Raw genomic sequence first — 57,671 nt, 5'->3', positions numbered from 1 at the left:
CATAAATGGAAGGAAAAAGTATTGGGTAACACCACCCAATCTCAGTCGGTTTCCTCAGGTTTTCCAAGCAGTCAACTCGGTAACGAAATCGGTATCATTATCCGGATAAAAGCTGCGCCGACCTATCTGAAGCGTTTCAATGCATCGCTATCATCGCCTAGTACAGATACTGTAAAGCTGCGCTTGAACTTCTATTCTGTAAAAAACGGCTTACCGGATAAATTACTGCCAGAGCAGAATATTTTCGTTGTAGTGGCAAAAGGCCAGGATAAAATATCCGTTGATCTTGATCCCTATAATATTGTGGTTAACGACGATTTTTTTGTCAGCCTTGAAAACGTCAAACGCAGCAATACAAATCTGAAGTTTTCTGCCAGCTTTTTCAGCAGTGCGCTCATCGCCCGCGAGGCCAGCCAAAGCGCATGGGAGAAAATTGGCGTAGGGGGTGTGGGTTTTAACGTGTTGGTGACTTATTAAGTCACTCGTATAAAATAATTAGCGGCTGCTTCATTTTGAGGCAGCTTTTTTGTTTTATAGCAGACTCATTTAACAATATGCCTTGATTAAGTTTGTTACATATAGAAACATTTCCCGTAAAATTCCGTAACTATGTGATAGGGAAAACTTTATAAGCACACCGCGCTTAACCTAAATACTTATGAAAACTTCTCAGCAAAAAAATGACGCTCATTCTGGAGATAGCCTGACAAACAAGACTGATTTTAGTAAAAAGGGAAGTGTTGCAGGAGTGCAGGCGACCCAATTACAACGATTAGCAGACGATAGTGCAATTGTACAGAAAGCGAAAGTACTTCAAGCAATGGCTGACGCACGATACCGAAAATTGAGTTTTGATAAAAGCGTTCTGCCTCCTTCGGGTACTGGCATCATTCAGGGCAAAGTTATCCAGCTACGCCCGGGTTGGATAAATCCGGCTTCAAGAATGATTGAACGGACCAAAGAGTTATTCCCTAACGAAGGTTTTGATCTGGCCCATCGTTTGTCTTATGAAAATATCGAGTATCTATACGGGCAGGACAAAAATTGGGTATTAAAAAACGTAACGATCCCGCAAAGACAGTTTGGAGCAATTGCACAAGGCGACAAACGCTATTACAACTGGGTAAAACAAAGCAGTGATGATAAGGAAGCTTTGCAAAGATTAAATAGTAGCCCCTATAATTTAAGACCCGGCAATGCTTCAACTAATCGTAGTTTAGGTAAAAAATTCGACCCGAATGCACAAGATGACGGCACATTAACACCGCAAAGTGAAGAACTAATAGCAGGTGCAAAAGACAAAGAACATAATCTTAGATCATCCACTTTTTACGGCGACGGTGATTTTAACATTTGGGAGAAATATGTTTACACCAGCGATTTACCTGATGATCACTCTTGATGATTTAAATCCTTCACCACAATTCCCCGTTAATATCCACAATTCAAATCCTTACACGGTAACTTCTGCCAGAAAAGTCACCTCCATCTACTGTGCAATCTGCAAAAAGTCTGGACAAGTGAGCTTCGTCACTTCCGGCTGAAATCATGGCCGTTCCAAGGCTTTTTATTATAAAATAATTTATCTTGCCCGCGAAAACGATTTATTAAAATGGTTTATTAATACCATTCTAATGCCCTGTAATAAACAAATACTCCAAAATATTGTATAACTTAGATTGTTTTATTAAATGTAGATACCATGAAAATTAAAGCAACCATTCCAGCCCTTCTCATAATTGCGGCTTTAACAAGTTGTGTGAGCCAGAAAAAGTATACGCAACTGCAAAGCGATTATAATCGGCTGGACAGTAACACACGCAACCTTAATTTAAAATTCCTGACGAGCGAACGTAACGTAGCCGTTTTGAGCAACCAGGTGAAGAATTTACAAGATCAACTGGCCAGCGAACAAGCGAACAACCGCGGTTTGAAAGACGCGTTAGACAAATGTTTAAACTCGAGCAACCAGGGTAACGTAAATATCTCTAAACTGGTAGACGAGATCAACCGTTCTAACAAATACATCCAGCAGTTGATCGCTGCCAAGAACAAGAGCGACTCGTTAAATATGGTACTGACCAACAACCTGACCCGCTCTTTAAGCCAGGCAGAATCTAAAGATGTAGACGTACAAGTGTTAAAAGGTGTAGTTTACATATCATTGGCTGATAACATGCTGTACAAATCCGGCAGCTATGAAATCTCTGACAAAGCAGGTGAAACTTTAGGTAAAATTGCCAAGATCATTAAAGACTACAAAGATTATGATGTGCTGATTGAAGGTAATACCGATAACTTGCCTATTTCGCAAAAGAACATCCGCAACAACTGGGACTTAAGCGCCCTGCGCGCATCTTCTGTAGTTCAATCGTTGCAAAACAATTATGCGGTTGATCCTAAGCGTTTAACAGCAGGTGGTCGCGGCGAATTTAACCCGATTGCAGACAACAGTACCGAAGCCGGCCGTGCGCGCAACCGTCGTACGCAGATTATCATCACTCCTAAACTGGATCAGTTTATGGACCTGATTGGTAAAGCACCAGAGAAACAACAATAATAAACTAATAAACAGTCATAATTAAACAACAATGCCACCTCAGAAGGGTGGCATTGTTGTTTATAACGTTTATGTTAGCGCCAGCCCCCGCCCAGCGAGCGGTACAAGTTGACAGAATTGATAAAAATATTTCGCCGGGTATTTGCCAGCTCCAGTTCGGCATCCAGCACGTTGCGTTGTGCGGTGATCACCTCAAGATAGTTAGCACGGCCAACCAGGTATAAATCATTCGCCACGCTCACTGCGTTGTTCAAAGCATCAACTTCCTGGCGTTTCTGGTCATAGTACTTCTGGAAATTCTCTACCCCCTTCAACGTATTCATTACCTCCATGTAGCCGTTCAGGATATTCTTCTGATAGGTATACAGTGCTTGCTGCCCTTCGGCAAGAGTACGCTGGTAATCTGCCTTTAGCTGCCCACGATTAAATATTGGCGCGGTTAAACCACCGATAATACCGTAAGCGAAAGAACCCGGGTTAAACAGCAATGCGGATGCGAAAGCGTTATAACCCGTATAAGCTGTCAGGTTTACCGTAGGCAAAAAGGCTTTACGGGCAGCAGAAATATCCGCATTATATGCTTTTAATTGCAGTTCCGACTCCCGTATATCCGGGCGGTTAAGCAATAGCTGGCTGGGTACGCCCGTCCTGACGATTCCGGGTAATTTCAAAATATTAATAGACGTATCACGGTCTACCTTTCCGTTAAACCTGCCACGCAGAAAATTGATCATGTTCTCCGTCTCGGTGATCTGTTGCAGGGTTTGGTATTCCAGGCTTTGGGTGCGCTTTAACTGGGCTAGAAATTGCTGAACAGCAAGCTCTGTCGCTCGCCCGCCCAGTTTCTGTATCCGAACTATTTCCAGCGCGTGGTTCTGAAGTGTGATGTTCTTGCGGATCACCTTCAATTCATAATCCAATGCCAGCAACTGATAATAGGATGTTGCCAGTTGTGCCACCAATGATGTCACAACCATGCGATACCCGCTCTGACTGGCCAGCACACGCGTAAAAGCAGCTTTCTTGCGCTCGCGAAGCTTACCCCAGATATCCAGCTCCCAGGTGCTGCGAAAACCTAAAAAGTAGTCGGGCGTAGGGTTCGGTATTTTCTGATCACTGTTGATGTTATTAGAAAAGTTGGTATCATAGTTACCCACACCGTTCATGGTGTAGTCACCGTACTTTTCTAACCCGGCATTGGCGTTCAGGTTTACAGAAGGCAACAGGTAAGCGCCTTGCGAACGTAGGTTAGCGCTTGCTACCTCTACCCTTTGCAGCGCCGAAAGCACATCCGGGTTGGCCTTAATCGCCGTATCTAACAATTGTTGCAGATAAGTATCGGTAAAAAACTGGCGGGCACTTGTAGCGGTATTACCGGTATCTTTTACATGCGTAAAGGTATCGGGAATGACCAGTTTAGACTCGAGCGTAACGGCTTTATAGCCGCTACATGCTGGCAGTAGCGCTACTGCTACCAGTACAAAAAATATATAAAAGGAAAATCGCTTATAACTATCCATATCTATTCGGTAATGATCAACAATTCCTGCTCCTGCTCTTTTTCAACAGGCGGATTGTTTTTCTTTTTAGAAAGTGATGAGAAAATAACATACAGCCCGGGGATAAGTACCAGGCCAAAGATGGTACCCAAAAGCATCCCGCCTGCGGCAGCCGTACCAATGGAACGGTTACCCATAGCACCTGCACCGCTGGCAATACAAAGCGGAATCAAACCGGCTATGAAGGCGAAGGACGTCATCAGGATTGGCCTCAAGCGCGATACCGCACCTTCAATAGCAGCTTTCAACACCGTTGCTCCTTCCCTTTCCCGCTGCACGGCAAACTCTACAATCAGGATGGCGTTTTTACCCAGCAAACCAATCAGCATCACCAGCGCAACCTGCGCATAGATATTATTTTCCAGTCCGGCTATCTTTAAAAGGAAGAATGCACCAAAGATACCCGTAGGCAGCGAAAGAATAACTGCAAATGGCAGCAGTAAGCTCTCGTACTGCGCAGCCAGCAGCAGGTAAACAAACACCAGACAGATGATGAAAATGAAGATTGCCTGGTTGCCTGAAAGCACTTGCTCGCGTGTCATACCCGACCATTCAAAGGCATAACCTTTCGGTAATTTCTCTCCGATACGTTTAATGGCATTGATGGCATCACCGCTACTATGACCAGGCGCCGCATCACCGTTGATCATGGCTGAGGTATACATGTTATAACGGGTCAGCTGTTCCGGTCCAAGCACTTTCTCCATTTTAATGAATGTCGAAAACGGTACCATCTCTCCTTTCTCATTCTTTGCATAAAGGTTCAGCACATCTTCAGGCCGTGAACGGAATTCGGGCGAAGCCTGCACCATTACTTTGTACATCTGCCCGAAGCGGATAAAGTTAGAGGCATAGTAGCTACCCATTAAGGTTTGCAGGGTAGACATCGCAGCGTCCACCGTTATGCCTTTCTTGGCAGCCATCGCATAATCCACGGTGATCAGGTATTGCGGAAAGCTGGCATCGAAACTGGAAAAGGCATTTTCGATTTCGGGTGACTGGTTAAGTTCTTCAATGAACTTTTTGGATACTTCTGCCGTCTGAATAAAATTACCGCTACCTGTTTTATCGATCAACCGGATCTCGAAACCGCTGGAGTTACCAAAACCGGGTACCGTTGGCGGCGGGAAAAACTGAATGGATGCATCGCTCAGGTGTTTGGTTTTCTCCTGAAGTTCAGCAATCACATCATCTACTGACTGCTTTCTGTCATCCCAGCCCTTCAGGTTCACCATGGCCATACCGTAAGAAGCGCCCGCCACTTCGTTCACCAGGCTGTAGCCCGAAAGCGTTGAAACAGATTCTATTGATTCAATGCTTTTGGCTTGCTTTTGTATTTCTGCCAGTACCGCTTCGGTACGTTCTACGGTAGCACCTGCGGGCGTGGTTACGTTTACGTAGATCATCCCCTGGTCTTCTGTCGGGATGAACCCTCCGGGAAGAATGGCACTTAATCCCCACGTAGCCGCAAAGAAAACTAAGAGCAATGCAATAGTAACTACCCTACGACCGGCTATGCGACCAATCAGAATCGAATATTTATTGCTTACCTTATCATACTGCTTATTAAAGCCCCCGAAGAACCTTTGCATCAGCGTTTGTTTGCCGTGATGATGTTCTGCATGGCTATGCTTCAGCATGATGGCACAAAGTGCAGGTGTAAGCGTTACGGCATTGATACCCGATATGACAATGGCGATAGCCATCGTCAGCGAGAACTGCCTGTAGAACACCCCCACCGGACCGGACATAAACGCTACCGGCACAAACACCGCAGACATTACCAGCGTAATGGCCACGATAGCTCCGCTGATTTCACTCATGGCTTTCAAGGTAGCATCCATCGGGCTAAGGCCCTCGCCCATTTTTACGTGTACGGCTTCCACCACTACAATCGCATTATCTACCACAATACCTATAGAGAGTACCAGCGCGAACAATGTGAGCAGGTTGATGGAGAACCCGAGCATCTGCATGAAAAAGAGTGTGCCCACCAGCGCGACGGGTACTGCAAGCGCAGGAATAAGCGTGGAGCGGAAATCTTGCAGGAAGATAAACACCACAATAAACACCAGGATAAAGGCTTCACAAAGCGTGCGCAATACTTCGTGGATGGAAGCATCCAGGAAGCGGGACACGTCGTAATTGACGTTATAGGTCATGCCGGAAGGGAAGCTTTCTTCCTTCAGTTCGGCCATACGCGTCTTGATGTTATTAATAACATCACGCGCATTTGAACCCGGGCGCTGCTTAATCATGATTGAAGCCGACGGCTTACCATCTGTATTCGAAACCATGCTATACGTAAGCGAACCGAATTCGATATCGGCTACTTCTTTCAGCTTCAGCACTGTACCGCTTTCATCCGCACGGATCACAATATTTTCGTATTGCTTTGGTTCGAAAAACTTACCTGTATAGCGCAACACGTATTGCAGCATCTGCGGCGACTTATCCGAGCTTTGCCCTGTTTTACCCGGTGCTGCCTCCACGTTCTGGTCGCGGATGGCCTTGATGACATCATCTGACGAAACATTGTAGGCCATCATACGGTCGGGTTTCAGCCATACACGCATGGCGTATTCTTTAGCACCCATAATTTCGGCACGGCCCACACCATCAATACGTTTCAGCTCCTGCAGTACATTAATATCGGTGAAGTTATAGATGAACTTTTCGTCCATATTCTTGTCCTGACTCATGATGTTCAGGTACATCAGCATACTGTTCACCTCTTTTTCGGTCGAAACACCGGCTTTAATCACCTCTTCGGGTAATTCGTCTATAACCGTAGCTACGCGGTTCTGCACGTTAACGGCAGCCTGGTCAGGGTCCACACCTACACGGAAGTAAATAGAAATTACGGTGATCCCATCGTTACTACAAACGGTAGACATATAAGTCATGCCGGGAACACCGTTAATCGCACGTTCCAGCGGCGTAGCTACTGCTTTGGCACATACTTCGGCATTAGCGCCGGTATAGTTGGCCGTTACCGTTACCGAGGGCGGTACAATATCCGGGAACTGGGTTACCGGCAGGTTGAACAGGGCCAGTACACCAAGCAGGGTAATAATTAAAGATATAACGAGCGACAATATCGGTCGCTTGATAAACAAATTGAACATGTTTTACAAGGGTTGAAGGATTCAACAATAGCGTGCGAAACGCACGGATCACTTACACTGCTTATCTTACAGCAACTGCGTCGGATTTGGCTTTTACAAATGGCTTGATCACCATTCCATCCCGAACGTTTTGTGTTCCCTCGTATAAAATACGGTCCCCGGCCTTCAACCCAGAACGTACAATGTAATAATGCGACACCCTGGTAAGCGGTTCAAAACTTTGCATATGCAGCTTATTGCCAGGGCCGACTATGTAGACAAAGCTTTTATCCTGCACATCGAAAACCGACTTTTGGGGTACCATCACGGCATCATCCACTTCAGACGAGATGTAGATCTTTCCACTGGCGCCGTGGCGTAATAATTTGTTAGGATTAGGGAATTTAGCACGAAGATCAATCGACCCGGTATTTTGTTCAATTTCGCCCTCAATGGTTTCAATATTACCACTATAGGCATAGCTACTACCATCGGCCAGTACCAGCTTAACCGGGCTATCATTGCTTTCCTGTTTCAACTTGTTCTTTGTGCGCTGGTATTGCAGGTATTCATTCTCGGGGAAACTGAAGTAAGCATAAACCGAACTAATGTCGGAAATGCTGGTCAGCAGGGTACCCTCATCTATCAGGCTACCTGCTTTGAGCGGGATACGGTCTATAATGCCATCGAACGGTGCGCGGATGGTGGTATAAGCGATGTGGTTTTCTGCCGATTGCACATTCGCTCTTTCTTCCTGTATCCGGGCCTGGTCTGCTGCCAGTTTAGATTTAGCGACATCCAACTCAGAGGCAGAGATCACTTTTTTATCTACCAGCATCTTCACGCGGTCTACCTCTAAGCGTGTAGCAACAGCATCTGCCATGGCATTGCTTAATGCGGCTTTTGCTTTGGCTAATGCCACGCGGTACTCCTGGTCGTTCACCTTAAACAGCACCTGCCCTTTTCTAACCGGCTTACCTTCGTCAACAAATATATTTTCGAGGAAGCCTTTTAACCGTGAACGTACTTCTACATTACGCATGGCCTGTATATCAGCCACATACGCTTTTTGCAGAACGGTATCTTTATGTGTTAATACATATACGGGCATACGCGCCGTATCTTTTTTCTCTTTATCTTTTTGATTTGCAGAACAGCTTGCCAGCAATACAGGTAATACCAGCGCAAGCAAGTATCTACTATGATTTTTCATACAGTAATGATTATTCTAAATTTTTAGCCAAAAAACTTTACGGCATTTGCCATAAATAGTGATGAGGAAAAAATCAGAATATCAGAACGGGCTGAGCCTGAACAGGAAATTATAATAAGTTGGAAGCTTGGCTACACCGATAGAATAGTTTCCTACAGTTTTTAGAAGCGCCAGCTTTGGAGACTTGAAACTTAACGAAGATGGTAAATACGGTAAGAAATTACCGAACAGGTTAGCCCGGCTGTTGACATACCTTTTCTGACTATCAATCCGATGTTCGTGAAAAGGGGTATCCTCGTCGTGTTCTTCTGCAGAGATGTGCTTAACCACATCCAGCCAGGTGTTGATCTTAATGCAGGCATGCAAACCGCAGCCGCTTTCACCGTTAGCTTCAAATGGATTATGCGGATGGAAGTAAGTGACTGAATTGATCAGCCAGATACATAAAAAAATATTTAACCATCTTTTTACCATCATTTGCAAAATTAACAATTTATACTGTTTCGGTTAACAGCAATGGTAACAATCTTACTTCGTAAAGTGATTTATAACAAAAAACGCCCCGATGCAGAGGCGTTCTTAATACAATATAGCGTTGCAAATGTTTGATCTGCGCAGAATGCTAATCCACCAGCTCGAACTTGTCTTTCAACAAGATGTGATCTGACGAATTACCGATCATCAGCCTGAACTCGCCCGGTTCGGCGGTCCAGTTCATTTGCTGATCATAGAACGACAGCTTTTCTTTATCGATGGTAAAGGTGATTGTTTTGCTTTCACCGGGTTTCAGATATACCTTTTGAAAATCTTTCAGTTCCTTAATCGGCCGCGTAACCGAAGCTACCGGATCTTGCAGGTACAGTTGCACTACCTCTTCCCCGGCGTAATTACCGGTATTCTTCAAAGTAAACGTTACCGTAAGGTTTTCATTAGCAGTGATCGAAGCTTTACTCAGCTTCAAATCGGAAAAATCAAAGTTTGTATAGCTTAAACCGTAGCCAAAGGCATAACGCGGGTTATTACTTACATCCAGGTATGACGAACGATAAGGCGTGCTTTTACCGTCCGGCGCGGGTCTGCCTGTGCTTTTCTCGTTATAGAATAACGGGATCTGCCCTTCTTCTCTCGGGAAAGTCATTGGCAGGTGACCTGCAGGGTTATAATCGCCATACAACACATCAGCCATGGCATTGCCTGCTTCGCTGCCCAACCACCAGGTAAATAGGATTGCATTGGCGTGTTCTGCCGTCCAGTTAAAGATGAGCGGCCGACCTCCCATTACCAATACTACTACCGGTTTACCTGTTGTCTGTACCGCTTTTATTAACTCTTCCTGCACACCGGGAATATGAATATTCGCGCGACTTTTGGCTTCGCCGCTCATGTCTAAGGTTTCCCCTACTGCCATGATCACCACATCAGCCTGTTGCGCTGTTTTAACTGCTTCGGCAAATCCTGCACGCGAAGTATCGTTGATATTACAGCCTTTGCTATAAAGCAACTCGGTTTGTTTACCTGAGCGGTTTTGCAGTCCCTCATATAAAGACACCAGGCGATCATTATCCCACTTTACAGACCAGAAACCCTGCATATCTGCATTTGATTTACCCAGCGGACCGATAACCGCTATTTTGCGGTACTTATCAGATAAGGGCAGCAACTGGTTATCATTCTTTAGCAATACGATACTTTTACGGGCAACTTCGCGCGATGCTTTACGATTGGCTTCTGAATTTATCTCTTTCACTTCGCGCTTTTCGTCACTGAAACGGTAAGGATCGTCAAATAAACCCATTTCAAATTTCTTACGAAGAATCCTTCGAACGGCGTCATCGATCAGGGCCACATCCACTTTTTTCTCCTGCACCAACTGGATCAGGTTAGGCAGGTAAGAATGACCTTCCATATCCATATCAGAGCCTGCGGTTACCGCTAAACGGGCAGCATCTTTTCTGTCTTTAGCAAAGCCGTGCGCTACCATCTCGCTTACAGAGCCCCAATCGCTCACAACAAATCCCTGATAGTTCCACTTGCCTTTTAATATATCGCGCTGCAGGTGTTTATTACCTGTAGCCGGGATACCGTCCAGTTCGTTAAACGAGTTCATAAAGGTAGCAGCACCTTCATCCAAAGCAGCTTTAAATGGCGGCAGGTAAACCTCCCATAGCTGGCGTTCGCTCATATCTACGGTGTTATAATCACGACCGGCCAGTGCAGCGCCGTAAGCTGCAAAGTGTTTAACACAAGCCATCACAGCATCCAGGTTACCTAAGCCCTTACCCTGAAAGCCTCTTACACGTGCATGTGCAATCTGCGAACCCAGGTAAGTATCTTCACCGGCGCCTTCCATTACGCGTCCCCAGCGTGGGTCGCGGGCGATATCCACCATCGGCGCAAACGTCCAGTGAATGCCAGAAGCTGCGGCCTCGCGGCCTGCAACCCTTGCAGAAAGCTCTATAGCTTTCAGGTCCCAACTGGCTGCCTCTCCCAACGGAATAGGAAACGTAACCCGGTAACCGTGGATCACATCCAGGCCAAAAAGCAGCGGAATTTTCAAACGCGACTGCAATGCCAGGGCCTGCACCTCGCGGGTTTCTTTTGCACCGCGTACGTTAAGCAGAGAACCAACTTTACCGTCTTTAATCTCCTGCCATTTCGAACTGTTGGGCGTTAGCGGCCCCGTTGCCAGCCGGTCGCTGGTGTATTGGTTCATCTGCCCTACTTTTTCTTCGAGCGTCATCTTTGCCAAAAGCGCCTCGACTTTCTGGTCAATCGCATCTGGTTTTGATGATTTTTGTTGCGCATGAAGCGAAGTACCTCCGCAAAGCAATAACAAAATGATTAGGTTTCTGGTTGACATATCCTGATAACTTGGTATAGCAAGCGGGGGAATTAGCCCGCTTTGTTTATTTTAATTGTTTTCAAATCGAAGCCGCCTTCATCGGCATAGATCTGGATCTTGTTGATTCCTTTTTTTAGCTTGATGCCTTTAATATTCAGTATCGACCAGTCTTTTCCCGGTTGGATAACTGATACCGTTTCGCCCTGTTTCACACCATCTGCCAGCAATGAAATTTTCCCTTTGCCCGCTTCAGAAGCTACCTGTAGTTCAACATTAAACTTACCGGCTGCCCTGGAACGGACGGTATATTGCAGCCATTCGCCATCTTCTATACTGAACACTTGGTAACCCGTAGCGTCCGCCTGTATATCCACCCCATCATTTCGGTAAGCTCTGCCTTTATTACCTGTAGTATTTACCCCCGGCGTGTAATGGTAGCTTGCGGTGTCTTTATCCATATAAGCATATCGCTGTCGGCCCATATCATAGTCAACGGCGTTGATATTAAGGCTTTCAGTTAGGTAGTGATCTTTAAAAGGTTTCGTTTCGGTAGTACGCACTTCACGAAACATTGCGTCAATCACATCTTTGTGATACACTTCCTGCTCCAGCTTAATTTTTGCCAACAAGTCATCAAGCGTTGCTATAGCTTCTTCACGGGAAGGTTTTTCGCCTTTACCGGCCCAATAGTTTAGCAACTGCTGATATCCGGGTGTAACCTTGATCTCCAACGGGTTGTTAATGTCCATCTTTTTCTCTTGCCACCACGACCAGCCGATGTTATGGCTTTCTACCAGTTGAATGGCTTCTGTATACCAGGTATTGAAGTTCTCGCCAGATTCGCCCATCCATAAAGGCACGTTATTCTTTTCACTAATGTCGAGGAACTTTTGGATATCCCCTACGTTATTGAAATTACCGTATTTATGAAAACTGACTACCGTGTTATTATCCCAAAGCGGGAAGATGCCGCGATAGTTATTACCGAATCCGTTTCCCTCGATAATAATGATATGCTTGTTGTCCACCTCGCGGATAGCCTTAGTAACATCAACCATTAACTGCCTCAACGGCGCGTTCTTGGTCTCTTCTGTACCGCGTTTGTCTTCCGCTTTTTCGAAGCCCCAGTTTGGTTCGTTGATGATATCATACCCACCGACATAAGGTTCGTTAGCATAGCGCTGCGCCAGCTTTTTCCAAAGAGCGATCATCTTATCCTGGTTGGCCTTGCTTTCCCATAGCGAAGGTTTCGCTGGATCACGGTCTGAAATAGGCAGATCATTACCCTGACCACCGGGTGCGGCGTGCAGATCCAGGATCAGGTACATATGATTTGCTTTACACCATTTTAACAAATTATCTGTCAGTTCGAAGCCCTTTTCCAACCAGGTATTTTGCCCCGCTACGGGTTCTTTATCTACAGGTAAGGTGTACAGCGCATAATGCATGGGTAGCCTGATGGAATTAAAACCCCAGGAAGCCATAGAATCTATATCAATTTTACGCGTATGATTCTTTAACCAGGTGTCATAAAACCTTGCCGCATAATCCTCTCCAGCTACCTCGGCAATTTTCTCCCTGATCTTGTACTGCTGCCCCAAATTGCTCACCCTGAACATATAGCCTTCCTGCAGCATCCAACCACCTAAGCCCATTCCGCGAAGGATCACTTTATTGCCCTTCTCATCCGTAATGATCCGGCCGCTGGCTTTTAAAAAGCCCTGGGCACGGCAAATATTTGCAGCGAGCAGGAAGATGGCGGCTATACCGGCCCGACCTGCTGATTTAAAGAAGCGGTTTCTTAATTTCATATAAAGATTATTCAACCAGTAAGGTTTCGATAGAATGCGGCAAGCTGGTTACGGCTGTCCCTTTGTTGGCAAATACCAGGTTATATTTAATCTCGCTATCTGTGGGGTTCATCACAATCACGGCAATTTTACCGTCTGGATTCAAATAAGCGGTAGTCAACAACCTGTCGCGGCTGGCAGAGCTGATGATCCGTTTTGCCCCCGGTTTGATATATTTAGAGAAGTGCCCAATGTAGTAATACTCGTTGGTGTAAATTAAACTACCGTTACGGGTATCTGCATGGATGGGCGCGAAACAGAAATTACCTACGTGATTTGGTCCGCCCTGCTCATCCAATAAAACGTTCCAGTCTGTCCAGGCTACTGTACCGGCATTAAAATCGTTGATCATAGAGGTGCCATAACGTTCGCCTAAAGACCAATCGTTTACACGGTCAAAACTGAATTTCTCTACACATCCTTCCGTAAAGACCAGATTTTTATTGGGGAAAGCTTCGTGCAGGCGGCGTTCACTTTCAAACTGCTGCCCGGCGCCTGTCCAGGTTTCATACCAGTGGTAACCTGCTCCCCATACATATTTGGAAGCCTCCGGATCGTTAAAAATAGTGCTGGCATAATGGTACAGCATGTCGCGGTTATGATCAAACACGATCAGTTTTTTGCTGCCCAAACCTGCCTTTTGCAAAGCCGGACCAAGGTAACCCTTCACAAAATCGCGCTCTTCCTCGGCGGTAAACAGGCACGATTCCCACTTCTGCGTTGCCAATGGTTCATTCTGCGGCGTTAAACCCCAGATGGGCATTCCCTCCTTCTCGTAAGTTTTAATAAACTTCACCATGAAGTCTGCCCAGTTCTGGCGATATTCTGGCTTTAACTTACCACCGTGCGACATATCACTGTTGGTCTTCATAAAAGCAGGTGGGCTCCATGGACTTACGAACAAATCTACCTTTCCACCGGCCGCTTTTTGCACGGCTTTAATGAACGGAATGCGGTATTTCTGGTCGTGAGAAATATCGAAAGTTTTCAGCGAAGCGTCATTGTCTTTAATGTAGCTGTAGCTATCACTCGAAAAGTCGCAACTTTGGATATGTGTACGGGCAAAGGTATAGCCGATGCCGTTTTCCTTATCATAGTAGGCCGTCAGGAATTCCTTTTGTTTGTCGGCAGGTAATTTATAGAATGTTTCAGCAGAAGCGTCAGTAAGCGCACCACCGATACCGATCATGGTTTGAAAGGTTTTTGTCGGGTCTACAAATACAGAAACTTCGGTCTCTACAGGCGGTTTAATGGCTGCCAGTTTCAGTTCTTCTGTTTTAGACAACTTAAGGTCTGTATTTTTTGCGGTGACGTATACCGTAACTTTACTGCGTGCGGGTGCTACCGGTACTGTTTTTTTAGATTGTGCGGATGCACTGTAAACAGCACCTATCATTAATGGGATGATGAATCTCTTTTTCATTACAGATGAATTTTTAATTTCTAATTAAATTCCGGCGAAATTAACATTTACTGCCGCAATAAAGCTTCCAGATAGTAATAATCTGCATAGCTGATCGGCACATCAATTTCACTGTTGGCTGGTTTGTGACCAGTACTATGCAACAGGATAAAACCTTTGCTACCACCCGGTTCTGCCTGATAGTGCTTGCTTAAACTATTCATGATCTGATCTGCACTTTTTTTGTAAGATTTTCCATTCTCACTGTACTTAGCCAGTTCATACAACGCGGAAGCAGTAATAGCTGCAGCAGAAGCATCGCGCGGGGCGTTAGGGATGTCCGGTGCGTTATAGTCCCAGTAAGGCACCTTATCAGTAGGCGTTGTAGGATTGTTCAGGATGAAGGCCGCGATCTTTTCTGCCTGCTGCAAATAAACCGGATTTCTTGTTTCGCGGTAGCACATGGTGTAGCCATACAGTCCCCAGGCTTGCCCCCTGGCCCAAGCAGATTCATCTGCATAACCCTGGTGGGTTTGCTTATGCAGTACCTTACCCGTTTCGGGATCATAATCTATCACGTGATAAGAACTATTATTAGCCCTGAAATGGTTCTTTAAAGTGGTATTGGCATGGGTAACAGCGATCTTATAAAAAGAGGAATCGCCGGATAAACGGGTGGCAGCAAACAACAGCTCCAGGTTCATCATGTTATCTATAATTACCGGGAACTTCCATTCTTTACGGTTATCCCACGATTTGATGCAACCTACCGTAGGATTAAAGCGTGTACTTAAAGACTTAGCCGCATTGATGATCACTTGCTTATAACTGGGGTCGTTGGTTAGCTTATAACCATTTCCTACACTGCAATAGATCTCGAAGCCCAGATCGTGCGTGGTGGTGGTAAATTGCTCTGGTTCGATAAAAGCGGTGTATTTCCGGGCTTCGTCCATCCATTTTTTATCTTTGGTATACTGGTACAAAAACCATAGTTCACCCGGGAAGAAACCACTGCACCAATCGCGCGAGGGCACCAGTACCAGATTACCGTTTTTATCCAGCGTGCGTGGTGTTACGGCATTAGGCCTGCTGGTGGCTTTGGCCTCGCTGATGGATTTTAGCATCAGTTCTGTTTGTTCTTCTGCGAAGTGAAAGCCCTTGCTTTTATTCTTTTGGGCGAACACCACCTGAGTAACCAGACTTAATGCTAATGTTACTTTTACAAAATTTCGCATGTTATCCTATTTATTAGTTTAGTTATAAGTTTAAAAAGGCGCTTTCAATACCGGTGGACTGAACCCCGATTACCGATTTCCCATTATTCGTATCAACGCTGATGATCGCCCTGCCATTGTACACCTGTAACTTTCTGGAACCGCGAGAAGTACCCAGGTTATCCAATAGTTTACCATCACCAGCAAGCGAAAAAGCCACCACGTTAACCGCATCCAGGCAGAGCCTGTTATCAGCATCCAGCAACATTGCTTGTACCGTCACTTTGCCCTCTTTCCCAGCTATTTTTTTCAGCACCAGCTTTACAGGTTTACCCCATTTTTCCGTCTGGTATTGCTGATAAATGGTATCGGTAAGTATTAATTTGTCCTTCCGTGCTTTTACTATCAGCAGGTTATCCCCTTGCTGATAGTCTATCATCCAGTGTAGTCCTGCTGCCGGAAAGTTCTGGCTGTTACGCTGCTTTTTGCCGTAGCTTTTTCGATTGACAAAAAGTTCGGCCTCGTCGCAATTAGAATAAACTTTAACCAGCTTTTGCTCCCCCGCTTTTCCCCATCTTACCGGCCAGTTGTGTCCAAAGAGATGTACCATTGGTTTTGCCGACCAGTAGGACTGAAAAACGTAGTAAGATTCTTTTTTTGTCAGGTCGCGCTCTACCACACCTTTTTGATTCACGTTCGGCACCGGGTTTTCCGGCCTTACCGGGGTTGCAAAATCTTTGAATACCCAAAATGCAGATCCCGTTAACCAGGGCATTTTTTCCTGTTCTTTCAAGTGCCAGTCGAACAGGTTGGTAATGTAGTTTTCGCTCCAATCGTTTTCTTTAGCGATATGCACGTTACTATCGGGAAGATTAACCACAGCTTTATCCGCATTTTCAGAGAACCTTCCGGCATGACTATCCCCGCCCCATTCGGCATGGAAAAAGTGTTTTACTTTTTTAGATTCCTCCTCCGCTATTTTACGGTAGTCGGTGTATTGGCCGCGATACCAGCCTGCCCATATGGATGGCGAATAAACATCAGGAATGTCTTTACAGAAATCGCAGCGACGGATCGTCGTCTTACGCGAAGGGTCAAGCTGGTGAGCCAAATTGTTCTGGCTACTCATGTAATCGCGGATCTTCTGCTGATCAAACTCCTGGAAATCGCCCTCCCAATCGTTTTCGTTCCCCAGTCCCCATAAAATAATAGAAGGATGGTTATAATGCTGTTCGATCATGTTGGTCAGCATTCGCCTGCCCTGTTCCTGGTAAACCGGACCGCCTAATCCACCCCGGCACCAAGGTTCTTCTTCCCAAACCAGTATGCCCAAGCTATCGCACAAGTTTAGAATAGTGCGCGACTGCTGGTAGTGCCCTAACCGGATGAAATTCGCGCCCATATCCTTTATCATCTGCATTTCCAGCCGCATAATGCTGTCCGTCTCGGCGGCAGCTAAACCTGCATGGTCTTCGTGTCGATGCGTTCCGCGAAGCAGTAACCGTTTACCGTTTAAATAGAACGGACCGTTATCTGCAAAAAGGAAATCGCGAAAGCCTACTTTCTCGGTCTGTTTAACTACCCCCTCACTTGTTTGCAGGGTTACTTCAACCGCATATAAATAAGGATCGTTAAGTGACCATAAATTTGGCTTTTTGATATTTACCTGCCCTAAAGAGAACTTGACTTCGCTTTGAATGGCTTTCAGATTAAACTTCTGATCTGCGATTATCTTTCCTTTGGCATCCGTGATTTTGAAGTTACCGCTCGCACTGCTCACCTTATCCGGATTATAGAACGTAGCCTTAATATCCAGTTTCCCGCCTTGAAGATGATCGCTTAAACTGCTTGAAGCAAAAACTTTATCAATGCTCAGTGCTGGGGTATAAACTAAATTCACATAACGATAAAGGCCGCCATAAACCATAAAGTCAGACAATCGCGAAGGCATGCTTTCCAAATCACGCGAGTTATCGCAGCGGATAGAAATCGGCACTTGCCCTTTAAACTGCTTTTGAAAAACTGCCGTTTTTTTAAATGCATCTACCGCATCGGTAATGTCTACAGTCCATTCGTCGTATCCCCCAACGTGGCTCCCCACCAGGGTGGTATAAACATACACCTGAGTCTTTTGCCCGGCACCTTCAAAATGCAATAAGGTTCGCCCATTGTTATGGGGATTACTGATACTCAATCTGGTGCGGTACCAACCCGGCCCCTGGTAATAGTTATGATCGGGATCGACAGCATCTTCTGCATTAAAGCAATGCGGCAGTGTTACTTTTTGCCAGAGCGGAACATTCTCGGGATTGTTGGAATTAGTCGGCCTTACCGCTTCCCAAATACCGCCCAAATCTTCGCGCAGGAATTGCCAACCCTGATTCAAGCGTATAGACTGCTGCGCCTGCGATAGATTGCCGGTCAGCAGCAGGCCCGTAATCAGAAAGATTTTGATCAGATTCCGCATCGTTTTTTAATAAATACGCTTTAACTGAATGGCATTTAAAACTGCTTCGCCCTTCAGTGCTTTAAAATTAATTTGAATGCCTTGTGCACGGGTAACCGTCACCGGGATCTTCTTGCTCATGGCCCAGGCAAAACCAACCTCACGGGCAATATTTAGCTCTTTCAACACGCATTGATTGTTGATGAATACATCAAAAATGCGTTCCTGGTAACCAGGAACGGTCACTTCAGAAGTGCCTAGGTTGTAAGGAAGTGGGTCGCTTACTTTTCCGCCGGAGAGCTCCGCGAAATTGAGCGTCAGCTCGTACTGCCCATCGGGCACGTCGAAGCGATAGCCTTCTATCCCCACCTGTTGCGTTTGAAAGACCGGGTCGTTATCCGTCCCGGCAATCGCTTTATCAGAACCGTAACTTTGCCTGCCGTTTACCATTTTAAAAGCATGACCGCCCATGCTTCCCCAACTGCCTTTTCTGTAAGGCTGATCGGGTTGCCAGGTCTGCTTATTTAACATGTCGTAGTAATACCGCTTAGCCCCTAACAATATACTTAAAGGTTGTGCATCAGCCTTAAAAGCCTTCAGCTCATTCGGCTGAATGAACACTTCAACCGTTTCAAAATCTTTCACCGTTTGGTTATCGGCCGTGGCTTCCAGATAGTTCATTCCGGGACGGAACGGAACCGTAAACGTATAACTGAAGTCTTCAGCCTTCCCGCCGGCAAGGTCCTGGCCATTCAGGCTCAGCTTAACGCCTTTTAGGTTGGTATAAACACGCACCTGCCTGGTGCAGGTAGTGCCTGTCGAGTCTTCAACGCCAACAATGTTGCTTTCTGATGCTATCTTTATAAAAGCCTCCTTTTTTAAAGCCGCCTGGTAAAGGTAGTACGTCGCCTTCGGCTGGCGATCATCAGTCATCAATCCCTTATTGTTGATATGAGGCATGGTTTCCTCCCGACTTTCTGAATTAAAGTCTACCAGGTTCCATGCGGCTGCACCGGCAACAAAGGGCCGTTCTAAAATAGCCTTCAGATATACGTCATGGTAATGCTCTGCATATTCAATGCTTTTATCAAACCTCACCGGGTTCAGCGCATGGATACGGGGATCTGCATCTGCGCCGTACTCGGTTACAATTACTGGCTTTGCCGGTTGCCCGTGATGCTCATCCAAAAATTTACCAAACCCACTGACATCACCGCTATACCAGCCCTGGTAAAGGTTCCACCCGATGATCTGCGGCACGGCGGTAAGGCCGGTGCGGGTGTATAAATTATAATCGCCGTGATTGGCAATCATGGTATATCGGGCAGGATCTTGCGCACGGCAAATGCTGTCGAGATGTTTGGCCAGCTTCACGATATTTTCAAAATATTGCTGCTGCCGGGGCTTGTCTTTGGCGAACTTAGGCCGTAGCATGATCTCGTTCATGTAAGCCCAGATCACCAAACTCGGGTGGTTAAAATTCTGCGCGATCATCTCGCGGAGCATATTGCTGCAATTGTCCGTAAACCCGGCGGTTTCCGTAATGGCATTTACGACGGGGATTTCCACTGAAGCGATGATGCCCAGTTTATCGCACATCTGTAGCACAACCGGATCTTGCGGGTAGTGCGATACCCGGAGGAAATTGCCGCCCATGGCCTTTAGCAGTTCAATATCATGCGACTGCAATTCCTGTCGCACGGCATTTCCCAGATCTTTATAATCCTGGTGACGACTGGCACCGATGAGTTTAAGCGGTTTACCATTCAGGAAGAAGCCTTTATCAGCATCAAAACTGTACCACCTGAAACCAAGCGGTGTGCTTAGCTCATCTATAATTTCGCCGTTCTTGTTATCGATTATTTGTGTTACTACGTTGTACAGATAAGGATGATCGGGCGACCATAGCTTCGGATTATTTACCACAATACCCGACTGGCTCACCGTATCTGCTTTACCTTTTGCTGTTTTTTGATTCTTTGACAGCGTTGCGATTATCTTTCCATCGCTGTCAAAAATTGTACTGACGAGCTTAATTGTCCTGGCCGCGCCTTCGTTATAAACCTGGGCTTTGATAACCACACTCGCCCGGGCAGTAGTCACCGAAGGCGTTGTGATACGGATACTGCTGCCACCAAAATCATTGGTATTGAAGTGAACGGAATTAGTAGTTACCAGATATAGATTTCGATAGATCCCTCCAAAAAAGGTAAAATCGGCAGTCAGCGGCGGAATATCTTCATTAAAACGGTTATTTACCTTAACCGCAATCTCGTTTACAGCGTTGGTTCCGGTCTTGATAAAGGAGCTTACGGGGATACAAAATCGCGTGTAACCTCCCTTATGTTCTCCGGCCTTTTTGCCGTTGATATAGATCTCTGCTTCCTGGTTAACGCCGTCAAAATAAAGAAATACCTGCTTTTGGCTGTCATTACTGATCACCAGGTTCCGTTTATACCAGGCCGCTCCCCTGTAGTAAGGATGCTCATCGCTCATTACATCCGTCGCATTCCAGGTATGCGGAATAGTTACGTTCTGCCAATGGGTTAAGGTATTAATGGCGTTGTAGGGATGATCGGCTGAATCTTTTGCAAACTGCCATTTATCGTTAAGACTGTAAACTGTACGTCCGCTTTCTGCACGGGGCTTTGATACCTGCGATAAGACATCTCCCGGCCAGGCAAAAAAGAACAACACAAGAAATAATATTTTAAACCGGTTAGTACAACACATAAGGCAGTTGCAGATTGATTTTTAAGCAGAGGTAGATTTCAAAAAAAGTGTATACGGCCCTTGCGGCCGTATACACGCCAATTAACACACCATATAATAACAGTGATAAGGTTTAGTAAGTATCTTACTGTATTTTATCCAATGGTGGAATATTTGATTCAGAACCGGTGTAACCCTTGTTCTGGTTGATATGCCCGGTAATGTTCAGGTCTATCTCGCGCTGCGGGATCGGCCATAACACGTGGTAAGGCGATATCGTATAGTGGTTACCAGAGTTGGTTACAACGTTCGGATTCTTATAGAAATCGTTCTTCTCCATTATACGGTCATAGAAGAAGTTGCTTTGCGAAAAGCTGGTTAAGCTATACGTTTTACCGTTATAAGCGGGCTGACCTGTTTGTGCGAAAATGTAAGCTATACGGGTTAACTCTGTCTTACGAGGCTCTTCCCAGTACAACTCGCGCTGACGCTCGTCCAGAATGGTACCAATGTTCACTTTGCCGGCATCTGTAAGCAGCTGTGCCTGCGCGCGCGCTCTTACTACGTTAATATCTGCCATGGCTTGTGCAGTCTGCCCTTTCCAAACGTAGGCTTCTGCACGCAGTAAATAGGTTTCAGCCAAACGGAACACATACCAATCCGTATTGGTGCCACGTGGCGGGCTCCACCATTTATCAACCGCAGTTGGGCCAGAACCAATGAATACTTTATAATGCGGCCAGCCAAACCATGCACGGATGGTATCACGGGCACCGTTCAGGAACATCTGGTTAACGTTGGCATCTGTATACTGTACCAATTTTTTACCGTACCAGGCAGGGTCGCCGCTGCTGGCATTTTTTAATGACGGGTTGTTGTATACCAGGTCTGTCATGTTCATCCAGTTGCCCGGCGCATGTCTTAAGTCGGTATTATCCGTCCAGATGTATTTGGTTGCATATGGAGTACCGCGCAGACGGCCGATACCACGACCGTACCATAAAGTAAGCGGAAACTCTTCGGTAACTTTATCAGATATACCAGGTTTGCGAGCACCCGGTGTTAAAATAGTACCGTTGTGCCACATCGGTACGCAGTTACGCATCACCTGCGAACCGTTAGGTGTAGCACCGTCAAGCGTTTCGCGGTCGAGTACTACATAAAGTGCCTCCGTGTTGCTACCCAAAGCCTTGTTTTCCGGGCGGTGTAAATCCCAGATCACGTTTTTGCTGGCGTCGCTTGCTACCACGCCAAAACGGCCGGTCATTAATTTATACGGACCATTGATGGCTACGTTACAAGCAGTAATAGCATCATCAAACAAACCAAGTGCAAGGTCTACCTTTGCCAGTAAGTGAGCTGCTGCGCCCTTAGACGGGTCGCCTTTCATATTACCGTCTGTCAGATTAGCTACAGCAAACTCCAGGTCAGTCTTCATTTTCTGAAGAATTACGGTACGCTGTGTGCTGAAGTAACCGGTATTAACCCCTGTTTCTTCTTTTAAAATCAATGGCACGTCACCAAACTCGTGCACTAAACGGTAGTAGCGGTAAGCCCGGTGAAAATACGCGGTAGCCAATACTAAATTGCGATCTGCTGGGTTGCTCCATTTGGCATTATCTATACGCGAAATGATCACGTTTGCATCGTGGATACCCGAATACCATGCATACCAGTAGCGCGCGATTTTATTATAATCATCGCTATCCAGGTTAGCAGTCGGCGTGATACGGGCGTTCAGATCCTGTGCCGGGGTTGTTTTATCAGTGGTTCCTTCAACCGCAGCATCTGTAAAGATAGATTCGGTTAACAATGGGGCCGAATCACCAAAGAACTCGAAACGAACGCTTGGGTTAAGCGCTTCCAGCGCATTTTTAAATGCAGCCGGGGTTGTTAAAGTTACGTCTGGTGTAAATTTGGAAGGCGCTTCCGGAGAAAGCTCACTACGTTTGGTACATCCGCTGGCCGCAAAAATTGCCGCTACCGATACCCATGTAATTATATTTTTATTTGTCTTTTTCATGTTGAATAATCTCCTTTTCTCTAAATCCGGTTAAAATGTTGCACTGAAACCTGCCTGCCAGAATCTTGGTGTCGGGCCGTTATTCTGCGGATCCCAGTAATTCCAGCCCGTAAACACATAAGGGTTAGTGGCATTCACATAAATTTTAGCGTTTGACATACCGAAATGCTTCACAATATCTTTAGGGATATTATACCCAAGCGATACGGTTTGCAGGCGAACAAAGGAAGATTTACGCCACACGTTGATAGTGGTACCAGACTGGCCTGATACCAAACGGGCGTAATCATTGATGGGGTTATCCGGTGTCCAGTAAGGCTGCACGTAAGAGTTCATCCGCAGATAACCTACGCTGCCAGGATTGTTCAACGCCTGGTTGTACTGACGTAACTGACCAATGCTGGATACCAAAAGGAAGCTGGCATTGAAGTTTCTCAGGAAGTTAAAATCGTTGCGTAAGGACCAGTTGAATTTCGGACTTTCAGAACCCAGGAATTGCTTATCGGCGTTATCCCAACGGTCATCGCCATTCACATCCTGCAATTTGAAATCGCCCGGACGGATGCCTACGTTCGTTTTAGCGTTGATACGTGCAATTTCTGCCGCATCGCTTTGTTGCCAAACACCTAGGATCTTGTAATCCCAAACGGCGTTTACGTCGTGCCCAATGAACCAACCGTTACCGATATCGTCATTCTCGCGGGTTACCATATTGCCGTTGGCATCTTTAACCTGGTACTCGCCGTACAAGTGAACAATTTTGTTGCGGTTTAAAGAAAATGTTCCGGCAGCGCTCCAGTTGAAGTTTTTGCTTTGAATGATCTTTCCGTCTAAAGCCACCTCGAAACCTTTGTTGGTCACCTCGCCGATGTTACTGTACAAGTTTGAGTTGTTAGAGCTGCCACCGATCTGAATGTTGTTACCAGTGTTTAGGCCCTGTACCCAAAGTAATGCGCGTCTAACAATCAGGTTGGTAGTTTTACGGGTTGGGTACACATCTACCGAACCGTTTAAACGGTTGTTAAACATGGTGAAATCCAAACCGAAGTTGGTACCTGTAGTTTTCTCCCAGGTAAGGTTAGGGTTCTGTAAAGAAGTGGCATAGATGCCTGTGTTATTAGTAACTACACCTGCAGCGGTTGCTGTTGGGTAACGGGAAAGATTCAGCAATGCGAGTGCCAAGCTTGGGTCTGCTGTACCGGTAGACAGGCGGTTACCATTAGAACCGTAGCTGACACGTAATTTACCATAGTTCAACCATTTAAATCCGTCACCTTTCATGAACTTTTCATCTGTAAATACCCACGCTAATGCACCTGATGTATAGGTTTGACGCGGCTGGGTAAGACCGAATGGAGAGAAACCGTCGCGGCGGATAGTTCCGGTTAAGATATAACGGCCCAAAAGGTTATAATTTAAACGCGCCATTAACGCATCTGCATTGTACACGCGGTCATCGCTGCTTTCAACAGGTAAGGTACCTGCACCAATGTTATGGTAGCCTAAGATATCGCTCGGGCTGAACTGGCTGTTATCTGTCCGGGTGTACCAGCTATGATACTGCTCTTTGTTTAAAAGGAAAGTTGCATCGAAGTTGTGGATGCCGAAGGTTTTATTCCAGTTGATCACGTTATCCAGGTTAAACCGGTAACGGTTTTCCATGGTACGGATGCCTGTACCACCGGCCAACTCATTAGGGTTTGCTACCGGGCGGAAGAAGAAGTTGCGATAAGCTTCGATTTGCGGAGAGTAGTTTAAACTATATTTAAATCCAAAGGGCAGTTCGACACGTGCAAACATGTTAGCAAACAGCACATTTTGAACCGCAACGTTGCTGTTGTAAGCATTACCCAGGAACGGGTTACGGAAGTTCAAACCGCTATCGTCTGTATCGATACGGCGAATAGTACCATCGGCATTGTAAAAATCACCGTAAGGAGAGCCTGCTACAACCTGTGTCCAATCTGCTTCTGTACGATCTATACCCTGCCCGCTTAATGCATCACTTGCAGCACCTTCGTCGCGGCTGGCGAACTGAGAGTTGATACCAATGGTTAAAAACTTGGTAGCTTTCCCTTCCAGGTTAACACGTACACGGCCATCTGTATAGTGTCCGCCTTTGATCAGGTTCTGGTTATTGGTGTAGTTACCAGACATGTAGTAGCTTACCGCATCGCTCCTGCCCTGCAGGCTGGCGGTGTAATCCTGGCGGATACCGTTTCTGAAAACTTCTTTACCCCAGTCAATAGTTTTACCATTCTGATAGTTTGAAATTTCATTAGCAAACAGGCCCAAACGTTGTAACCATACCGTAGTAGGATCGCCAGTGGCGCCATTCATGAATTGGGTTAAAGTGACACCTGAAGGCAGATTATTGGGGTTGCTGTAATAGTAATACGGGTTGTTGGTATTGGTACTTCTGGCCACGTCTGCGCGCCAGTTTAAGAAGTCTTCACCCTGATATACTTTCTGATTTTTGGCCAATTGAGCAATACCACCATTGGCAGTGATGCTGATTGTTGGTTTACCTGCACGGCCTTTTTTTGTAGTGATTGCAACAACACCGCCCGCTGCCTGCGCACCGTAGACCGCTAAAGCACTTGGATCCTTTAACACGTCTACACGCTCGATATCATCAGGATTAATGTCGGCTAACTGACCGAAATAAATCACCCCGTCTAACACAATCAGTGGGTTACTGTTGCCAGAAAGCGAAGCTTTACCACGGATCTGAAGATCGCCTGCACCGCCACCTTTAGCAGATGTATTCATAGCGACAGAAATACCAGGTACGTTACCACGGATAATGTCCGTTACACTTGTAGGGTTTTCGTTTTCCAGCTTTTCTGCTTTAACACTTGCAATAGCGCCGGTTACATCTTTAACAGCACGGGTACCGTAACCGATTACCACTACTTCGCTCAGTGTTTTCTGATCGCTTGCCAGTGTAATATTAATGGTGGTACGACCATTGATTGGCTGCTCTTGCGTTACATAGCTGATGCTCGAAAAAACCAGCGTACCGTTTGAAGGCGCACTGATGGTAAACTGTCCGTTAATGTTTGTGGCAACAGCAGTAGATGTTCCCTTCACCTTAACCGTGGCGCCGGGCAGTGTTAAACCCTTATCATCTTTCACGGTTCCTTTAACGGTAATATTCTGCGCAAAGGCTACCGAAAAAAAAGCAATGAAAAGGGTAATAAGAAGCGTAATTCTTTTTTTCATAAATCATAATTGGTTTAAAATTTCTATTAGTTTTTAAAACTCCTGCCAATCGCTTACCCTACTGGAAGCTCATTTTAACCGAAGTTTTGGGGCGACGCATCAGAAGTGCAAACGCCTTTTTAGGTCGGTGCGGAAAGCACCCTTGAAGATCATTTAAGTAACATTTCTCCCATGCGGTCTACGTTTATTAGTTTAAGAATATTGGTTTGATTGATTGATTAGCTTTTAAGTATTACAGGCCATTCAGCTTTCACCGGCATGTCTTCCATCTCATTTAATTGGCTTTAGTTTATAATCGGTTCTGATCTAATTGGTGGTGTAAAGTTATGTTAGAATATACCGGATAAACAATAGCCAAAAACACATAAAACACTGATAATTAATTAATTAAAAACTTTTTAATACGCTTAATGCGCAAGAAAAGCAAAATGAAAAACCGTAATTATCAGAGGTAAAATAACAAATGAGGGGGAGCGGAAAACGGCAGGCAATACGCTTGATGAGCAATGAAAAAAAGTGAAAAAAAATTAAAATAATTTTCAACAAGCTATCATTTTATGGCAGTAAAGGACATTTATGGCTATTTTTTAACATTTAATAGTGTACAGTTCACACCATTTTTAGAAGACCGGAATGAAAAATCGGTAGAAACAGAAGGCTGAGGCGTTCTAAGCGCTTAGAATACAATAGTGGATTACCAGTTTCTGCGCGAGCTGAGAAACTCGGTACGCCTCTAGTTGAAGAATATATGATCAGGCTTGTAAGGCTTTCAAGACAAGGCTGCTCCAACCTGCCTTTTTATTTTTACGAAGTGCGTTTTTACGTTCATCCATCACCGCTTTAACACGGATAGCGTAAGCCCAGCAGGTACTTTGCCTGATGTCTAATTTCTCGGCAAGCTGGTAAGATGAAATGTTCCCTTTGGTGGTATACATCAGGTATACAATATAGAAGGCCTTATTGATAGGGATACGGTTGTTTTCAAAAATCGTGTTGTGCATTACAGACTCTTCATAAGCACATTTAGAGCAGCGCCTGCTAAAAGGCGCACGCCCCGGGCCGTAATTACCATTACCACATTTAATACATTGATAACCGGCCGCCCATTTTAAGTCAGCAAGGAATTTGTTGCAGTGTTCTCGATCGGGGTATTTCTGGCTGAATTCTTCAAAGGTTAACTCGGTAGATTCAATGCGCGCATCGGTAACCCTCTCTATATTGGTCTTTAATTCAACGTTGTCTTTTTCAAGCAGTACATTCATCCGCGAAATCTCTTCGGCCTGTAGTTCCAGCTGTTTATTGATCTCCATCAAGTCGCGGTTCTGGCTTTCGATGATCTCTGCCTGCTGCCTGATCTCTTCAGACTTTTGCACCACCTCGCTTGTCCGTTGCCTTACCTGTATCTCCAGCTCGCGGTTGATGGAATCTTTCAGGTCGGCGTTAATTTTCATCTGCCTAATGGTTTCCTCCTGCGCCAGGTCTTTCTCTTTCCTGAACACCCTTACCTGGTCGCCAATGGAAAAAGATAACAGCACCATTTCGCATACAAAACCAATTGTCATACTGTAATGGCCGATTACGCCGGGTATATACCGTGCTAAGCCCAACACATAAACCCCTTTGATTACGAAGCTTACAAATAAAAACGAGTAGGCCAACACAAAGAAGCGAGCAGGTTTAAAGCCCTGCTTCCAGATCACAATCCCTGTTGCAAAAGCTACTGCAAGCGGCAATATTTCTATAAAGCGATAAGCGAAGAAGCTTTTCTGAATAAAGAGGCAGAAAAGGAAATAAGCTGTTCTGACCATCAACGTGATGTTTATCAGCCGGTACAAGCTCCGGTTACGTTGCTTCACCTGTAACAATGCCTTTGTAAAAGCTAAAGCGAAAATACTGACGCTATATAGTGCGATGCCGTAAGCATACTCGTTCCACAGAGGTGAGTGCGGCCATAAAAACTGAAATGCAATACCGTCGGTGCTCATTTCATAAATCCCGACGCTTAAAATATAGAGCACGTAGTAAAGATACTGCCGCGACCTGACTGCCATGAACATCAGCAGATTATGGAAGCAAAAGATCAGGATCATGCCATAGAACAACCCATAAGTAAGATATTCTACCAAGGCATAATGAACGAAATACGTCACCGTACGATAGACGATAATTACGTTCACCAACTCTTTAGACCTCACTCTGAAATAATAAACATGTTCGCCTTTACCACGCTGATCAATTAAAAACTCGAAGTTTTTATGCTGAAACAGGCGGCCGGTGAAGCTACGCGCTGCCCCGGACGAAGAAGAAGTGTAGCCTCCTTTAGCATCAGGCAGGTATGCCGTGATCTCATCTGTTGTTTGATCAAAAAATTCGATAACTGCATGCTTATCCGGAAGGCTATCCGGGTATTTCACCTTCACCCGGTACCAGTAAACAGACGCATGGTTGAAATTTTTAGGGAAGTAGCCCTTATTTGTCTGAAATAAGCGTTCCCCGGTTTTTGAAGTGACATCGTTAAAAGACAGCTTCCCAGCCTTATCTTCAAGGCACGAGATTTCGGTGCGTTTAAAAATATGTTCTGCGGTACTGCTGTCAAGCAACACCGTTTGCTGGGCAATAACATTGTTTGCCAGGCAAAGCAGCGCAAGTAAAAACAGCCAGGTATGCTTTTTCAAGTAAAGAAGTATCAATAAAAAAGGGTTTATTTAATGGTGAATGGCTTTCAACAACGCCTGCCGCCGCTAGTCCATTACAAATATAAAAAATATGCCCTCGTGAAGAATCATTAGTGCCAGAAACTTACAGATTAAAGATAATCTTGCCCATATTTGCACGAAATGGAAAAGCAAACAACCCACGATAATTTGACAGGATCTTTAGACGAAAAATATCAAAAGCTTACCCTGCTTACGCAAGGCGATTTCGACGCTTTTTTATACGATTGCGATGGCACCCTGGCTGATACCATGCCCAGCCATACCGAATCATACATCCGTGTAGCTGCTAAAGGTGGTTTATTATTAAGCGGTGAGATCATTAATGAACTTGCCGGTCTGCCGGTTATCAATGTGATAGAAGAGATCAACAAGCGGTACAATACCACTTTTGACCCTGTAACTTTTGCCGATGAAAAGGAAGAAGTTTTTTACCAAGAATTTATAGAACATATTGCGCCAATTGATTACGTGGTTAATCACCTGAAAGCGCATGCAGGCAAAATAAAAATTGCAGTCGTATCCGGTGGGGTGCGCAAATCAGTACAAAAAACATTAGAAGTTTTAGGCATTGCCGATATTCCCGAAACACTGGTATGTGCAGGTGAAACACCACGCGGAAAACCCTTCCCCGACCCTTTTCTGGCAGCGGCAGAAAAATTAGGTGTAGACCCAAAACGCTGCCTGGTATTTGAAGACGGCAACCCCGGCGTACAGGCGGCCGAAGCAGCAGGCATGCAATGGGTGCGCATAGACCAGATTTAAAAGGTGATTATAAACTGATGAAACGGGGCTGCATAGTGGTAATGTAGCTGCAGGCCGTAATTATTGCAGATATTTCTGGCGATAGTAAGCCCCAGCCCTGTACCTTCAGATGCCTTGCCCTTTTGAAAACGTTCGAAAACCTTCTCGCTGTCGAGCGGTTCTGGTTTGCCGGTGTTAGAAAAAACAAGGTTGGTTTCGGTAAGTAAAACCTGTATTTCGCCGCCGGGTAAGTTGTGCCTTACCGCATTGCTGAACAAATTGTCCAGTAATATTTCCAGCAGATACGGGCTGAATTTGAATTTTTTCTCCTGCAGTTCTGCATGCAGTTGAATCCCTTTTGCCTGGATAATTTCTGCGAACTGCCGGCATTTTTGCTTAATCGTTGTTTTCAGCTCAATTTCCGCAACGTCGCTGATCAGGTGATTATCGATCTTCACCAACAACAACAAAGCCTGATTAAGCTTCGTTATTTTACCGGTAGCCGTATACAGATCCTGTAATTGTTCAAACTGCGCTTCGTTTAAACTTTCGTCCTGGATCAGGTTATCCAATTTAGAGGTGATCACGGCGATAGGCGTCATCATTTCATGCGAAGCATTTTCGGTAAACATTTTCAGGCTCTGGTAATCGTCTGCGGCTTTGTTCGCCATCGTTCGTATCGCGGTTTCCAGTTCTTTAAATTCATCCGCCCTAATATTGCCTACGGTGTCTATCGTATTATTCCCGGCAACCTGGAATGCCCTTATCTGCCCCAGCAAAAGGTAAAACGGCCGCCACAACCCGGCCAGCAAAAAGCGGTTGGTGATGATTAAAGCAACAATTAATAATACCCCAAGTACAGCGGTAATAATACTGATCAGCTGTACCAGGTTTTCTGTCGTCTCTTTAGATTCTGCAATAACCACCTTATAATTAACACCACGCAGGCTAACCATATCTACCACTGCCCTGCCCGCCTCAGCCTTACTGGTGCCCGGCTCAATAAAGGGGGTATCCACAAATCTTCTTTTGATCTTCTGCTGACCGATGGAGGTAAAACTCGCCTGGTCTTCGTCAAAGTCAATAGGTTTGGGCAGCTGTTGTTTGTGATTGATGTAGGCGCTAAGCTCCTCCATTTCTTCGGTTAGGTCTTTATCTAACTGTTTATTAGAGATATAACCGATAGCAATATAATAAACAATGCCAGCAACCAGCAGAATACTGAGGGTAATAATGATACTGGCCCGGTTGTAGAGTTGCGTTAATTTCATAGTCAGGAAAATTTATACCCTATGCCATAAACAGACTTGAAGAAATCCTTTCCTGAATTGTCGGCCAGTTTCTTTCGCAGGTTTTTAATATGGGTGTATATGAAATCAAAACTATCAGCCAGGTCTATCTCATCCTTCCATAGATGTTCTGCCAATGCGTTTTTAGAGATCACTTTCCCTTTATTGGCAATGAAGTAAAGCAAAATATCGTATTCTTTTTTGGTAAGCGTCACCAAGTTACCATCTACCTTTACCTCCATTGTCGGCAGATCAATGTTAATACAGTCGTACTGCAACTGATTATTTCCGCGGAAAGACCTGCGACGGAAAAGCGCCATCACACGTGCTTTTAACTCAGCCAGGTGAAAGGGTTTCACAATATAATCGTCCGCGCCAAGGTTCAAACCCGTTATACGGTCGTCAAGTGAATTGCGCGCAGAAATAATGATCACGCCCTCTTCTTTACCGGCTGCTTTCAGCTCCTGTAACAACGTTAAACCATTGCCATCCGGCAGGCCGATATCCAAAAGGATACAATCATAATCGTACAAAGCTATTTTTTCGGTGGCAGAGGCATAATCGGCGCTTGTTTCGCATATCACACCCTCCTCCTGGAAATATCCGGCGATACTTTCCCTCAGTGCCCGCTCGTCTTCAATGATCAATAGTTTCACGCTTTTTTAGGTTAAATGTACAACATGGAAATTGAAGCAAAGCTGAAGTAGCGCTGCAACTGTTAAAAAAGGTTAAAACGCCATACAACTTCAACATTGCTTTAGAATGTTCGTCGTCATTTGTCACAACTAAGTGACGGACTATGAAATACTTCAAACCCTTGTTAGTGCTTGCCGGCTTTATGATCGTTTTATGCGTTACAGCCTGCCGACACGACCCTATTACGCCATTGAGCGATGCCCCGACCATCAGTTTTAAAAATGATGTGCAGCCGATCATGATCAGCAATTGCACGCAGTCTGGCTGCCATGGCAGCGAGGGGCACGAATTTAAACTGCTGACCTATCAGGATGTGTTAGGCCATGTTAAAGCCGGTGAGCCGCATAGCAGCAGCATCTACAGTGCAATTACGGCCAACACGCTGGGCACCATGCCACAACCACCCAACCCCAGGTTGACGGACACACAAATTAAAACCATCTATTTATGGATTCTGCAAGGCGCTAAAAATAACTGATCATGAAAAAATTACTCTTATTCTTTTTTATCGGTGCAGCGGTGCTGCTGATGGCATCGTGCTATAATGATAACCTTTCTGAAATGGTGCCTGCATCAGGTGTAAAAGGTGGTACCGGAGCCGGTACTTGCGATACCGCGGGTGTTATGAGCTATACTAACCATGTATTACCTGTACTGCAAACCAATTGCGGCATCAATAACTCTTGCCATGGCAGTAACAATAGCAGCGGGTACAACCTGTCTACTTATAGTGGTGTGCGCTCTGTAGCCCTGAGCGGAAAATTGATAAGCTCGATCACCTGGACCGGCTCCGCATCGCACATGCCGCAAAATGCCCCTAAGATGAGCGACTGTAACATTACCAAAATACAGAAGTGGGTAAACGCAGGCTCTTTAAACAATTAAACTAAACCCCGACATGAAACGATTTTATTTCCTGATAACACTATTCCTGCCTTTACTGGCAGCCGCCCAGGACGATATGGCCCTGCTGAACAAAACTGATACGGCTAAAGAATATGTAAGCGCTACTTTCAAAGGTACCCAAATCATCAATTTCCAAAGCGTGGAGATACCCGGAAAGCATGTGTTGGAATTTATGATCCAGCACCGTTTTGGCGACATTAACGGCGGCGTTAACTCTTTCTTCGGGCTTGATAATGGCGCCAGTATCCGGTTTGGCCTGGGTTATAGTATCAACGATCGACTGGAGGTTGGTATCGGCCGTACCAGCTTCGAAAAATTGGTTGATGGTTCCTTAAAATATAAATTACTACGCCAGGGCCTGCACGGCGGTATGCCGGTTAGCGTCACCCTTTTTGGGGCTGCTTATTGTACCACCCAGTCTGACCCAAATGCGGCAGCTAATGGCTACAACATGTACCATTATTTTGGCGACCGCATGGCTTATTCCTTCCAGCCTATCATTGCACGTAAGTTTTCAGATAATTTCTCGCTGCAGTTAAGCCCTACTTACATCCACTATAACCTGGTGCAAAACATTACCGATAAAAACAATGCTTTGGTAATGGGTTTTGCGGGCAGGTACAAGTTTAGCAAGCGTATGGCTGTTACTGCCGAATACGGTTTGCGGTACATGTCATACACAGCCTCTAAAGATTATCACAACAGCCTGGGGATCGGTTGGGAAATTGAGACCGGCGGGCACGTTTTTCAAATGTTCCTGACCAATTCAAACGGCATTGCAGATTCGCAATACCTTACCCATACCACCAGCACGTGGCGTAACGGCGGTATCCGTTTAGGATTTAACATTTCGAGAGCTTTTAACTTTTAACGTAATGAAGAAATTTCTTTTTATCATCACTACCCTACTGTTTGCCGCCGGGGCACACGCACAGGTTTACATGACAGCCAACGGTAAAGTGCAGTTTTTCTCTGAAACGCCGCTTGAAAATATTGTAGCTACTAATAACAACGTGTCTACGCTAATTAATACCGCAACAGATTCTATTTTGGTGCGTATGAAGAATACCGGCTTTACCTTCAAGAATGCCCTTATGCAGGAGCATTTCAACGAAAATTACATGGAAAGCAGTAAGTATCCGTACGATACGTTCCGCGGAAAGCTGAACCAAAAGATAGATTATGCTAAAGACGGCGTTTATAAAGTTTCGGCTACCGGCAAGATAACCATTCACGGTACAGAACGGAACACGACGATTAACGGAACACTGACGGTAAAGAATGAAACTATCCATCTCGATGCGGAATTTATCGCGCACACGGCAGATTTTAATATCGAAGTGCCAAAGCTGGTGTTTGAGAAAATAGCGGAAAACATCCGGGTGACAATGAATGCAGATTATAAGCCGGTAAAAAAGTAAATTAGCTTAAAATAAAAACGTTAAGCTAAAACTATGGATATCCACGCACCACACCAGGAACAGCATCTGGAAAGTTCTGACATGATCCGCGATATTGTAATCGGCATGTCTGATGGCCTGACCGTGCCCTTTGCCTTAGCTGCCGGACTAAGCGGGGCGGTAAACTCGTCTGGCATTGTGGTTACCGCTGGCATTGCCGAAATAGTGGCCGGATCCATAGCAATGGGTTTAGGCGGTTTTTTAGCAGGGCGTACTGAGGCTGACCATTACACTTCTGAACTGCGCCGTGAATATGAAGAGGTAGAACGCGTTCCTGAACGTGAGAAAGAGGAAGTAAAAGAGGTATTTGCTGAATTTGGATTATCTAAAAAATTACAGGACGAGATTGCCGAAGAACTTGCTAAAGACAAAGACAAATGGGTTGATTTTATGATGCGTTACGAACTGGGGTTGGAAAAACCGGCCGCCGGTCGCGCAACGCGAAGCGCCATCACTATCGGTATCTCGTACATCATTGGCGGTATCATCCCATTGTCCCCCTATTTCTTTGTTGCAGATTCTACCCGTGCACTCTACTACTCTTGCGTAATCACCATGATCTGCCTTTTCATATTCGGCTACTTTAAAAGCAAGGTAACCGGGCAGCCCGCTATCAGCGGCGCTTTTAAAGTTCTGGTGATTGGTGCGCTGGCCGCCGGGGCTGCATTCGCAATGGCTAAATTAATTGACGGTAAATAAAAGCGTGAGTATATTGGGGTGCATCTTATTTCCGGCTATAAGATTTTAGGTAGTGCAGGCGCGGACTAAGTTTTATCGACGGCGGCTCCTTCCAATTTCTTTTTCATGTCTGCAACAACAGCATTCAGCACTTCCGTAAATTGATTTATAAACGCCTCTATATTATTGGTGTTTATTTCGCCGCGGCCTAATTTTTCCATACTGGCAACCACTTCTTTCAAAGAATGGATTTTCAGGTTGGCAAGGCTTGGCTTCATCCTGTGCGCTATTTCACCTATCATTTTCAGGTCGCCGGTGTGGTAGGCTTTATTCAACTGTGCTAACACCGGAGGAACTTGCTCGCAGAAAATGGCGCACATCTTTTTTATAAAATCGGGATTATTCTTGCTGATCATTTCCAGTTCTGAAAGATCGTATAGTGGCTGCACCGCAGGTTCCACAATTTTAGCGGGCTGAGCTTCCTGTTTTGGGAGCCATTTATTAACAATCGTCAGGAAATCGTGCTCGCGGAAAGGCTTAGAGATATAATCATTCATACCGGCGGCGATACATTTTTCCCTTTCACCTTTCACTGCACCTGCAGTAAGGGCTATCACGGCTACATCATTCCCTTTTGAACGGATTTGTTTAGCAGCTTCCAAACCGCTGATCCCCGGCATCTGGATATCCATTAATACCACATCAAACTTTTCCTTTGCCAGTAGCTCCAGCGCCTGTTCGCCATCTGCAGCTTCTGTTATTTCTCCACCATAACTTTTGATAATGATGGATGCCACCAGGCGGTTCAGTTCATTATCATCAGTTACAAGTATCTTTTTCCCACGCAGGAAACGCTTATCTATTATCGTAGTCTGCTGTACCGGCAAATCTATTACCCGGCCTTTTTTAAGCGTAATGGTAAAAGCTATTATTGTTCCTTTTCCTTTTGCACTAACCGCGCCGATAGTTCCCCCCATCAGTTCTACCAGTTCGCGGCAAATGCTCATACCTAAACCCGTACCTCCATACTGGCGTGTAATAGATTCATTTTCCTGGCTAAACTTATCAAACAGGTGTTCGATATAGTTTTCGTCCATCCCCACCCCGGTATCTTCAACGGAAACTTTTATGGTCTGCTGCGTATCCTCATCTTTCTCTAAAAAGAATTTCAGGCTGACGGTTCCTTTTTCTGTAAACTTAATTGCATTTCCGATCAGGTTTAATAAGATCTGGTTGAGCCGGAAGGGATCACCTAATAACACCGGTGAAATCTGCTGATCAAAGAAGGTGTTAACCAGCCTCAACCCTTTCTCTTCGGCTTTGAGCGAAAGCACTTGGACCGCCCTGTCCGCTACCTTTTGGAGTTCGAAACCAATAGTTTCCAGGCTTAGCTTCCCGGCATCAATCTTAGAAAGGTCGAGTATATCATTGATAATTACCAGCAGGTTTTCAGAGGCAGAAATGATGGTATCCAGGTAAAACTGTTGTTTGGTATCCAGTTCTGTTTTAGCCAGTTGGTTGCTCATACCCAACACGGCGTTCATAGGCGTGCGGATCTCATGGCTCATGTTCGCTAGGAACATTTCTTTGGTACGGGCCAATTGTTCTGCCTGGATCTTTGCCTCTACCAATTCTGCTTCCTGCCGTTTTTGTTCTGTGATATCGAGGTGGATGCCTACAGACCCTACCAGTTCGCCCTTATCGTTATACCGCGGCGCACCGCTGATCAGCCACCAGCGTTCTTCTTTATTCTTATTTTTAGCCTGCACCAGGTAAGCATCTGCAATACCATGTCTTCGCTGTTCAAATTTTTTATTCAATAAGTTCACACCCTCCTGTTCCAAGAAGAGCGGCGCTGCCTCGCGACCAACCAATTCTTCGGGCGAGTAGCCACTGATAGTGCTGAAACCCTTATTGGCATAGGTGACAATACCTTTGGTATCAACCTCCAGAAGGCCCAGGTTCATATTGGCAATTATGGTACGGTATTTTTCTTCATTAGCCTTTAGCACCTCCTCAGCCATTTTGCGTTCGGTAATATCCAGGATAAACCCGGTGAACACGATACTGCCCGTTTGTGAAGTGTAGGAATAGGACGAATGAACGGCATGCCACCTTATGCCCGTACCCGGTATCACTAATCTTGATTCATCATAAAACGGTGCCAGGGTTTCGCGCGAGCGGCGATTTTTCTCAATTACCCGTTCGCGGTCGTCGGGGTGTAAAAAGCTCATATAATTCTTGAACTCTTCCGCCTTTATACCGAACATTTTTTCGATAACCGGGCTCACATATTTTAATCCGTCTGTACCATCGGCGCGAAACTCATATTCATAGATAACGCCCGGTATACTTTCAGATAACGACCTGAATTGCTTTACGCGTTGTTCCAGCTCAATTTCTGTCTGCTTGATACGGGTGATGTCTGTATGGGTACCAATACTTCTTAAAGGCGAACCGGTTTCATCCTTCTCAATCACCACGCCCCTATCCAGTATCCAACGGATGGTACCATCCTGCCTGCGGATCCGGTACTCTAAACTGTGTGTATCGATCAGGCCAGACTGATAATCTTCATAAGCAGACCTGAGTACATACAGATCTTCCTCCGATACGCTCTTCCACCAAAGCATACCTTCTTCATCCACAAGCGAACCATCGGGGTAGCCAAGGAACTCATAATAAGGCTTAGAAAAAGTGGTTTTGGCTAACTTAAAGTGATGCTCCCATACGTTATCGCCAACGCGTTCCAGCACGGTTCTGAAAAGCGCTTCTGACTGCCTGATCTTTTCAGAAGCGAGTTTCTCCTGGGTAATGTCCTGTTCTAGTGAAAAGAAACCGATAAGTTGATTCCTGTTGTTAAATACCGGCTGCCCCTGTATCCTGAACCATCTTGCTTCACCTGTTTTGGTATAACCGATTATCTCTGTCTTGAATGGTTTAGCCTCTTGTACCTGTTGTCTTAAGTATTGATCTGATTCGCCCTCGGTTGCTGGGCCGCCCATCAATTCACCCGGTCTTTTACCAATAGCCTCTTCAAGAGAGAAACCCCGGTTATCCACAAAGCTCTTATTAACCCAGGTAATCCGGCCTTCCACATCAGTTATAATAACAACTGCACTATTGTCTTCTACTATTCGCGAAAGCAACTTCAGCCGTTCTTCTTTCTCCTTTACTATAGTGATATCACGGCCATAAATATTGATGTAGTTCTGCTCTTGCAGATACTTGCAGATAAACGAAAACGTACGCTGCTCAAAAACGATTTCGAAACTCCATTTATCTACCGCCAGATCAATCTGTTTAACCAGGTATGGCCAGAACTCTTGCGGACTGTAGTGCTTTTCCTTATACTCAAAATAGGAAATTGAATCTGCAATGGGATTACTCATCAACACCTTGCCAGTAAAGTCGATGCGGAATATGGGGTCTGGATTTTGCAGCGGAAATAACGCAATGTCTTTAATCTCTTCCGCAGCATTTCGTAAGTCCTTTTTTTGCTGGTGTACGGTTCGCAGCAATTCTTTCAGATCGTCGTTTACAATCTCTTCTGCTTTTAACACATGCAGCAAGTCTATCAATGGATCGTGATGGGCAAAATCACGCAGCGTAAGATGGCTTGCTGTTACAGATTCCATATCCCTGAACCAGGGCGATCCGATAAATAAAAGCGCATCCCTATCCTCCAGGTATTCGAACTGCCCCCGCAGAAACTGATCGGGTTTATCGAGCAGTTTTATAATAGAAAGACGATCACTGAGGGAATGTATTGCATCAAAATCTATTACGTCCAGATGAGGACGATAAACCAGAAAATTGCTATTGAAACATCCATGTAGTTCTTTACCGGCTAATTTCTTCAGGCTTTGCCCATAACCGGTAACCTGCAGCTGGCGATCAATAATGAAATAAAAAGGGAAAACCCTGTTTAATTGCTCATTACTAAATGCCACGCCAACTGCTGCTTGCATCATACTACCAGTTTACTTTAAATACTTCATGATCATGGCCTGCTAATCTGCTTTCAATCAGTTCAATAGTAACCGGGCAATCGTACATTTTCCCCAGGCCAGAGATCAGCCCGCGCACAAATTCCTGCAACCCCTGTCTTTTCGAAAAATAATGCAGATGAAGGCTATTCTCCTCTATATCAGTTACTTGAAACTCGGGCGGGGTAAGCCGTGTATAGATCAGCATGATACGGTTGTGAAACTCGGGCAGGTTAATTAAAAACTCTTTCAAGTTCTGTCCGCCGGCCTGCATTAAGCCCCCGTATTTTTCTTTTCCCGTTTTTAGAACCCACCACTCGCCAAAGGCTTGCAGCACTTCTGCCTGCGGCATTTCCATTTCATCAGAAACAGCCTGCGCCAGTTTGTAAGTTACCTCGTCTGCATAGGGTTGGTTACCGATAAAGAAGTCTACTTCTACACCGCTTCGTTCTTTAACCGCTTCCCATTTTTCCCGGCCAAAATTGCTTATTACCAGGTCTTCGATTGCTTTATTCACGATTCCGTACATAATTTACTTTTACTAACAGTTAATAAAAATTGTACCTAATATGAAAAAGCTGCCCAGAGATGCAACATGGCATTTTTGGCGCAGATAATTTCCAAAATCGGGAAAAAATTTCCACAAATAAGAATCGTATTGCTTCAACATCTTTAATAGGGGATAAAAATTTCTACGAGTTTAAACCAGAGAAACGCCCTCTGCTTGTTAGCTTTAGGTTGATTGGATAATTTCTCACCTTATTCAAGCGTAAAAGAAATATTGGATTGATAATTAGCTTTATACTTATAAAAAAGGTAAGCAATAAATTCAAACACAAGATTACAGCACTAATTGAAATGGTGCTTTTCCATCCATCATCCTGCATAATATAGCTGTAAAAGGGGTTCATAATTAAACTAATAGGACGTACTTAGTGTTTACGTTCAGGTTATCCTAAAGTTACACATTAATATTTATGATAAAATATATCCTATATATAAAAATTAAGAAAAAGCGTTCAGAATGCAGTAAGACGTTTACAATATCATCTAAAAATGGGATGCCTGGCGATAAAAGCCCGATTGATTAAGCGAGCAGATATGCAGGCATCCTGTCTGAAAAAGAATGAAACAAAAAATTAATAGGTCAACGTTAAACCGCCTCCCCAGCCCATATCGCTGTCGTAATGCGATGAAAGCGAGAACGTTTTGTTAACCACATATCGTAAACCTGCAGTATATTCTTTATCGGTATTACCCATCAAGGTCATTCTTAAGCGATTGGTTAACGGGATATCTTCGCGGCCTAACTGGAACCTGAACTTACCGTTCCCATCCACCCGCAGATCTGCTACGAAAAGCATCGGCAATGTGTAGGCAAGGCCCGCCACAACCGTGTGCCTGTTATTCTTATTGCTGATCTGCCCGAACATGTTCTTTTCTACGTCGTCCGTACGCTTGTAATGATAATCGAACCCGGCGTAAGCATACAACCATTGCATACGGCCAAAGAACCTGCCGACCATTGTTTCGCTTTCAAACCCTTTAGTAGCGCTGGTGCCTAAGTGCCACATGGTTGAAAAACGCCAGCGGGTATTGGCTAAAGAAGCATTGCCGTCGCTGCCATTGCTCTCAAGGCCAACCTTCGCTGCGGCGTAAAACTTACGGTCGTCCGCGTTGATCATTTTCATGGCAGCTACAGGGTCCGGCACTTCGGGGTTAGGCGGCGAATTTTCGTAACTGAAGATGCGGCCCATACCGCTCATCATGTGATAGAGAATATGGCAATGAAAAAACCAGTCTCCGCTTTCAGATGCCCTGAACTCTATGGTATCCCGTTCCATCGGCATTATATCCAACGTATTCTTCAGTGGTGAATATTCACCCTGTCCGTTCAACACCCGAAAATAATGGCCGTGCAAATGCATGGGGTGACGCATCATGGTGTTATTATAAAGGATGATACGTACATTCTCGCCCTGTTTGATCAGGATCTTGTCCGACTCGGACACGGTTTTATTATTGATCGTCCAGACATAGCGGTTCATATTCCCGGTCAGTTCAAAGTTCAATAACTTGGTGGGCCCCGTCGGCAGTGTAGTTACATGGGTAGACTTTAGCATGTTGTAATTCAATGTCACAATATCTGTGCTGTTTCCCATGTCCATGCCGGGCATATCGTGGTGCATGCCGCCATGATCTTCTGCCATCCCTTTTGATGCCGGTTGCTTTTCCTCACCGGTAATTTCAGGATACATCACCGTGTTCATATCCATAACCTGATTCGTCATGACCATGCCGTCCATACTTTTCATGTTGCCGTGCATGTCCATCATGTCGTTCATCATCTTCATGCCTTCAAAGTACTTCAGCCTTCCCAGTTTCTTCGCCGGGTGCTTCTGCCCCGGCCCCAGCCATAAACTGGTATAACGTGTGCGGTCTTCGGGTGTTGCTAAAAATTCATAGCTGCCGTCCTTGGGTATGGTTACCACCACATCATAGGTTTCCGCTACACCGACGATCATCCTATCCACCTCAACCGGCTGTACGTCCTCGCCATCGTTAGCAACCACCTGCATTTTCCCTCCGGCCCATTTCAGCCAAAAGTAAGTGGAAGAACTGCCGTTCACTACGCGCAGCCTTACCTTTTCCCCGGCTTTAAACTGCGGCGCCTCTGCTACAGGCTTTCCATTGCTGAAAAACCGGTCGTAGTAAACATCGCTTACGTCCATGGCCGTCATGCGCTTCCATTCATTGGTCAGTTTGGTTTTAACGTGCCCGCTTTTCAACGCCTGCCAGTAATCTTGGGTGCTACCCTTACGGATGGCATACCAATCGGTGGCGTTATGCAGCCTGCGCTGCACCTGCTCAGGGTTTTCGTCCGTCCAGTCACTCAACAATAAGGTATACTCCTTCATCGGTTCCGGCTTACGTTCGTGAATAATGAACGACCCGTATAAACCACTTTGCTCCTGTGTCATGGTGTGCGAATGGTACCAGTAAGTACCGTGCTGTACCAGCGGAAACTTAAATAAGTGCGTCTGCCCACCCATGATGGGCGTGGTGGTTAAGTACGAAACACCATCATACCGGTTGGGGAGTATTAACCCATGCCAGTGGATGGAAGTTTCCATCATCATCAGGTTATGTACGTAGATCTCGGCCGTATCGCCTTCTGTAAACTGAAGCTCCGGCGCGGGTATACTGCCGTTGATGGCCATTGCCGGGCGTTGCTTACCTGTGTAATTAACCGTAGTATCTGCAATATAAATATGGTAAATATCGCGATTGCCTATTTTGGTATAAAACGGCAACCGCTTACTGCTTTCGCCCATGCCCATATGATGGTGTTGCGCAAAAGCAACCACCGCAAACAGCATCATCACGAAAGCCATTAATAATTTTCTCATCCCCTGTAGCTTACTTAATTGGCGATAGTGTTTCTGTTGTTTTACCGCAGGTAAGCATGGCGCTTCCATAGTAAGGATTTTTAACCGCCGAACTTTCGCTTAACCAGCTGGCCTTTTTCATGGGGCAGTATTGCTGATAAACAGCAACATCGTTCACCTTTAAAGCCTTGAACAGATCATACATGTTTTTTGAAAGGCTGGCGAAATGTTCGCGCTGGTGGGCGATATCTTTATTTTCTGAAATATGGCGTGCATCAAAAGAAAGCTTGTCGGCATAGGCTGTCCAGGCTTTTTGCTGATCGTCAGCCAGGGATGCGGGCTTTACTTCGCCGATAGCAGCTAATAAAGCGCCTGCTTTAGCATTAGCGTCCGTTGCGCTACCGGACACAAGGGCATTTTTTACTTCGAAATAATGGGTAAGAACCTGGTTTAATGTGGTTTTACCTTCTGACTGGGCATTTACTTTAAAGGTAGCGGCAGCGAATACAACAACCGCCAAAAGAATAACTTTTAGTGTTTTCATGATTGTAAGAAATTAAATACGTGAGATTTACCGGCAGCAAATACCGTTGTTATTTAGGCAGATTAAAACTGCACCTATTGAAAGGGAGAGAAAATCAAATACGGAATGTAGCGTTACGCTTATAAATCGGGACGGCGAGTGCCAATGGCGGCGCTTGTGCCTGCGGCACTAAATACCGGGTTAACGTTGTGACAACCGGGCTCCATACAAAAAACAGGTTAGGCGGAGTAGCCACCATTTGATCTGGCACCGCAGTAGAAACGGCAATACTCGACTTATCTGTCTTGAACTCCTGATATTTATCCTTACAGCATTTTTTTGCGGCCATTCTTTTGGCCATACCGCAACGGTAAACTTTTGCTTTTACCGGACTTAACCCAACGCCCACCAAACGCCCCATGCAATATTGAAAATGCAGCGTCGCGCCCGAGGATAACCCCAGGTAACAAACTGTAAGTATCAATACCAATATGCGCTTCATTAATACAAAAATAGTTTTTTATCAAATTAGTTCGGCATGCAGATTGTCATCTTTGACGTACAACTATTGCGTAACCTTTACCCAATCAACCAAAACTTTTGCTTTGCCTTGCTTAATCAGCTTCACGGTGGTTTCCGGCAACCCGTTATAAGGCGCTTTAACTCCGTTGATCTTTGCCGGGTAAGCACCGCCCAGTGCCAGGTTAAGGATCAAAAACTTAGGGTTATCAAAAGCCCAGGGGCCGTAATTTTCTACCATTGGCCGGGTGACGCGATAATAAAGCTGGTTATCTACCTTAAACAGCAAGGCGTTCTTTGACCACTCTACCGTATAAACATGCCACTGGGTAATATCCGTATTTTTAAAGAACAGTTTATTTACCAGCGGCGTTTCGCCGAAATAGGCAGGGCCATGCAGGGCGGCACTGATCCAATCTGGCTCACCGATATTTTCCATAATGTCGATTTCGCCGCAATCTGGCCATTTACCTTCGCCCAGCATCCAGAAAGCCGGCCATAGGCCAGTACCTGCAGGTAATTTCATTCGCGCCGAAACTGTACCATAAGTAAAGCTGACTTTCCCGCGGCTATCGATACGGCCGGATAGAAAATCAAACCGTTTATTAGACGCATTTACATATCCTTCATGATAAACAGGGTTAATCACCAAAGCGCCGTCCTTCGCCCCGGCTGCTTCAGCCCCGTGTGCGATATATAACGTAGCAGATGAATCTACATAAGCCTGCTGCTCGTTATTAACCACGCCCTTATCTGTCACAATTACGTTCCATCTTGAGCGATCCAGCTTTGAGGCGGAAAAATCTTCAAAAAATATAACGCGCGATTTTTCGACCGGCTTCTGTGCCTTCAGATTTGTAGACGACAGCATCATTAAACCTAATGCTATCCAAGATATTGCCATTGTTTGTTTCGTTCTCATGGAAGGTTTTATTGGTAACATTTGGCGGTTTTATTTTGTTAGAATGCGATAAAAGATGGGTTAGTCATATCCGGCTTATTGTAAACCAGTTCGTCTTGTAAATTCAACTGATAAATACTTCTTCCGGCGGCGTTTAAGATGGCATGAGCAGCAGCGGTGTCCCACTCCATGCATGGGCCAAACTTAGGGTAAAGATCTGCTTTATTCTCCAGCAATAACATAAATTTGAGCGAACTACCCATTGACAATAGCTTCGGTTGATTAAACCGATTAATGAATTGCAAAGTTTCCTCAGAAAGGTGCGACCGCGATATAACGATGTTTAAACCTTCCCGCTGTAATAGCTCTTCAAAACTATGCGTTGCTGCTAAACCCGTCAGTTCAATACGCACGTCGTCCTCCTCTTTATATACACCAGTGTCCTTAGATCCCCAATACAACTGATGCAAAGCGGGCGCATAAATTACACCGGCAACAGGCGTGTGTTTATGTATCAATGCAATGTTGACGGTAAACTCGCCATTGCGCTTAATGAATTCTTTGGTGCCATCGAGCGGGTCTACCAGCCAATACCATTCGTAATTTTGCCGGGAAGAATAATTGCAAGTATCCCCCTCTTCCGAAATTACCGGTAATCCACATGGTTCCAGCAGTTCAAGGATAATATGATGCGCAGCGATGTCGGCCGCAGTAACCGGCGACAGGTCTGCCTTTAGATTAACTTCAGCCGCGCCTTGCTCGTAGATTTTCATTATTGCTGCCCCTGCTTTCAACGCTGCATTACGGGCAATAGCTAACAGGGCGGCAGTGTTCATCATGGTGGTAAATATATTATTTAAACAATAGAAATAGAGCTTTGCAAGCTTTTAGGAGATCTTCAAAACAGGTCATATTTAAATAAAAATTAAATTTATTTAGATAAAATAAGAAATAGACAGATTTAATTGTCTACCTTGCCGACTTACAAAATAACAATACAATGCAAAAAGAAGGAATCGTGAAATTTTTCAACACCACTAAAGGTTTTGGATTCATTTCACAAACCGATACAAAAACAGACGTTTTTGTACACTCAACTGGTTTGATCGACGAAATTCGTGAGAACGACAAAGTTCAATTTGAAGTAGAACAGGGCAGAAAAGGCCCTAATGCGATAAATGTTAAAGTAATCTAAAAAATCACAATCATTTTATTGTAGAGCACCCTGGCAAAACCAGGGTGCTTTTTTTTTTATATCAGTGAAGTGATATCACAGATCAAATCCCCATCGATGAGGAAGGTAACATTCACATCCCTAAAGTTAACCCACCTCACTATATCTGCAACATTTACTGCGCGCCACAAATTATAATGCTTTAGATAGTCGTAGTCGCTCCCTTTAATCATTATCACCCTCAAAATTTGGTTATTCAGTAATTCTATCTTGAGAATGCTCAGATCAGCCGTGTAGCGTTCTGCAAAAGGTTCGATTTCATAAATATTCATTATAGGCTGCTTCTCAGTTAAGAATACTTATGAGAGGTGACACAAGGTACGTATAAATACGTGCAGTATTCTTAAAAAGAATAATATAAATTTATCAGCAGCTACTGTCAGAATTCATCAGCGGTACTTCTTGCTTCTGCATACGGCGAACTATAAAAACGAATCAGCTGTTTTTCACGATCAACGTCGAATGTCCAATCTGACGTTTGGTCATGCTTATCAGTCTGTACATCTTCGCAGCCGAAAGTAAAATTGATATCCAGGATCACCCGGAAGCTCCCTTTATTTGCATCTAACTGCCCTTTATCAAATTTGATGGACGTTACCTCCGGCGAACCATTAAACCGGTATTCACGCTGCAATTCATACTTCAGCTGATCATAACTCGCTGAACCTGGCGTAAATAACAATGACAGGTAGTGATTAACGTCGTCTCCCTGTTGCGGAAACGTTTCGGTTTTTACTTCAAATGAACTCATAGTTTGAATATCACGATACTAAAAATAATTATTCTCCGATACAAAGTATTTAACAGTTAATACCATCCTTGCAAAAGATTTATTAAAAAGAAATATGCTTTATATTTAATGTTAAAAATACGTTTCATTACACGTTATTTTTTCCTTACCTTGTATATACCAATAACCTTAGATTGAAAACACAGGCAGAAAAACAGAAGTTAACCCATAACTCATCCGCGGGTAACACAACGCAACGATCAGCGGGCAGAACCGGTGCACATCTTCCTGCTGCGGGGCTTCGCACAGCTACTCCTTATCAGGCTATGGCTGATGCCAGCCCCCGGATAAAACAGCTGAAGGATTACCAAAATATGGCCGATGGTAATACCAAACAACTAAAAACCATATCGCCTGTAAATAACCTGGTTGTGCAGCGTCTACCGTCATGGGTGCCTTTCTTCGGAAAGAAAAAAGAGGAAGATCGTTATGCTCATCTAACTGATAATGGTAGGCGTGCAGCTTACTTCGGCGATGCGATACACCGGGACGAGCATGCTGGACGCAGGTTAGAAAGACGCGGGCAACGATCTGACCAACCTTACCGTGGTAACGAAAGTTTGCTGGCAGAACACGAGAATGCAGTATATGATGCAAGATCTACACCTCGGCATGAAACCGCGGTCGAAAAAACGGGGCAAATAGGTAGCGCCGGTTCATTTATAGGTAGCCAAACCACCAACTTAAGCCACTTAATCAACAATGATACCTTAGGGGCAACTGGCGAATGGACCAAGGTAGCGGGACAAGGATTGGGTGTGGTAGGCTCGCTTGCCAATGCCGGTGTGGGTATTCATGATATTATTACTTCGCAGAATCAGAAGAAAGACAAAGCAATTAAGGCTGTTGACGTGATAAGCTCGTTAAGCAGTGCTGCGCAAACCGGCGCTAACGGGCTGGGAACTTTATCGGGTGTGGTACCTACGTCCGGCGCGCTATCTGCAGCGTCAAGTATCGCCTCTAAGGTGATTGCACCTGCGGCTATTGTAAAAAGTAGTGCAGATGTGGTGACGGGTTTAGCAACCGGTGGCCTGGCGCATTACCGCAGCAATAAACTAGAGCAATTGGGAAAAGAAACAATGGACGAAAACGGTGGCATCATCAAATTTGCGCAAGATAACCAGTGGACAAAGGCAAAAGCAAACTATGCAAAAGCGGTAGGCGGCGCATTAGGTGTGGCCGGGGGTGCGCTGCTTGCAGCAAGCCTCACTAATCCTGTAGGCTGGGGTTTACTGGCCGCAGCAGGCGGCGTGGCGCTTGGCGTATCTTTGTATAAGATGTATAAAAAGCACCAGTCTGGTAAAGAGATATTGAAAGATCCCCATGCTCTTAGGTACGGTAAGATTGAGGTTCAGAAAAATGTACCACGTAAAGGTTTTGGCGACTATTTTAAAACGGAAGAGATGAGGCGGCATGAGGACGTGCGCGGGCAAATTGCTACTAAGCTTTCGAAAGACGAAGGGCGCTCTTACTACAACGATGAGCCAAATACAGCGAGTAAAATTGTGCGTAATCTGGGTGTCCGTGAAAAGCCAAAACCTGATGATAAAACAGAATTACTGAGTTACATGTGGTCTGATGATGCCGAAAAGGCGAGACAGGACCGGGCTAAAGCGATAGCAAAAGGATTAGATTTTTAAACAATGGATACGGGAAACCCGGCGCATTTCACGGCGCTTAAATTATACGCTGACGCATTGAAAGAAGAAGGTTTTGCAAGCCAATTACTAAGCGCAAATGACAGTGTGCCGTATGACACCTTATTGGTTGCGCTTCCTATGGATGGGCATCCCAGAGGGGGCTTACAAATCGAACTATCATTTTTACCAGGCATAGAAGCAGAACTTAACGGCCTATCTATAATGCAATGCTTCGTTCCTGTTGAAGAAGTGAAGACAGATGCAGCAGAACTGAAAGCAGGTATTGCGAATATCAATAAATTTTCCACGCTTGGTAGTTTCGGACTTTTGAGCAAGCCGCCTATCGTGTATTTTCGGCATACGGTAATGTTGAATATCAACACGCAACAAAATCTACAGGTAATCATACAAACTGTTTGGCTGATAAGTTATTTGCTGGAAATGTTTGGCCCGGGGCTTTCTCAACTGGCAAACGACACCATCAAGCTTGCAGAAGCGTTTCGCGGGCACCAATTTGAACAATTGATAATTGAATAGAAGAACTGTAAAAAACAAGTCCCTCCACCAATGGCGGAAGGACTTAAGTTTTCCCCCTTTTTGAGACTTAGGGCGATGCTATCCTTAATTTTTCAATGAAGCCATATCGATAACGAAACGATATTTCACATCTCCTTTAATCATGCGCTCGTAGGCTTCGTTGATATTATTAATATCAATCATCTCGATATCAGCAGTAATATTATGCTTACCACAGAAATCTAACATTTCCTGGGTTTCTGCAATACCGCCAATCATAGAACCGGCAAAGGTTTTGCGTTTTGGGATTAAGCTAAATGCAGCTACAGGCAGCGGTTGTTCCGGAGCGCCTACTAATGCTAAAGAACCATCTACCCGAAGTAAAGCCAGGTAGGCATTAATATCGTGCTCGGCGGATACGGCATCTAGTATAAAATGCAGTTTGCCCCGGTATTTAGCCATCTGCTCTGCATCTTTAGATAGCACAACCTCGTCTGCTCCCAAACGTTGTGCTTCTGCAAATTTAGATTCGGATGTGGTGAAGGCAATCACGTGTGCACCCATTGCTTTGGCAATTTTAATAGCCATGTGGCCCAAACCACCGATACCCACTACCCCAACCTTCTGACCTTCGCTAACTTTCCAGTGGTGCAACGGCGAATAGGTGGTAATACCTGCACATAATAACGGTGCGGTAGCAGCCAAATCAAGGTTTTCGGGGATGCGAAGTACGTAATTTTCATCTACTACAATACTTTCAGAATAACCGCCGAAGGTAGGGTTACCAGGCAGGTGTTTGTCTGGTGCATTGTAAGTGCCGGTCATACCGGGTTCGCAATATTGCTCTAAACCTTCTTTACAGTATTCGCATTCGCGGCAAGAGTCTACAATACAACCCACGCCTACCACATCACCTACTTTAAATTTGGTTACATGGTCACCCACGCTGATGATTTTGCCTACAATTTCGTGACCAGGCACAACAGGGTACATCGAAGGTCCCCATTCGCTACGCGCTGTATGAATATCTGAATGGCAAACCCCGCAATAGAGGATATCAATCTCTACGTCGTGCGGCGTAGGCTTTCTGCGGTTAATATCCAGTCCATTTAAGGGCACTTCGGCAGCCTCTGTACCGTATGCTTTAACTTGTTTTGTTTCCATTAATATTTGTTTTTCTTAGTAATTGGTGTGCTGAATTTAAACGCAGCAAAAGTACGGCACCGATTAGGTGCATGGTAGTATGTTTTGAAATAATAAGGTAATTTTTTGCAATAAAAATCACTAAAACAGCCCGAGAAATTTCTTTCTGCGCTTAGGCTTCCCGGTTGCAGTGGTCGCTCTTTTCCGTTCGTTTGCACGGGCGATGCTATCCTGCTTGATAGAAGCACTAATGGTTTGTTGTATGCGCCGCACCGTAGCATACCGGTAAGCCAATGCTTTAAATGCAACTGAATCTTTATGGATCTTTTTCTGAAGCTGGGCGACCGAGTCGCGCAGCAAGGCCGCCTCTTCTTTTTTCTTGCTGGCCGAACGAAGCGCTGTAATCATCGTGATCAGGAGGATTACGATCAGCGACAAACCTGTAAAAATAATCCGCCTTGATTTCTGGGCTTCTCTTTTCGCTTCAGTGAATTTCAAAGCCGGATTAGGGCTAAGCGTTTGCCCCTCTTCAAGTGTATTTACCTTTTGCTTTAGCAAGCTGTTTTCTGCCTGCAATTCTGCATTTGTCCCTCCCGAGATACTTTGCCTGCTAACGGCATCATGCAAGGCTACACCATCATGAAAGCGGTTCTCTGGTTTCTTCTCCAGGCATTTGTAAATAACCTTTAATAACCAATCCGGCACCTGCAGCTCGCGTTCTTTCTTCTCATCAGACCAATGTGCAGGCAGGTTCCTGTTGCGGATAGTCAATAAGTCTGGCACGGGTGTTTCCATGTGTTGCAGCATCACCGCATTACGCGATGTTTCTCCGCTGTCATTCAGCGGAAAAGGTACCTGACCGGCAAGCAGTTCGTACAATACCACACCAAAACTGTAAACATCTGTTTGGAACAGCATCTTGCCCTCGTTTTGCTCGGGCGCCATAAACTCTATTGCACCGGCATGCCGCAAACTGCTGCGGCGTTGCTCGTCTGACATTACTGCGAGCCCGAAATCAAGCAGGACGTAATTACCTGAACTTGTATTAAACTTAACGTTATTGCTTTTGATATCGCCGTGCCTTACCCCTACCTTATGGCAATGGCTTAACGCACACGCTAACTGGTCTGCCAGTTTCACCGCTTCTTTTATCGTAAAAACGCGCTCGTGCGGTGGTTTCAGTAGTTCTTCCAGGTCCGGCCCTTCAATGTACTCCATCTCAATAAATGGAAACGAACCGCTTTCTGTAATACCTGAACTAAGAATTTTTACCACATTAGGATTAGGCTCTTCGTTTACCTTCTTCAGCTTTTCAACCTCGTTAAGGAAGTTACGATAGTTCCTGTCCTCTTCGCTTTCGTTATAAATAGGGGTTGGTATCAGTTTCACCGCGGTAAGAATAGGCCCCATACGGCGTGCTTTGTAGACCGAACCCTGCCCACCGGTGCGTAAGGCACCTAAATTTTCTAATCCTTCTGTTATGGTAAAAACTTTCACTTATGAAACTGATGGCTTGTAACTAAATTCAATAACGGCAGATTGGCCCAAAATTACCTGGTCACCTTCCTGCAACTGGTGCCCGATATGGGTTGAGTTTAACTTGATGAGGTTCTCATCACGGGTGGTGTGGATTTTCACCTTATTGCCCGGCGGCACGCCGCCCTCATCCGCAAAGATCATGAAGCTACCGGTATCGTTGTTCCATTCGATGTGGGCATGCTGGCGACTAATGTACTTATTACTTTCATTTTCGCTATCACCCGGAAAGGCAATGTCATTCTTTCTAAAAAAGCCATCTTTAACCTGCACCTGCCGCTCGCGGCCGATGTTAACCTTATCCCCTTCTGAAGTAATTTCGTACTCATCGCGTTCAGCTTTACCGTTCAGCACACGGATAAATGCTACTGAAGACTTGCGGATGTTGTGATTAGTGGTGCGGATAAACAATGCAGCACCTAAGTTTGCCGCTTTTACCGCCTGCGTCGGTATTTCTTCTGTAAAAACGACCTCCAATGTCCAACTTTGCGGTAAAGCCAGGGCGTAATCATCGGCGATGCGCTGTACTTCATTTTTAAATTGTTCGGCATGATCAATATTCAAAGCAGCTTCATACAAATGCCTGTCTTCGGGTAAAGGATTCAAATACAACTGGAGGCCCTTAATTGCGCCGGCTTCCCCTTCCAGCTTTTGCAGCTGATCTTTTATAAATCTGAGCAAAGCATCCCGGATGGCTTTCACATCCATCGGTCGCTCGCCGGTACTGCTTTTAAATAATCCAAACATGATCTGCAATTCAATTATAATAACCCTGTTTTTACTGCTTATGTTTTTCCATTTACTGAACGGTGGTATCCGGTTCTATTGGTTCTTCTTCCGGCTTTTCAACAGCCTTCATCATTCCAACACGACTGCTTACCGAAGATGCCCCTTCTGTTATATTTTTGATATAACCCCGTTTTAACAATAACGGTACAATATCCTTCCCGGCGGCATGTACCGCGTTTGAAGACCCCCTTGTTTTTTCTACCCGTATACAGGTAACAATATTACCCTTACCGTTGGCCTTAGGTGCAAAAAATACGTACCAGCCGTCATTTATTTGTTCGCCCTTCCATATCCGTTCCGGCGTACCGGTTTTACCCGCTACGCTAATACCCAGAATCGGAACTTTAGGCGCGCTTTGTTCTATCATATAACTTCTAAGCAGTTGTGCATATTGCGGATTAGCTGCCAGATCCGAACTTTTCCGCGTTGCTGTTGTCGAATCGCTTACCTTTAACACATACCGATTTTCCATCAGCGTACCGTTGTTGGCTACACCAGAGGCCAACCTTGCTACTGCGGCCGGTGTAGCGATCAATTCACCCTGCCCCCAGGCCATACCGGAAATACCCTTAGCTCGGGTACGCCTGATGTTATTCGGATCATAACGCGGCTTGGTATTAAATTCTGTTTTTCGCCAAAGCTCGCGCCATTTCTCTTCCTGTTTTTCGTTATTGTTGCGCTTGGCGTAAAAGTAACCGCCCACTCCATGCAGGAACATCCCTGTCTTCATATAAAGCGTAGCCATATCTTCCTGCAAATGCTCTTCATTCGCCAGCTTTATAAAGTACACGTTGTTCGATTTCGCTATCGCCCGTTCCATGGTGATGGTCCCGGTTTCATCGGGCTCCAATCCTTTGGTCCGGATCCGCTCCCTTGCTTCTACTTCAAAAGTTCTGTCTTTTGCAGCTATACCCATCTTATTAAAGGCGGCCATTGCGGTAAGTACCTTGGCAGTAGAACCCGGCGGCGTGGCATAGGTAAAACCAAGGTCGGCAGTGGTCATCCAATAATTTTGTGCGTTCTGTTCAGACTGGCTCATGGTGAGTTGTTCCCAGTTTTTTACCGGCGGAAGCGGATAAACTGCAGAAGCTAACACATCGCCGGTTTCTGCTTCCATTACCACTACAGAAACGCGGTTGTTTTTGAGCGAATCGTCCGCAGCGATCATTTGCTGAATATTGGTCTGCAGTCCTGCATCGACGGTTAATTGCACGTCGCGGTTGCGCTTTTTAAATGCGTCAACTTCTTTACTGTTAATGCCCGCAAGCAGCAGCGGAGCTATAGCGCTATAATCTGTTTTGGCTACCGTCATTTCCCTTACGTTTCGCGGTAAGAAACGATCTTCCTGGAAACGGGTTGCTGTTACATTATAACTGGTAACAGGTGTTTTAAAGCCGCGTAATTCGGCCGCATGCTCATACTCGGCAAAGTAACCGTTTGTACTGCCATTGAACACACCCGTATTGGCGTCTCCTGTCCAGAAGAAAGCTTGCTCCTCGAACGGGTAATACCTATCCAAACGTTTGTGGGTAGCCGAATCGAGATTATAATCGGTAACTCCTGCACTTTCTAATTGGCGGATTTGCTTACGGATCAGTTGCGGATTACTTGTTGCCAGGATCAGGCCATTACGATCATACAAAGACCCGGCCTGAAGACGGTTCATCAAAATAGCAATGCGTGGATTGTAACTGAACATACGTGCCCCACTTCTATCTGCCACTAAGGCTGGTTGTACTACCCACTTTTTATTATTGAACAAATATCGGGATACACTGACCGTTAGCAGCAATAAGCCAACGCAGGCGGCCATTAAAGCAGGTACCAGGTTACGATCTTGTTGTTGGGTAATGTAAGCCATCTGTACGGGAGTACCTTTTACACGTGATGCTGACAACAAAAAGCCTACAGCCACCAGATTGGCAATAAGCGATGAACCGCCGTAGCTTTCAAACGGGAGTACCACACCGGAAAGCGGCAATGCGCCTGTAGAGCCCCCGGCGATGAGCAGAAATTGCACAAAGGTACATATCCCTATACCGCCGCAGAGATAAAACAAAAACGGTGTCCCCGACTGCCTGCCGATAATAATAGCCCGGTGCAAAAGGATCAAAAACAGGATGAACACGCATACAATACCCGTCCAGCCAAACTCCTCGCCTATAGAAGGCAAGATCATGTCTGTATGCGCTTCAGGAATGGTTTTAGCAAAACTTTCACCCGCACCCTGCCCTGTTATACCGCCTGATGACATGGCCCACAAACCGTTGGCTACCTGGTCGCCGCCGTAAACTTCGTTGTTCCATGGATCTTGCCATATGGCTTTGCGTTCTTTTAATCGTTGAACCGGGCCGGAGAAGTATTTATCCAAACCGGGAACCTGGTCTATGGTTAGGAATGCCGCCATGATCACCAGCGTCATGATCGCTGATTCGCTCAGCTGTTTACGCTTAAACAGCATCAGCAATGTCAATATAACGGCGGTGATTAAGGTAGAAAGCCACACGTTCTTTAGTCCCCAGATGAGCAGCACATAAAGTACCACCGAACCAGCCATGAACAGGAAATCGCCCCGCGAAAAGGAGAACAAAATGATAAAGGTGAAACACACCACCATCGCCGGACCTAAATCGCCCAGCACCAGGAACAACAACAGCGTAGTCACAATGGCCGCCAGTGCAAACCCGAAGAAGGTTAAGCGTTTTTTAAAAGTTGGATATTCGCTGATGAATCGCTCGTTTGCGGCAAGAAAACCAGCCAGGAACAGCACCGCTAAATATTTCACAAACTCGCTGGGTTGAAAGCCGAACAAATTCACCTTAACGCCGCTGCCTTCTGGCCCTGTACCAAATTTAACCAGCAACGCCAATAGCCCCATAGCGATTACAATCCACGGCCAGCCTTTAGCCGCACTATTCACATTTTTAAATACAAACAGGCGGTACAGTCCAGAGTCTGGCGTCAGGCGGCGAATGTTAAAAAACTGGAGCAATACGATGCCAAACATACCTGCCCCAAAATAGTAGAGTGTGTCCCGCGCCAGGAAGCGGTCGCGCAGGGGGTCTTGTATACTCAACAATGTCAGGAATGACAGCCCGGTAAGAATCATCAACACAGGGAGTAATATCAGGTCGGCTTCCGGGAACCGAATGCTTAGAATCACATGCACGATGAGGAAGGCGGCGAAAAATCCTGCCACGACGATCCAGTACCATCGGTTAAACTGCTGCGGGGTGCGGATAATCAGCGATTTCTCTTTCTTCAGAATGTTAAAATCGCGGGTAGAAAGCAAACGAACAGTATGCGGCGACTGGCGAAAAGCCAAAGACACATCCTCATCTAATTCCTGTACGCCTTGCGACTTCCCAAACTGCGAACCGGGTTGAAGGGGCAAAACCTGATATGCCTTACCATCTGGAAGGTTTTTAAACACCACCTCGCCGTTGCTGTTGGTGCGGGCATAAGCCGCGAAAGATTGCAAACGTTTATGCTTCGCAGAATCTAAAGCATACGTTCTTTTGATCTGGCTTGTATTTTCTGTTATGGTTTTAGGATCCTCGTCCTCATCGTCGCTCACAATACTATCTTGCGGCAGTACCATACGCAAGCGCATCAGTACCCCCGCCACCGGCGCTTTTTCGTGCGAAACCGACGCGGTTATGCTGTTATGCCCTGCCGCGGCGTCTACCATATCGGCTAACTGAGGCGGATTATTACGTTCCTCTACAAAACGAACAGAATCATCACCACTATAGCCTAAAAGCGCACGGGACGCTTCTACCCTTTTTTTAAAAGATTGCCCGCCTGTTTCCCACGCCTCATCAGCATCAATAAAAAAGCTTTTTTTGTTCAGTTCGCCAATGTTGTCAAACTGCTCGCCTGGCTTCATGCCTTTCGCTACCGCTGTTTCTATCAGGTCGATATCTTTTTTATCATCGAAGTAATAGCCCTTTTCCAATAACCGGCGAAAGCTGCCCGATGGGTCTTTGCCATTCAGGTTAACCATCGTTCCCTCGCGCAGCCGCGACCCGACATCGGTAAAATTACGTTGCTGTACGCCGAAAAGTTCATAGAACAATAACCCGAGCACAATAGCGCCCAGTAGAAGAAAAATCCGCTCTTTAATTCTTGAAGGTTTTTGGGGTAGATGTTGTTCCATTCGTATTATTTCTTCACGGCTTTTGCAGAGGTATCGGATTTTAAAACATGGTCGGGCAACCAGCCGCTTACAGCAGCATTATTCATTGTGGTAAGCGAAACCTGTACAGGCACTTCGCAATTACTGAACTTTACATTTTTCAGCACCAAGGCATTGTTATAAGTAGTAATGGCGGTTTTAAAGCCATCAAATGTAAGGTTGCTCATCACAATCAGTTTACAGTTTTTTGGCAGAATAAAAGCAGGGCCGTTAAAACCAGCCGCCGGCCCAATTACCGTTTGTCCATCGCCTTTTATAAATAGCGTATCTTTTTTTATGATGGTACTTTTAGTTAGGGTAAGCGGCGCTTTAACCTGCGGCACTTTTAGCTTCAGCGTGTCCGTTTTCAAGCTATCCAGCATTCCCTGAAGTGTTGACGCTTTAACAGTAGTATCCTGGGTAACAACCGCGGTTTGCGTAACCGGCTTTGCCGCATCAGCCGACTGTTTTTTTTGATAAGCAGTGTAAATAGTAGCTGCAATGAAAGCTGTAATCATTAATACGAGTATGACGATCACGAACTTATTGGCGCCCCTGCCGCTTTTTTTGGCAGGACGAACTGCTTCGGTCACATTACTTTCCTTTTCAACATCTGTATCACTTACTGTTGCTTCTACCGCCGGTTCATCAGCTCTCTTTTTTTGAGCTACCGGGGTGATAATTTCCTGTGTGGCCGCTCTCCTATCATTCTTTACCAGTACGGCCGTCACATTATCATGCCCGCCGTTGTGATTAGCCAGGTCGATCAGGTGTTTCGCCTTTTCTTTTAAGGAACTACCCTCGTTAAGGATGGTGATGATGTCTTGTTTAGTGACCATATCGGTCAAGCCATCGCTACAGAGCAACAACACATCACCGGGAAGGAACGGCGAATTGCCCGTTTCGATATAGTTCTGCTGACTGGCAATATTGCCTTCGAAGCCCAGGGCTTTGTTAATTTCGTTCCGTTTCGGATGATTCATTGCAGCTTCTTCGGTCAGCCTGCCCGAGTCTTCTAAAAAACCAACGAAAGAATGGTCGCTGGTTATTTTTATTAAAGAACCATCACGGAATAAGTATAGGCGCGTATCGCCAACGTGTCCATAAGTGAGCTGGTTGTTCTGCAGGTCAACAACGGCCAGGGTACATACGCAGGCCATGCTGTCGTGCTTTTTATCCAACGTGCGAGCATTAAAAATTTTGTCGTTAGCCAGCTGTAACGCAGCTACAATAGCCGATTCAACGTTATCACTAACGTTATTTAACTGTTCGATGATGGTATCGCGAGCAATCTCCGCAGCTACTTCGCCGCCGGCATATCCGCCTACCCCATCTATTACGCAAGCCAGCAAATAATTCTTATTGCCGGCAGGCTGCGCTATAAAAGTATCCTCGTTATTACTGCGCTGCTTGCCTGTATCGGTTATTCCAAAATAATTTTCAGCCATTACGTTTACCCGAGCTTTTAATGTCATTAAAATGAGTTGCCAGCAACAGCACACAAACAACCAGCAAACCCAACGATAGTATCTGCGACATATTAGTTTTTATAAATATTGATACCAACTATCCCGTTCAGGATAATGCGCGAATTATATGGTAACGGAATCAACTCCGGCGATTGTATATTACTTGCCGGAACTTCGTTCTCATTCAGCATTGTTTTCTCGCCGAATGATGCCATATATAATTTACCATCCGCGTTGTTATACCTGATCATCAGGTGCGGTGTGTTCACCCAATCAGAAGGGATCTTGAATATCTCTCCGCCTTCACGCTCTTCGTCTGCTCCCGAAACGATGATTTCCTGCTCGCGCATCAGGAACTCTACTTTTTTCCCGGCGAATTGTTTATCAGGCAATATGGTTTCCATCCGCGCGAAGGT

General features: G+C 45.3%; 41 protein-coding genes (2 of these 41 running past the window's edge). 12 read left to right on the top strand and 29 right to left on the bottom strand.

Going from position 1 to position 57,671, the window contains the following annotated elements:
- The 3 genes from MUY27_RS15280 to MUY27_RS15270 form a co-directional block, all read left to right on the top strand.
- Nucleotides 1-477 carry the 3' portion of a carboxypeptidase-like regulatory domain-containing protein gene (locus MUY27_RS15280; protein WP_245131330.1) on the top strand. The gene continues 339 nt to the left of window position 1, outside the view, so 477 of the gene's 816 nt are visible here — the last part of the coding sequence; its start codon lies beyond the left edge, outside the window; the stop codon is at nt 475-477.
- Between the two features lie 181 nt (nt 478-658).
- On the top strand, nt 659-1,402 hold the full coding sequence (locus MUY27_RS15275; RefSeq protein WP_245131327.1) for a hypothetical protein: 744 nt from the start codon (nt 659-661) through the stop codon (nt 1,400-1,402).
- 300 nt (nt 1,403-1,702) lie between these two features.
- A complete protein-coding gene (locus MUY27_RS15270) occupies nt 1,703-2,560 on the top strand; it encodes an OmpA/MotB family protein (protein WP_245131325.1) in 858 nt (285 codons plus the stop codon).
- Between the two features lie 74 nt (nt 2,561-2,634).
- Here MUY27_RS15270 and MUY27_RS15265 read toward each other — a convergent pair whose 3' ends face one another.
- The 13 genes from MUY27_RS15265 to MUY27_RS15205 form a co-directional block, all read right to left on the bottom strand.
- Nucleotides 2,635-4,080 carry a TolC family protein gene (locus MUY27_RS15265; RefSeq protein ID WP_245131323.1) on the bottom strand — a complete coding sequence of 482 codons (1,446 nt, stop codon included), beginning with the start codon at nt 4,078-4,080 and terminating at the stop codon, nt 2,635-2,637.
- Nucleotides 4,081-4,082: 2 nt separating this feature from the next.
- Nucleotides 4,083-7,247: an efflux RND transporter permease subunit gene (locus MUY27_RS15260; protein WP_245131322.1), complete on the bottom strand. Its 3,165-nt coding sequence runs from the start codon at nt 7,245-7,247 to the stop codon at nt 4,083-4,085.
- Between the two features lie 61 nt (nt 7,248-7,308).
- Nucleotides 7,309-8,439 carry an efflux RND transporter periplasmic adaptor subunit gene (locus MUY27_RS15255; RefSeq protein ID WP_245131318.1) on the bottom strand — a complete coding sequence of 377 codons (1,131 nt, stop codon included), beginning with the start codon at nt 8,437-8,439 and terminating at the stop codon, nt 7,309-7,311.
- Nucleotides 8,440-8,520: 81 nt separating this feature from the next.
- The gene (locus MUY27_RS15250) at nt 8,521-8,916 is read right to left on the bottom strand and encodes a hypothetical protein (RefSeq protein ID WP_245131315.1); all 396 of its coding nucleotides are present in this window, start codon (nt 8,914-8,916) and stop codon (nt 8,521-8,523) included.
- Nucleotides 8,917-9,061: 145 nt separating this feature from the next.
- Nucleotides 9,062-11,299 carry a glycoside hydrolase family 3 N-terminal domain-containing protein gene (locus tag MUY27_RS15245; protein WP_245131313.1) on the bottom strand — a complete coding sequence of 746 codons (2,238 nt, stop codon included), beginning with the start codon at nt 11,297-11,299 and terminating at the stop codon, nt 9,062-9,064.
- A gap of 32 nt (nt 11,300-11,331) precedes the next feature.
- A complete protein-coding gene (locus MUY27_RS15240) occupies nt 11,332-13,092 on the bottom strand; it encodes a cellulase family glycosylhydrolase (RefSeq protein WP_245131311.1) in 1,761 nt (586 codons plus the stop codon).
- A 7-nt stretch (nt 13,093-13,099) separates the two neighbouring features.
- Entirely contained in the window at nt 13,100-14,554 is a 1,455-nt protein-coding gene (locus MUY27_RS15235) for a glycoside hydrolase family 30 protein (RefSeq protein WP_245131309.1), read from the bottom strand.
- A 47-nt stretch (nt 14,555-14,601) separates the two neighbouring features.
- A complete protein-coding gene (locus tag MUY27_RS15230; protein WP_245131306.1) occupies nt 14,602-15,768 on the bottom strand; it encodes a glycoside hydrolase family 88 protein in 1,167 nt (388 codons plus the stop codon).
- A 22-nt stretch (nt 15,769-15,790) separates the two neighbouring features.
- The gene (locus MUY27_RS15225) at nt 15,791-18,214 is read right to left on the bottom strand and encodes a glycoside hydrolase family 2 TIM barrel-domain containing protein (RefSeq protein ID WP_245131304.1); all 2,424 of its coding nucleotides are present in this window, start codon (nt 18,212-18,214) and stop codon (nt 15,791-15,793) included.
- Between the two features lie 6 nt (nt 18,215-18,220).
- Nucleotides 18,221-20,890 (bottom strand): glycoside hydrolase family 2 TIM barrel-domain containing protein, encoded by a 2,670-nt coding sequence (locus MUY27_RS15220; protein WP_245131302.1) that lies wholly within the window; start codon nt 20,888-20,890, stop codon nt 18,221-18,223.
- A gap of 160 nt (nt 20,891-21,050) precedes the next feature.
- The gene (locus MUY27_RS15215; protein ID WP_245131300.1) at nt 21,051-22,928 is read right to left on the bottom strand and encodes a RagB/SusD family nutrient uptake outer membrane protein; all 1,878 of its coding nucleotides are present in this window, start codon (nt 22,926-22,928) and stop codon (nt 21,051-21,053) included.
- 30 nt (nt 22,929-22,958) lie between these two features.
- A complete protein-coding gene (locus MUY27_RS15210; RefSeq protein WP_245131297.1) occupies nt 22,959-26,153 on the bottom strand; it encodes a SusC/RagA family TonB-linked outer membrane protein in 3,195 nt (1,064 codons plus the stop codon).
- 752 nt (nt 26,154-26,905) lie between these two features.
- Nucleotides 26,906-28,828 (bottom strand): 7TM diverse intracellular signaling domain-containing protein, encoded by a 1,923-nt coding sequence (locus MUY27_RS15205; RefSeq protein WP_245131296.1) that lies wholly within the window; start codon nt 28,826-28,828, stop codon nt 26,906-26,908.
- A 162-nt stretch (nt 28,829-28,990) separates the two neighbouring features.
- Between MUY27_RS15205 and MUY27_RS15200 the strand changes: the two genes are divergently transcribed.
- Complete coding sequence (locus MUY27_RS15200) at nt 28,991-29,632, top strand: HAD family hydrolase (protein WP_245131293.1); 642 nt, start codon at nt 28,991-28,993, stop codon at nt 29,630-29,632.
- Here MUY27_RS15200 and MUY27_RS15195 read toward each other — a convergent pair.
- Entirely contained in the window at nt 29,629-30,882 is a 1,254-nt protein-coding gene (locus MUY27_RS15195) for a sensor histidine kinase (RefSeq protein WP_245131292.1), read from the bottom strand. The genes MUY27_RS15200 and MUY27_RS15195 overlap by 4 nt on opposite strands.
- 2 nt (nt 30,883-30,884) lie before the next feature.
- A complete protein-coding gene (locus tag MUY27_RS15190) occupies nt 30,885-31,556 on the bottom strand; it encodes a response regulator transcription factor (protein WP_245131291.1) in 672 nt (223 codons plus the stop codon).
- A gap of 143 nt (nt 31,557-31,699) precedes the next feature.
- Here MUY27_RS15190 and MUY27_RS15185 point away from each other — a divergent pair, with 143 nt between their 5' ends.
- The 5 genes from MUY27_RS15185 to MUY27_RS15165 are packed head-to-tail and all read left to right on the top strand — an operon-like array spanning nt 31,700 to nt 34,661.
- Nucleotides 31,700-32,074, top strand: coding sequence for a hypothetical protein (locus MUY27_RS15185; RefSeq protein WP_245131290.1), 375 nt, complete (start codon nt 31,700-31,702; stop codon nt 32,072-32,074).
- 2 nt (nt 32,075-32,076) lie between these two features.
- The gene (locus MUY27_RS15180) at nt 32,077-32,481 is read left to right on the top strand and encodes a hypothetical protein (RefSeq protein ID WP_245131289.1); all 405 of its coding nucleotides are present in this window, start codon (nt 32,077-32,079) and stop codon (nt 32,479-32,481) included.
- 13 nt (nt 32,482-32,494) lie between these two features.
- Nucleotides 32,495-33,373 (top strand): DUF5777 family beta-barrel protein, encoded by an 879-nt coding sequence (locus tag MUY27_RS15175; protein WP_245131288.1) that lies wholly within the window; start codon nt 32,495-32,497, stop codon nt 33,371-33,373.
- A 4-nt stretch (nt 33,374-33,377) separates the two neighbouring features.
- Nucleotides 33,378-33,923, top strand: coding sequence for a YceI family protein (locus MUY27_RS15170; RefSeq protein ID WP_245131286.1), 546 nt, complete (start codon nt 33,378-33,380; stop codon nt 33,921-33,923).
- 33 nt (nt 33,924-33,956) lie between these two features.
- Nucleotides 33,957-34,661 carry a VIT1/CCC1 transporter family protein gene (locus MUY27_RS15165; protein WP_245131284.1) on the top strand — a complete coding sequence of 235 codons (705 nt, stop codon included), beginning with the start codon at nt 33,957-33,959 and terminating at the stop codon, nt 34,659-34,661.
- 65 nt (nt 34,662-34,726) lie between these two features.
- Here MUY27_RS15165 and MUY27_RS15160 read toward each other — a convergent pair whose 3' ends face one another.
- The 7 genes from MUY27_RS15160 to cysQ form a co-directional block, all read right to left on the bottom strand.
- The gene (locus MUY27_RS15160; protein ID WP_245131282.1) at nt 34,727-38,614 is read right to left on the bottom strand and encodes a PAS domain S-box protein; all 3,888 of its coding nucleotides are present in this window, start codon (nt 38,612-38,614) and stop codon (nt 34,727-34,729) included.
- A 1-nt stretch (nt 38,615) separates the two neighbouring features.
- Nucleotides 38,616-39,146, bottom strand: a complete 531-nt coding sequence (locus MUY27_RS15155) for a heme NO-binding domain-containing protein (protein ID WP_245131280.1) — start codon at nt 39,144-39,146, stop codon at nt 38,616-38,618.
- Nucleotides 39,147-39,768: 622 nt separating this feature from the next.
- The gene (locus MUY27_RS15150) at nt 39,769-42,039 is read right to left on the bottom strand and encodes a multicopper oxidase domain-containing protein (RefSeq protein WP_245131277.1); all 2,271 of its coding nucleotides are present in this window, start codon (nt 42,037-42,039) and stop codon (nt 39,769-39,771) included.
- 10 nt (nt 42,040-42,049) lie between these two features.
- On the bottom strand, nt 42,050-42,562 hold the full coding sequence (locus tag MUY27_RS15145) for a DUF3347 domain-containing protein (RefSeq protein ID WP_245131275.1): 513 nt from the start codon (nt 42,560-42,562) through the stop codon (nt 42,050-42,052).
- Nucleotides 42,563-42,656: 94 nt separating this feature from the next.
- Nucleotides 42,657-43,043: an HYC_CC_PP family protein gene (locus MUY27_RS15140; RefSeq protein WP_245131273.1), complete on the bottom strand. Its 387-nt coding sequence runs from the start codon at nt 43,041-43,043 to the stop codon at nt 42,657-42,659.
- A 63-nt stretch (nt 43,044-43,106) separates the two neighbouring features.
- Complete coding sequence (locus MUY27_RS15135) at nt 43,107-43,964, bottom strand: glycoside hydrolase family 16 protein (protein ID WP_245131271.1); 858 nt, start codon at nt 43,962-43,964, stop codon at nt 43,107-43,109.
- 56 nt (nt 43,965-44,020) lie between these two features.
- Nucleotides 44,021-44,800: a 3'(2'),5'-bisphosphate nucleotidase CysQ gene (cysQ, locus tag MUY27_RS15130; protein WP_245131270.1), complete on the bottom strand. Its 780-nt coding sequence runs from the start codon at nt 44,798-44,800 to the stop codon at nt 44,021-44,023.
- A gap of 161 nt (nt 44,801-44,961) precedes the next feature.
- Between cysQ and MUY27_RS15125 the strand changes: the two genes are divergently transcribed.
- Nucleotides 44,962-45,156 carry a cold-shock protein gene (locus tag MUY27_RS15125; RefSeq protein ID WP_245131269.1) on the top strand — a complete coding sequence of 65 codons (195 nt, stop codon included), beginning with the start codon at nt 44,962-44,964 and terminating at the stop codon, nt 45,154-45,156.
- A gap of 418 nt (nt 45,157-45,574) precedes the next feature.
- Here the strand turns inward: MUY27_RS15125 and MUY27_RS15120 are convergent, their stop codons facing one another.
- Nucleotides 45,575-45,946 (bottom strand): hypothetical protein, encoded by a 372-nt coding sequence (locus tag MUY27_RS15120; protein WP_245131267.1) that lies wholly within the window; start codon nt 45,944-45,946, stop codon nt 45,575-45,577.
- Nucleotides 45,947-46,119: 173 nt separating this feature from the next.
- Here MUY27_RS15120 and MUY27_RS15115 point away from each other — a divergent pair, with 173 nt between their 5' ends.
- Both MUY27_RS15115 and MUY27_RS15110 read left to right on the top strand, forming a co-directional pair.
- On the top strand, nt 46,120-47,625 hold the full coding sequence (locus MUY27_RS15115) for a hypothetical protein (protein ID WP_245131265.1): 1,506 nt from the start codon (nt 46,120-46,122) through the stop codon (nt 47,623-47,625).
- 3 nt (nt 47,626-47,628) lie between these two features.
- Nucleotides 47,629-48,162, top strand: coding sequence for a hypothetical protein (locus MUY27_RS15110; RefSeq protein ID WP_245131262.1), 534 nt, complete (start codon nt 47,629-47,631; stop codon nt 48,160-48,162).
- 84 nt (nt 48,163-48,246) lie between these two features.
- Here the strand turns inward: MUY27_RS15110 and MUY27_RS15105 are convergent, their stop codons facing one another.
- The 6 genes from MUY27_RS15105 to MUY27_RS15080 form a co-directional block, all read right to left on the bottom strand.
- Entirely contained in the window at nt 48,247-49,305 is a 1,059-nt protein-coding gene (locus MUY27_RS15105; protein WP_245131259.1) for an NAD(P)-dependent alcohol dehydrogenase, read from the bottom strand.
- A gap of 120 nt (nt 49,306-49,425) precedes the next feature.
- Nucleotides 49,426-50,781 carry a serine/threonine protein kinase gene (locus MUY27_RS15100; RefSeq protein ID WP_245131257.1) on the bottom strand — a complete coding sequence of 452 codons (1,356 nt, stop codon included), beginning with the start codon at nt 50,779-50,781 and terminating at the stop codon, nt 49,426-49,428.
- Entirely contained in the window at nt 50,782-51,567 is a 786-nt protein-coding gene (locus MUY27_RS15095; RefSeq protein WP_245131255.1) for an FHA domain-containing protein, read from the bottom strand.
- Nucleotides 51,568-51,619: 52 nt separating this feature from the next.
- A complete protein-coding gene (locus MUY27_RS15090; RefSeq protein ID WP_245131253.1) occupies nt 51,620-55,768 on the bottom strand; it encodes an FtsW/RodA/SpoVE family cell cycle protein in 4,149 nt (1,382 codons plus the stop codon).
- A gap of 5 nt (nt 55,769-55,773) precedes the next feature.
- Nucleotides 55,774-57,234 carry a PP2C family protein-serine/threonine phosphatase gene (locus MUY27_RS15085; protein ID WP_245131251.1) on the bottom strand — a complete coding sequence of 487 codons (1,461 nt, stop codon included), beginning with the start codon at nt 57,232-57,234 and terminating at the stop codon, nt 55,774-55,776.
- A 92-nt stretch (nt 57,235-57,326) separates the two neighbouring features.
- Nucleotides 57,327-57,671 carry the 3' portion of a hypothetical protein gene (locus MUY27_RS15080; RefSeq protein ID WP_245131248.1) on the bottom strand. It continues 612 nt past the right edge of the window, so the window shows 345 of its 957 coding nt (coding positions 613-957); the start codon falls outside the window, past its right edge; it ends in the stop codon at nt 57,327-57,329.

Origin of the sequence: Mucilaginibacter straminoryzae, assembly GCF_022953055.1 — a bacterium.
GTDB lineage: Bacteria > Bacteroidota > Bacteroidia > Sphingobacteriales > Sphingobacteriaceae > Mucilaginibacter > Mucilaginibacter straminoryzae.
Note: the sequence above shows the minus strand (reverse complement) of the source record. Positions and strands in the feature narration are given on the sequence as shown.

Excerpts from the sequence above, each read along its gene's own strand:
- MUY27_RS15085 (WP_245131251.1), bottom strand. The coding sequence starts at position 57,234 with ATGGCTGAAAATTATTTTGGAATAACCGATACAGGCAAGCAGCGCAGT.
- MUY27_RS15135 (WP_245131271.1), bottom strand. The coding sequence starts at position 43,964 with ATGGCAATATCTTGGATAGCATTAGGTTTAATGATGCTGTCGTCTACA.
- MUY27_RS15150 (WP_245131277.1), bottom strand. The coding sequence starts at position 42,039 with ATGAGAAAATTATTAATGGCTTTCGTGATGATGCTGTTTGCGGTGGTT.
- MUY27_RS15145 (WP_245131275.1), bottom strand. The coding sequence starts at position 42,562 with ATGAAAACACTAAAAGTTATTCTTTTGGCGGTTGTTGTATTCGCTGCC.
- MUY27_RS15230 (WP_245131306.1), bottom strand. The coding sequence starts at position 15,768 with ATGCGAAATTTTGTAAAAGTAACATTAGCATTAAGTCTGGTTACTCAG.
- MUY27_RS15120 (WP_245131267.1), bottom strand. The coding sequence starts at position 45,946 with ATGAGTTCATTTGAAGTAAAAACCGAAACGTTTCCGCAACAGGGAGAC.
- MUY27_RS15200 (WP_245131293.1), top strand. The coding sequence starts at position 28,991 with ATGGAAAAGCAAACAACCCACGATAATTTGACAGGATCTTTAGACGAA.
- MUY27_RS15225 (WP_245131304.1), bottom strand. The coding sequence starts at position 18,214 with ATGCGGAATCTGATCAAAATCTTTCTGATTACGGGCCTGCTGCTGACC.
- MUY27_RS15240 (WP_245131311.1), bottom strand. The coding sequence starts at position 13,092 with ATGAAATTAAGAAACCGCTTCTTTAAATCAGCAGGTCGGGCCGGTATA.
- MUY27_RS15125 (WP_245131269.1), top strand. The coding sequence starts at position 44,962 with ATGCAAAAAGAAGGAATCGTGAAATTTTTCAACACCACTAAAGGTTTT.
- MUY27_RS15245 (WP_245131313.1), bottom strand. The coding sequence starts at position 11,299 with ATGTCAACCAGAAACCTAATCATTTTGTTATTGCTTTGCGGAGGTACT.
- MUY27_RS15105 (WP_245131259.1), bottom strand. The coding sequence starts at position 49,305 with ATGGAAACAAAACAAGTTAAAGCATACGGTACAGAGGCTGCCGAAGTG.
- MUY27_RS15090 (WP_245131253.1), bottom strand. The coding sequence starts at position 55,768 with ATGGAACAACATCTACCCCAAAAACCTTCAAGAATTAAAGAGCGGATT.
- MUY27_RS15210 (WP_245131297.1), bottom strand. The coding sequence starts at position 26,153 with ATGAAAAAAAGAATTACGCTTCTTATTACCCTTTTCATTGCTTTTTTT.
- MUY27_RS15270 (WP_245131325.1), top strand. The coding sequence starts at position 1,703 with ATGAAAATTAAAGCAACCATTCCAGCCCTTCTCATAATTGCGGCTTTA.
- MUY27_RS15095 (WP_245131255.1), bottom strand. The coding sequence starts at position 51,567 with ATGTTTGGATTATTTAAAAGCAGTACCGGCGAGCGACCGATGGATGTG.
- MUY27_RS15215 (WP_245131300.1), bottom strand. The coding sequence starts at position 22,928 with ATGAAAAAGACAAATAAAAATATAATTACATGGGTATCGGTAGCGGCA.
- MUY27_RS15180 (WP_245131289.1), top strand. The coding sequence starts at position 32,077 with ATGAAAAAATTACTCTTATTCTTTTTTATCGGTGCAGCGGTGCTGCTG.
- MUY27_RS15175 (WP_245131288.1), top strand. The coding sequence starts at position 32,495 with ATGAAACGATTTTATTTCCTGATAACACTATTCCTGCCTTTACTGGCA.
- MUY27_RS15250 (WP_245131315.1), bottom strand. The coding sequence starts at position 8,916 with ATGATGGTAAAAAGATGGTTAAATATTTTTTTATGTATCTGGCTGATC.
- MUY27_RS15195 (WP_245131292.1), bottom strand. The coding sequence starts at position 30,882 with ATGAAATTAACGCAACTCTACAACCGGGCCAGTATCATTATTACCCTC.
- MUY27_RS15275 (WP_245131327.1), top strand. The coding sequence starts at position 659 with ATGAAAACTTCTCAGCAAAAAAATGACGCTCATTCTGGAGATAGCCTG.
- MUY27_RS15235 (WP_245131309.1), bottom strand. The coding sequence starts at position 14,554 with ATGAAAAAGAGATTCATCATCCCATTAATGATAGGTGCTGTTTACAGT.
- MUY27_RS15255 (WP_245131318.1), bottom strand. The coding sequence starts at position 8,439 with ATGAAAAATCATAGTAGATACTTGCTTGCGCTGGTATTACCTGTATTG.
- MUY27_RS15165 (WP_245131284.1), top strand. The coding sequence starts at position 33,957 with ATGGATATCCACGCACCACACCAGGAACAGCATCTGGAAAGTTCTGAC.
- cysQ (WP_245131270.1), bottom strand. The coding sequence starts at position 44,800 with ATGATGAACACTGCCGCCCTGTTAGCTATTGCCCGTAATGCAGCGTTG.
- MUY27_RS15260 (WP_245131322.1), bottom strand. The coding sequence starts at position 7,247 with ATGTTCAATTTGTTTATCAAGCGACCGATATTGTCGCTCGTTATATCT.
- MUY27_RS15170 (WP_245131286.1), top strand. The coding sequence starts at position 33,378 with ATGAAGAAATTTCTTTTTATCATCACTACCCTACTGTTTGCCGCCGGG.
- MUY27_RS15265 (WP_245131323.1), bottom strand. The coding sequence starts at position 4,080 with ATGGATAGTTATAAGCGATTTTCCTTTTATATATTTTTTGTACTGGTA.
- MUY27_RS15185 (WP_245131290.1), top strand. The coding sequence starts at position 31,700 with ATGAAATACTTCAAACCCTTGTTAGTGCTTGCCGGCTTTATGATCGTT.
- MUY27_RS15140 (WP_245131273.1), bottom strand. The coding sequence starts at position 43,043 with ATGAAGCGCATATTGGTATTGATACTTACAGTTTGTTACCTGGGGTTA.
- MUY27_RS15160 (WP_245131282.1), bottom strand. The coding sequence starts at position 38,614 with ATGATGCAAGCAGCAGTTGGCGTGGCATTTAGTAATGAGCAATTAAAC.
- MUY27_RS15110 (WP_245131262.1), top strand. The coding sequence starts at position 47,629 with ATGGATACGGGAAACCCGGCGCATTTCACGGCGCTTAAATTATACGCT.